Below are 57,671 nucleotides of genomic sequence, written 5' to 3'. Positions count from 1 at the left end.
CAGACGTCACCAATGGCCAACCTGGACGGCGTCTTCCGCCGGGAGTGGGGATCTGCCGTCGCCGCGCTGGCGCGGTGGTCCGGCGACCTCACCATCGCCGAGGACGCCGCCCAGGAAGCCTGTGCCGAGGCGCTGCGCGCCTGGCCCCGGGACGGCCTACCCGACAGTCCCGGCGGCTGGCTGGTCACGGTGGCGCGCAACCGCGCGCGAGACCGGCTCAGACGCGAATCCGCTCGTCCCGCGAAAGAATTGGCCTACGTCGTGAACGACATCGGTGCTATCCGGGCGCGAACCGAACACAGCGACCCACATCCGGTTCGCGACGATGAGCTGCGCATGATGTTCACCTGCGCGCACCCGGCACTGGACCGCCAATCGCAACTGGCACTGACGCTGCGGTTGGTGTCCGGGTTGACCGTCACCGAGATCGCCCGGGCACTATTGCAGACCGATGCGGCCATCGGCCAGCGCATCACCCGCGCCAAGAACAAGATCCGCCATGCCAACATCCCGCTGCGGGTGCCGCCCGCGGAACTGTTGCCCGAACGCACGCCTCACGTACTGGGCTGCATCTACTCGGTGTTCACCGAGGGGTATTGGGCGACGGGAGGCCCGTCGGCGATTCGCGACGAGCTCTGCGATGAGGGGGGCCGGCTGGCGCAAGAGCTGTGCGCGCTGATGCCGCAGGAGCCGGAGACGCATGCCCTGGCGGCGCTGGTGTTGCTGCATGATTCACGACGGGCGAAGCGGGTGGACGAGGCCGGGGCCCTGGTGCCCCTCGACGAGCAAGACCAGTCCCGATGGGATCACGGCCGCATCGCCCGTGGGCTGGACCGGCTGCGGCGGGCCAGCGGATCCAGGGGCCCCTATCCACCGCAAGCGGTGATCGCCGCATTGCATGCGACCGCGCCGTCCTGGGAGCACACCGACTGGACCACCATCTGCGCGGCATATGACCGGCTGTTGCAGCTGACGGACTCGCCGGTGGTGGTAGCCAACCGCGCGCTGGCGGTGGGTTTCCGCGATGGTCCCGACGCCGGCCTGGCCGCACTGGAAGAAGTGGCCCACGACCCGCGGCTGAGCCACTCGAACCTGGTTGCGTCGGCGCGGGCCGACCTGTTGCGACGCGCCGGACGAGGCGCCGACGCGCTCCGGTGGTATCGAGTTGCGCTGGACTCCAACGGCTCCGAACCGAGCCGCGGGTTCCTGCAACGGCGCATCGCCGAATGCCAGGGGTAGACCTACCCGCCGAGCAGACACATAATCGCATCGCCTCGGCGATTTGGGTGCGATTTTGTGTCTGCTCGCGAGGGGGTCGCGAGGGGTTAGGCCTCGGTGAAGTTCCGGGTGACCGACGGGTCGACCGGGATGCCCGGCCCCGTGGTCGTCGACACGGTGATCTTCTTGAGGTAGCGGCCCTTGGACGCCGACGGCTTGAGCCGCAGCACCTCATCGATAGCGGCGCCATAGTTCTCCGCCAGCTTGTTCTCTTCGAAGGACGCCTTGCCGATGACGAAGTGCAGGTTGGCCTGCTTGTCCACCCGGAAGTTGATCTTGCCGCCCTTGATGTCGGCGACGGCCTTGGCGACGTCGGGAGTGACGGTGCCGGTCTTGGGGTTGGGCATCAGACCGCGCGGGCCCAGCACGCGGGCAATGCGCCCAACTTTCGCCATCTGGTCAGGCGTCGCGATCGCGGCGTCGAAGTCCAGGAAGCCGCCCTGGATCTTCTCGATCAGGTCGTCGCTGCCGACGATGTCGGCTCCGGCGGCGACGGCAGCGTCAGCCTTCTCACCCACTGCGAACACCGCGACACGGGCCGTCTTACCGGTGCCGTGCGGCAGGTTGACGGTGCCACGCACCATCTGGTCGGCCTTACGCGGGTCGACACCAAGCCGGATGGCCACCTCGACGGTCGCATCCTGCTTGGTCGATGAGGTCTCCTTGGCCAGCTTGGCGGCCTGCAGGGGGGTGTAGAGGTTGCTGCGGTCCACCTTCTCGGCCGCGGCGCGGTATGCCTTGCTGTTCTTGCTCATGTGTTATCCAATCCGATGTTGGGTCGTGGTTATCAAGCAGGCCGAAGCTGGCCCTCCCACGGGTCTTGATTTGTCGGTGCTGCAAACCTATTCGACGGTGATGCCCATCGACCGGGCGGTGCCGGCGATGATCTTGGCAGCGGCGTCGATGTCGTTGGCGTTGAGGTCCGTCTTCTTGGTCTCGGCGATTTCGCGAACCTGATCCCAGGTGACCTTGGCGACCTTGGTCTTGTGCGGCTCCGCGGAGCCCTTGGCCACGCCCGCGGCCTTGAGCAGCAGCTTGGCGGCCGGCGGCGTCTTCAGCGCGAACGTGAAGCTACGGTCCTCATAGACCGTGATCTCCACCGGAATAACGGTGCCACGCTGGCTTTCCGTCGCGGCGTTGTACGCCTTGCAGAACTCCATGATGTTGACGCCGTGCTGGCCCAACGCGGGGCCGACTGGCGGTGTCGGGTTGGCCTGCCCAGCTACGATCTGCAGCTTGATCAGACCGGCGACTTTCTTCTTCGGGGCCATGACGTCTCGATTGTTCCTTCCCTGATTAAAGACCTGGTTTGCCCAGTTAGATCTTGGAGACCTGGTTAAAGGTCAATTCCACCGGTGTTTCCCGGCCGAAGATGGAGACCAGCACCTTGAGCTTCTGCTGCTCCGCGTTGACCTCGTTGATTGTCGCCGGCAGGGTGGCAAACGGTCCGTCCATGACGGTGACCGATTCGCCGACTTCGTAGTCGACCTCGAGCACCGGGCGTTCCAAGCCGCCCGCTTCGGCGACGGCGGCGGTGCGGGCGGCCTTGGCGGTCTTCTTCGCGGCACCCCGCGGCAAGAGGAACTTCACCACGTCGTCAAGGGTGAGCGCCGACGGACGCGAGGTCGCACCGACGAACCCGGTGACTCCGGGCGTGTTGCGTACCGCGGCCCAGGAATCATCGGTCAGGTCCATCCGCACCAGGATGTAGCCGGGCAGCACCTTGCGGTTGACCTGCTTGCGCTGGCCGTTCTTGATCTCGGTCACCTCTTCGGTGGGCACTTCCACCTGGAAGATGTAGTCGCCGACGTCAAGGTTCTGCACACGGGTTTCGAGGTTGGCTTTGACCTTGTTCTCGTAGCCCGCGTAGGAGTGCACGACGTACCACTCGCCGGGCTTACTGCGCAGCTCCGCTTTGAGCGCAACGGCCGGGTCGACCTCTTCAGCCGGGACCTCTACGTCCGCAGGGATACCGGGCTCTTGCAGGTCGACCGCCTCACCCGCGGACGTGTCACCGTCGAAGGTAGTCACGGTCTTCAGTCCTCTCTATCACTTCGAAGTCTCAGCCGAACACCAACAGCATGAGCTTGCTCAAGCCCAAATCGGCGCTGCCGACCAGCGCCACCATGAAGGCCAGAAACACCAGCACCACTGACGTGTAGGTGAGCATCTGCTTGCGGTTGGGCCAGATCACCTTCCGCATCTCGGCTACAACCTGCTTCAGGTAGTTGTAGACGAATACGAACGGGCTGGCGGCCCGCGCCGCCGGCTTGCTGGCCGTCTTCGGCTTCTTGTCCTTGGCAGCCTTCGACGTTTCCTTTTTGGCGCCTTCCTCGGACGCCTGGGGCTCGGTCGATGACTGCTCGTCGTCGGCGTCTTCGGCTGCCGTCGCGCGCTGCCTGGACCGCTTGCCGGTCGGGCGTTGGGGACGCGCCGCCGATTTGGCTACCAGGGCAGTCCGGCCACCGCTGGCGCGGTCGTCCTCAGTTGCGCCGCCGTCACTCGTGGCGTCGTTGGCAGCGTCGCCCTCGTCGCTCACCGCGTGCTCCTTTGTTCGCTAACTGTCCCGCTGGCCGTCCCGCCGGCACCGGGGGACCCTCCCAGTGTCCAGCATGGCACGTTACCTATGGTCCGTCTCCTCCTCAGGCCATCGGGACCTGCATCGTCGTCGGACGTCTTGCCTTCAGCAGGGGCGACAGGACTTGAACCTGCAACCTGCGGTTTTGGAGACCGCTGCTCTGCCAGTTGAGCTACGCCCCTTCGCGGTTGGCGAGCCAACCAGCTTGTGCTCGGGGCTTACATGACACGCGCGCCCTCCGGTCGGTGATCGCGAACCGACGGACAGCGCGCTGATGTTGGGAAAACCCCGAGGTCCCAGTGTACATCGGCACAGGAGTCAGATACTAATTACGCGGTTCTGATGACCTGCCCGGTCTCTTTGTCCCATTTGAGCTTGGCGGAGCCGTCACCCTGCTGGCCCATCAAGGTGGTGTAGGCCTCCAGCACAACCTCCCCGTCGTCGTTGTGACAGACGTTCTTGGTGACAACGATGTCGGCACCGAAACGCTCATCCACCGAGTGCACTTCCATCCGGGCCCATAGCTTGTCCCCGGCCAACACCGGCTTGTAGAACACGAAGCGCTGGTCGACCTGGACGATCTGCATGGTCTCCATGCCGACGTCAACGTTGCGGAAGAAATCGGACTGAACCAGCTTGGCCAGGATCGACACAAAGGTCATCGGCGCGACGATGCCGCCATAGCCCAGTTTGGCGGCCGCATCCTCCTCGTAGCAGGCGGCATCGTCGCACTGGACCGACCGCGCGAACCCGCGAACCTGCTCGCGACCGACCACAAAGCAGTCTGGATATTTCCAGCTCATCCCGCGGATATCGGTCTTGAGAGCCATAGCTGCCCTCCTAAGCTAACTTGGCCGAAGCGATCGCCCGACCGAAGATTTTCTTGCCACCGGTGGCGGCCGTCAGCGCGATAGTCACCGACTTGCTGTCCGGATCCACCGACTTGACCCGGCCGTTGAAAACGAGTTCAGCGCCCTTGCCGTCGTTAGGCACCGGCACCACCGCCGTGAAACGCACGTTGTATTCGGTCACCGCGCCCGGGTCACCGACCCAGGACGTGACATAACCGCCGCCGATACCCATCGTCAGCATGCCGTGGGCGATCGCGGTGTCCAACCCGACCAACTTGGCGATCTCGTCGTCCCAGTGAATCGGGTTCAGGTCGCCCGAAACACCGGCGTAGTTCACCAGATCCTGGCGGGTCAGCGGGTAGGTCCGTTCGGGGAGCTGGTCTCCGACGTTGACCGAACTGAACTCACGCAGTGCCATCAGAAAATCCTTCTCCCCCGTCCTCGCCTACCCGACCCGCCAGGGTCGTCAAGGTCTCTTGGACGATCTCGCCTGCTTCGTTGGTGACAATGTTCCTGGTCACGATGATCTGCGTGTCGTGCGCCTCACGTACCGAATCCACATGGACATCGCAATGGAGGATGTCGCCCGCGACGATCGGCTTGGAGAATTTCAGGACCTGGTCCACCTGGACGATCTGCTGATCGCTGACCCCGATATTCGCGTGCTTGAAAAAGGCAGACTGGGCCTTGTACCCAAACACGCTGATGAACGTCAACGGAGCCAACAAACCCTTGTGTCCGAGGTCCGCGGCCGCCCCTTCCTCAAAGAACGACGCGTCGTCGTTCAGGACAGCCACGGCATACTCGCGGATTTTTTCCCGCTCCACCACATAATGATCGGGATACCGGAAATGCATCCCGACGATGTCTTCGGTCAAGGCCACGGTTCTAAAACCTACCTAATCACCGCAAACGACTCGTCGAGCACGGTCGGTTAACGCGTTTCGCGGTGAGCCTGGTGCGAACCGCAGTTGCGGCAGAACTTCTTCAGTTCCAGCCGGTCCGGGTCGTTACGACGGTTCTTCTTGGTGATGTAGTTGCGGTGCTTGCACACCTCGCATGCCAAGGTGATCTTCGGCCGGACATCGGTACTTGAAGCCATGGCGCTTTCTCTCTCAAATCTCTGTCAAAAATCTCGTTGTTGTGTTGTAGCGATGGCCGGACTCGAACCGGCGACCTAACGATTATGAGTCGTTCGCTCTAACCGACTGAGCTACATCGCCTCTGACCCAACCCGACTTGGGTCGGGGCCGCCCGCCTGCTCGGCGTCCGCCGAGCCCCCTAACGGAATCGAACCGTTGACCTTTTCCTTACCATGGAAACGCTCTACCGACTGAGCTAAGGGGGCCGTGCACCCGCGGCGACCGGTCGTGCCACGGGCAAAAAAGAGGGTACAACCTGCCCCGTGGCCTAACCAAACCACGAGCAAGATCGCGTGCGTCGCCCACCGATCTTCCCATCACCGCCGGAGGGTCGCGCACCACTGGGATCAGCCGCTACGACCGCCTTTGTGCGGATCCCAGACGCTGAGATCGCTGAACTCGTCGTACTCGTCGTCGCCACCACCGTTCTCGCCGGCCTCGGCGAGAAGGGTTCGTAGTGCGAGGTGGACGACCTCTCGCGGACCCGCCAGACGGTAGCGACGGATCGCTTCTTGGACCAGATCGTCGTCAATCTCGATCTCGACCTTCTTCAGCATGGGCCAACAATACCCACAGGGATGCCATGAGGAGCGACCAGGAGAACCCAGAGATCCCGCAGAAGTCACTGCGTCCGCCCCACCGGAATTGGACCTGTAACCGCGCGGATCTAGGCTGAAGGCGTGTCAGATTCGGATCGGTTGTACTTCCGGCAGCTGCTTTCCGGCCGCGACTTCGCCGTCAACGACATGATCGCCGCGCAAATGCGCAACTTCGCCTACCTGATCGGCGACCGCGAGACCGGGGACTGCGTCGTGGTCGACCCCGCCTACGCCGCCGGAGATCTCGTCAACGCGCTGGAAGCCGATGACATGCATTTATCCGGGGTTTTGGTGACCCACCATCATCCCGACCACGTCGGCGGCTCAATGATGGGTTTCGAGCTCAAGGGACTGGCCGAGCTGCTGGAGCGGGTTAGCGTGCCGGTGCACGTGAACACCCATGAAGCGGTGTGGGTTTCGCGCGTCACCGGCATCCCGATGAGCGACCTGACCACCCACGAGCACCGCGACAAGGTCAGCGTCGGCGATATCAAAATTGAGCTCCTGCACACGCCGGGCCACACCCCGGGCAGTCAGTGTTTCTTGCTCGATGGACGGTTGGTGGCCGGCGACACGCTATTCCTGGAAGGCTGTGGACGGACCGATTTTCCGGGCGGCGACTCCGATGAGATATTCCGCAGCCTGCAACAGCTTGCCGCGCTTCCGGGCGATCCGACGGTGTTCCCCGGGCATTGGTATTCGGCGGAACCGAGCGCGTCGCTGTCGGAGGTCAAGCGTTCCAATTTCGTCTACCGCGCCGCCGATCTGGCCCAGTGGCGCATGCTGATGGGTGGCTGACGGGCCCGCTCGCGTCCGGTTGCCGGGTACCCGCGAGGCGGCCATCGCTCACGTCGCCGCCGATTACACCCACGACAATGCGTGGGACGGCCGTCTACGATCAGGTCAGTTGGAGTTCGCCGCGTAATCGCTGCGGTGGTACAAGCGAAAGGTGCAGTCCATGGGGTGGGGGCAAAGCAATAGCTGGCAAGTGATGGCTGGGAAAGCCGGGACGGCCGGGTTAGGCAACGTCGAGTCCAGCACCTGGTTGGCCATTGCCGCCTGGGCAGCGCTGGCGGTTGTCGCCGTGGCGCTGATCGTGATGTATCGCCAGATCCAGCGCAACCAGCAGCTGACCTCCGAGCAGGCCAGACCCTACGTATCGATGCTGATGGGGCCGCACATCACGGACTGGCATGTGATCGAGCTGGTGGTCAGGAACTTCGGCCGCACCGCCGCCTACAACGTTCAGTTCTCCTTTCCCCGTCCTCCCACAGTGGCCGAATACGAGAATGCGTCCGACGGCTACGCCGATGTCGTGGAACTGCAGTTGCCCCGCGAGTTGCCGACGCTGGCACCCGGTCAGGAATGGCGGATGGTGTGGGACTCCGCGCTGGACCGCGCCGAAATCGGTCAGGGGGTTGAATCCCGCTTCGAGGGGACCGTGACCTACTACGACCGTCCCGACCAGCCGCGCGGGTGGCGATTCTGGCATCGGCCGCGGCGCCAACTGCAAACGCAGGTGGTGCTCGACTGGGAGGCGCTGCCGCCCGTCCAGCGGATCGAGCTGATGACCACCCACGATCTGGCAAAGCGGGAGAAGCAGAAGCTGGAGCTGCTGCGCAGCGTGCTGACCTATTTCCACTACGCCAGCAAGGAGACGCGCCCCGACGTCTTCCGCAGCGAGATCGAGCGGATCAATCGCGCCGTGGCGGAAACCCAGGACCGGTGGCGCACCCGGCAGGTCGACCAGCCCACCGACGTCAGCCTGCGCTGGGGCGATGTCGAAAACGAGCTGGGCAAACACCGCAACCAACAGGTCTGACGGTCCACAACATCCGGTCGCGCGGCACGCCGCCATGGTGATCTGATTCAATCGACGGGCTGCCGTATCGAAGGAGTAACCATGAGCGGGCCGGTCACCTACACCCACGACGACGCCATCGGCGTCATCCGAATGGATGACGGCAAAGTCAACGTGCTGGGCCCGACCATGCAGCAGGCACTCAACGAAGCGATTGACGCCGCCGACCGCGACAACGTCGGTGCGCTGGTGATCGCGGGCAACCATCGAGTGTTCAGCGGCGGCTTCGACCTCAAGGTGCTGACTTCGGGCGAGGCAAAGCCCGCGATCGACATGCTCCGCGGCGGATTCGAGCTGTCCTACCGGCTGTTGTCCTACCCCAAGCCGGTGGCGATCGCCTGCACCGGCCACGCGATCGCGATGGGCGCATTCCTGTTGTGCTCCGGCGACCACCGGGTGGCCGCCCACGCCTACAACATCCAGGCCAACGAGGTCGCGATCGGTATGACGATCCCCTACGCGGCGATGGAAGTGTTGAAGCTGCGGCTGACCCCGTCGGCATACCAGCAAGCCGCCGGACTAGCCAAGACCTTCTTCGGCGAAACCGCGCTGGCGGCCGGATTCATCGATGAGATCTCGCTTCCCGAGGTGGTGCTCAGCCGCGCCGAAGAGGCCGCGCGCGAATTCGCCGGACTCAATCAGCAGGCCCACAACGCCACCAAGTTGCGGGCCCGCGCTGAGGCACTCAAGGCCATCCGCGCCGCCATCGACGGGATCGAAGCAGAGTTCGGACTGTAGAAGTCCCCGTCGCCGGCCACCGCGCCGGCTAGCCGAACCGCCGGAACCGGTGCAGGTAGTCGGCCCAGTCCCAGGTCGACAGAAACGCCTCCGCCGCCGCATAGCCCCGCTGGTATAGCTCTTCCAGGCGGGCTCTGCCGATACCGAAATCGAGCACGCCGACGTCGGTCGATGCCACCGCGATCGTGCGGGCTCTGACCCACGGCTGGCTGAGATGGGCTTGATCGTGACCGACCAGCATGGTGGTGAACAGGCTTTCCAGCAGTGCCGACTGCTGCAGGAAACGCAGCGGCCGCAACGCGGGAAACGCCTGTTCGATGCCCTCCGCCAGTTTGGGTATCACCGTGATCCCGAAGGTGGGCCAGCGCGGCGGCTTGGTGTCGGTGCGGTCCAGTGAGTCGACCGGAAAGTTCGACAGCACACCGCCGTCGACGAGGGTGGAGCGCAGCCCATCGCTGCTGGTCAGCGTGACCGGTGGATAGATGAACGGAATCGCCATCGATGCGCGAACTGCCGATGCCACCGATTGTTCGGCCGGGTCCACCCCGTAGACCCGGCGATAGTCCCACGGCAGCCGCACCAGCTGCGCCCTGGTCACATCCGCGACCGTGATCGCCACCCGGTAGCGCTCTTCGGCCGGCAGCTCGTCGTCATCGAGGGCTAGATCACCAAATGTCGTCACGCCGAGGTTCTCGAGTTCGCTACGGATCCAGTCATATGCGGCGTCGCCGCGGTACATTGCCGAATCTCGCACCAACCCCCACGCGGAACCGAGGATCGGAACCGGTGCCGCGTCACGCCATGTGCTCAGCGGCACCGACAATGCGAGTTCGCGGATCTGGTCGCTGGAGAGCTGGTTACCCTGCGTCCCGGCGGCCGCGATCACCGCCACCACCGATCCGGCCGAAACGCCCGACACCCGATAGGGCTGATAGCCGTCGTCCATGAGCCGGGCGATCGCTCCGACCAAGCCCATGAACTTGACGCCGCCCCCGGACAAGACCAGGTCCACGGGCTTGGAACCGTGCTTCATCGACTGACCGCCCGCAATACCGTTACCCGCGGTTGTCTTCTGCCGAAACCCACTGGTAGGGAAGGAACTTTCCGTCCAGGGTCAGCACCACCCGGTCCCCCGTCGGATGGGATTTCTTGTGCATGTCAACGCTGAAGTTGATCGCGCTCATGATGCCGTCGCCGAACTGCTCGTGGATCAGCTCCTTGATGGCTCCACCGTAGACCTGAAGCGCCTCGTACAAGCGGTAGATGGTGGGGTCGGTCGGAACCGCGTCGGGCAGCCCGCCACGCATCGGCGGCGCCGCGAGCACCGCAACCACGGACTCGTCCAGGGCCAGCATCTCGACCAGAACCTTGCCCAGCTCGACGGGAATGGGGTGCTGGCCGAGCAACGCCGAGGTGGTCCACAGCACCGGCCGGTCGATGGCATCGGCAAGTTGTTGCCACGTCAACCCGCGCACCAACCGGGCGACGACGATCTCTTCGGTGATCTGGTTTCTGTTCATGGCCCCCAGCATGCCGGTCGGCGACGACGCCGCCTGCCTCAGGTGCTACCGGCAGGACCGGCCGCCGCCGGCCCGCCCGGGTGGATCACCAGCGTCCGTAGTGCACGACCTCGGCGAAGGCCCGCCGATTCGGCTTACGGATAGGAACGAGCGGGCGGTCAGCGGGATATCCGACGCCAAGCAGGTAGGCGACCAGGTGGTCGTCGGGGACACCGAGGATCGCGCGCGCCTTGTCCTGGTCGCCCACCGAGGAATGACCGGTGCCGATCCCCAAGTCGGTGGCCGCGATCATCATCGCCATCGTCGCCTGACCGACGTCGTACTGGTCTATCACCTTCCTGCGCTCATCCGGCGGGACCGGAATCACCAGGGCGATCGCGGCCGCGGCCGCGGCAATATGGCCGGCGCCCATCCAGACCGTCGAGAGTTCCTGCAGCGCAGACCGTTCGGTGACGAGGACAAAGTCCCACGGTTGGCGGTTCTTGGCCGATGGGGCCCGCCACCCGGCCTCGGCGATCCGGTTCAGGTCGTCCTCTGACACCGGCCGGCAGGTACTGACGCACATTGCGCCGCGCGCAGATCGCATCCCAAGCTTGCATGCAACCCATGCTGCCATCGCCGTGGTCGGGCCGGTCTATCGTGGCGGCCGATGCCCCTTCACCTCCACCGCGCCGAGCGCACCGATCTACTTGCCGATGGCCTCGGCGCGCTCCTGGCTCAACCGCTGGCGGATCCGTTCGCCGAAGAGTTGGTATTGGTTCCGGCACGCGGCGTGGAACGCTGGCTCAGTCAGCGTCTCTCGCACCTGTTGGGACATGCACCCGGCGGCGGCGACGGGGTGTGTGCGGGTGTGTCCTTCCGTAATCCGCGATCGTTGATCGCCGAGATCACCGGCACCGCCGCCGACGATCCCTGGTCAGCGGAAGCGATGACCTGGCCCCTGCTGGAAGTCATCGACGGTTCACTGGAAGAACCCTGGTGCGCGACGCTGGCAAGACATCTGGGCCACTTCGACGTCGGGCCTGAGGCCGAGTTGCGTCGGGGACGCCGGTATTCGGTGGCGCGCCGCCTGGCCGGACTGTTCGCCTCCTACGCCCGGCAGCGTCCCCGGGTGCTGTCCGATTGGCTCGATGGCGGGCGGGGCGACCTGGATCCCGATCTGAGCTGGCAGCCCGAACTGTGGTGCGCGCTGGTCGCGGTCGTGGGCGCCGATCCCCCACACCTCCGCCACGAAAAGACCCTCACCGCGCTGCGTGCCCGACCGGCCGGCCTGCCGCCGCGGCTGTCGCTATTCGGTCACACCCGGATGGCGGTCACCGACATCGAGCTGCTGGGCGCGCTGGCCACCCATCACGAACTGCACCTGTGGCTGCCCCACCCCAGTGCGGCCTTGTGGCGCTCGCTGGCCGACCTGCACGGTGTGGTGCCGCGGCGCGCCGACGCCAGCCATCGCCGCGTCGTCCATCCGCTGCTGGCGACCCTCGGGCGGGACCTGCGCGAGCTGCAACGCGGCCTCCCCGCCGATCCGGCGACCGACGAGGCACTCGGCGCCACTACCCGACCGGACACCCTGCTCGGCTGGCTGCAGTCCGACTTGGCCGCCAACCAGGTCCGGCCGGAAAACCGAACGTTGGTCGCCGGCGACCGGTCCATCCAGGTGCACAGCTGCCACGGGCCCGCCCGTCAGATCGACGTGCTGCGTGAGGTCCTGCTCGGCCTGCTCGCCGATGACCCGACGCTGGAACCTCGCGACATCCTGGTGATGTGCCCCGACATCGAAACGTATGCGCCGTTGATCGTCGCGGATTTCGGGCTCGGTGACGTGATGCACGGCGTGCACCCCGCGCATCGGCTTCGGGTACGGCTCGCCGACCGCTCACTGCTGCAAACCAATCCGCTGCTCGGCGTGGCGTCGCAGCTGCTGATGCTGGCCGGTAGCAGGGTCACCGCCAGCGAGGTGCTCAACCTCGCCCAGGCCGCCCCGGTGCGGGCCCGGTTCGGCTTCGCCGACGACCACCTCGAGGACATCACCAGATGGGTCCGGCAGTCGAATATCCGGTGGGGTTTCGACCAGGAGCACCGCAAGCCCTACGGGGTCGACTTCGTGCACAACACTTGGCGTTTCGGCATCGACCGGGTGCTGGCCGGCGTCGCCATGTCGGAAGCGTCGCACGCCTGGATCGACGCGACGCTGCCGCTCGACGATGTCGGCAGCAACCGGGTGGAATTGGCCGGTCGATTCGCCGAATACATCGACCGGCTGCGACAGGTGGTCGGTTCGCTCACCGGCACCCGACCGCTGCGGGAGTGGCTGGCCGCGTTGACCGACGGCATCGCCCTGCTGACCCGCGTCGACGAGGGCGAAGCCTGGCAGTCTGATCAGATGCAACGCGAGTTCGCCGAGGTATCGCGCACAGCCGGACGGTGGGTCGAGACGATGTTGCGGGTGCCCGACATCCGCGCGCTGCTGCAACGGCACCTCGCCGGACGGCCCACCCGCGCCAACTTCCGCACCGGTACCTTGACCGTCTGCACCATGGTTCCGATGCGCTCGGTCCCCCACCGGGTGGTCTGCCTGGTCGGCCTCGACGACGGCGTGTTTCCACGCCAAGGTGTCGTCGACGGCGACGACGTGCTGGCCCGCAGCCCGATGACCGGTGAGCGTGACATCCGTTCGGAGGATCGCCAATTGCTGCTCGACGCGATCGGTGCGGCCACCGAGAACCTGGTCATCACCTATACCGGCGCCAATGAGTATTCGGGTCAGCGCAAGCCACCGGCGGTACCGCTGGCCGAGCTACTCGACACCCTGGACATGACCACAACAGAGCAGGTCCGCGGCCGCGTCGTGGTCGAGCACCCGTTGCAGCCGTTCGACGTTCGCAACGTGACGCGCGGGGCGCTGATGCCCGGCGTGCCGTTCAGCTTCGATCCGACCGTGCTGCGGGCGGCGCGGGCGGCCGCCGGCGAACGCGCACAGCAGCCGAGGTTCATCGGCGCACCCTTGGCACCCCCACCCGCCGATGACGTGGCGCTCGCCGACCTGGTCGCCTTCTTCAAGGACCCGGTGAAGGGTTTCTTCCGGGCCCTCGATTACACGCTGCCGTGGGATGTCGACGGTGTCGAAGACGCCATGCCGGTCGACATCAACGCGCTCGAGGAGTGGACGGTCGGCGATCGGATGCTGGCCGACATCCTCAGCGGCATGGCACCGGATGAGGCCCGACAGGCGGAATGGCGGCGCGGCACGTTGCCGCCCGGCCAGCTCGGCTGGCGCAAAGTGACCGAAATCCGTGACCAAGCGGCCTTGCTGGCCGCCGCGGCGCTGCGGCACCGCCGAGACGACGCGGCGGCATATGACGTTGACATCGACCTGGGTTCGCGAAGGTTGACCGGCACGGTGGCGCAAGTGTTCGGCGATCGTCTGGTGTCGGTGACCTATTCCAAGCTCGACGGCAAACATCTACTCGAATCCTGGATACCGTTGTTGGCGTTGTTCGCTCACGCTGGGGCCCACGACTGGTCGGCCGTCTGCATCGGCCGGCAGAAACGGGGTACCGTGCCCCGCCAGGCGGGGCTGGGGCGCCCCCGCGAACAGCCGGTGGAGCTGCTTCGAGATTTGGTGGCGATCTATGACGCTGGACGCCGTGAGCCAATTCCGTTGCCGATCAAGACATCCTATGCCTGGGCGGCCGCCCGGCACTGCGGCGACGATCCGGTGCGGGAGGCGTCATTTCGGTGGAAGTCCAGCGACCGCTACCCGGCTGAGGACCAGGCACCGGCTCACGTTCGGACCTGGGGAAGGAACGCGAGACTGACCGATCTGATGCAACCGGTGCATGCCGAATCCGAGCGTGCGGCCTGCCCCAACGGTGAAGACAACCGGCTGGGGGCCTTCGCCGCGCGGCTCTGGCTGCCGATGCTGCGCGCCGAGCGGGACCCCGGCTGATGCGCCCCTTCGATCTGCTCGGCCCACTGCCCGCCGAGAATTCCACCACGGTGCTCGAAGCCAGCGCCGGAACGGGCAAGACATTCGCGTTGGCCGCGCTGGTGACCCGCTACGTCGCGGAGGGACGGGCCCGGCTCGACGAGATGCTGCTCATCACCTTCGGGCGGGCGGCCAGTCAGGAACTTCGTGAGCGGGTCCGATGCCAAATGGTCAATGCGGTGCGGGTTTTCCACGACTCCCGCAACGGCTCCGATGACGCGGACCCCGCCGGCGACAACCAACTGCTGGCTCACCTGCTCGACGGCACCGCCGCCGAGCGCGACGCGCGTCAGCAGCGCCTGCGCGACGCGCTGGCCGGATTCGATGCGGCGACCATTGCCACCACACACCAGTTCTGCCAGCTGGTGCTCAAGTCTTTGGGCGTCGCGGGTGACACCGACGCGGGTGTGACGCTGGTCGAAGACCTCGACGAGCTGGTCACCGAGATTGTCGACGATCTCTACCTGGTGCACTTCGGCCGTGACCGCGATGACCCCCCGCTGACCTACCGCGACGCACTGCGGATCGCCAGGGCGGTGGTCGCCAACCCGTCCACCCAGCTGCGGCCGCTGGATGCGCCGCCCAGATCCCGGGCCGCGGCCTGTGCCGGTTTCGCCCATCACGTTCTCGAAGAGCTGGAAACCCGCAAGCGGCGTCGGGGCATCCTCGGCTACGACGACCTGCTGCTGCGGCTGGCCGATGCCCTCGCTAGCGAGGACTCTGCGGCCCGGGCGCGAATGCAGCAGCGCTGGCCGGTGGTCATGGTCGATGAGTTCCAGGACACCGACGCGGTGCAGTGGCAGGTGATCGACAGCGCGTTCAGTGGGCGCTGCACACTGATTCTCATCGGCGACCCCAAGCAGGCCATCTACGCATTCCGCGGTGGCGACATCGTCACCTACCTGCACGCGGCGCAAACCGCCGGGGACAAGCGGACACTGGCCACCAACTGGCGCAGCGACAGCGCGCTGGTCGATCGGTTGCAGGTGGTGTTGCGTGGCGCTGAACTCGGCGATCCCGCAATCGTGGTGCGCGATGTCAAGGCCCACCACCAGGGCCACCGGCTCGCGGGCGCGCCGTACAACGACGCCCTGCGGCTGCGGGTGGTGCGCCGGGCCACGTTGGGCCGCAGGGGAATCCAGAACCTGCCCATCGATATTCTGCGCGATCACATCGGCCGTGATCTCGCCTCCGACATCGGTGCGTTGCTGGCCTCCGGGGCAACATTTGCCGGCAGAGCACTGCAGGCCAATGACATCGCCGTGATTGTCGAGAAGCACAAGGACGCGCGGGCCTGCCATCGCGCGCTCACCGACGCCGGGATTCACGCGGTCTACACCGGCGACACCGATGTGTTCAGCTCCGAAGCCGCCGACGACTGGCTAGCGCTGCTGGAGGCGTTCGACCAGCCGCATCGCCCCGGGATCGTGCGCGCCGCCGCCGCGACGATGTTCTTCGGCAAGACCGCCAACGATCTTGCCCGCGGCGGCGATGCGCTCACCGATCGCGTCGCAGAGACCCTGCGGGAGTGGGCGGACTACGCCCGCGAGCGGGGGGTGGCCGCCATCTTCGAGGCCGCGCAGTTGGGCGGTATGAGCGACCGCGTGCTGTCGTGGCAGGAGGGCCAGCGGCACATGACCGACCTGGCCCACGTGACGCAGCTGCTGCAGAAGGTCTCCCACCGGGAGCGCTATACCCTTCCGGCGCTGCGAGACTGGCTGCGCGGCCAGCGCAAGGATCGCGCTGGCGCTACCGAGCGCAACCGCCGGATCGATAGCGACGCCGCGGCCGTCCAGATCATGACGGTGTGGGTGAGCAAGGGTCTGCAGTATCCGGTGGTGTACCTGCCATTCGCCTTCAACCGCAACATTCAGGAACGCGAACTGGTGCTGTTTCACGACCGGGGCACGCGCTGCCTGCATATCGGCGGCAAGGACTCCCCTGATTTCGGCACGGTCGAGAGGCTGGGCGCCAAAGAGGCTGCCAACGACGACAGCCGATTGACCTACGTTGCGATGACGCGGGCGCAGTCGCAAGTGGTGGCCTGGTGGTCACCGGCCTATGACGAACCCAACGGCGGGCTGTCACGGCTGCTGCGGGGCCGGCGTCCCGGCGACTCGGTGGTACCTGACCGCGCCACCCCTGCCAAGATCACCGACGAGGATGCCTGGGACCGGTTTCAGCAATGGCAGGCCGCCGGAGGGCCGACGGTGGAAGAGTCCGTCATCGCCGCGGCACCGGCGATTGCCGGCCAGCCGGCGCCGTCCGAGCTGGCCACCCGCCGGTTTGACCGCGGCATCGACATCAGGTGGCGGCGCACGTCGTATTCGGGATTGATCAGGATGGCCGAGGCGACCGGCGTCAGCAGTGAGCCGGAGGTGACCGAACGCGATGATGAAGTCGCCGAGGTTCCGTTGACCGAGGTGGTGATGTCCGGGCCCGAGCAGCCTTCTCCCATGGCGGATCTCCCATCCGGCGCGAAGTTCGGCTCGCTGGTGCACGCCGTGCTGGAGACCAGCGATCCCTTCGCCATCGATCTCGCCGCCGAGCTGGAATCCCAGATCCGGGTGCAATCCGCGTGGTGGCCGGTGCAGGTGCCCGCGGCCCAGCTTGCCGCGGCGTTGGTCCCGATGCACGACACCCCGCTGGGCCCGCTGGCCGGCGGATTGACGCTGCGCCAAATCGGGCTACCGGACCGATTGCGGGAGATGGACTTCGAGTTTCCGTTGGCCGGAGGCGATGAGGCTGATGCCGGGGGCCACGCACCCGATCTCCGGCTGGCCGACGTCGGGGCGCTGTTGCGGGCGCACCTGGACGCATCCGACCCGCTGGCGCCATATGCCGATCGGTTGAGCGGGGACGCGCTTGGTGGTCAGACGCTGCGCGGATATCTCAGCGGTTCGGTCGACGTGGTGTTACGGATTCCCGACGGGCCGGGCCAGCGGTATCTGGTCGTCGACTACAAGACCAACTGGCTGGGTGACCCCGACCGCCCGTTGACCGCCGCCGACTACCACCGTCCCCGGCTGATCGAGGCGATGCTGCACTCCGACTATCCGTTGCAGGCGTTGCTGTACACCGTTGTGCTGCACCGTTTTCTGCGCTGGCGCCAGCCAGGATACGATCCGGCCCGACACCTGGGCGGCGTGCTGTACCTGTTCGTCCGCGGGATGTGCGGTCCCGACACTCCCATGCTCGACAGTCACCCCGCCGGGGTGTTCAGCTGGTCGCCTCCGGCCGCACTGGTGACGGCGTTGTCCGATCTGCTTGATGCGGGCAGGGCGGTCGCATGACCATCGAGGTTGTCGACCCGGCGGACTGGCGGCAGGCGGCGAGCGCGTCCGGACCGCTGCGGACGTTCAACGAAGCCGGTGTCATCGATGCGGCCGATGTCCATGTCGCGCAACGCCTTGCGGCCATGTCTGGCGAGTCCGACCCGGTGGTGTTGCTGGCCATCGCGTTCGTGGTGCGCGCGCTGCGGGGCGGTTCTGTGTGTGTCGACCTGTCCACCATCGAGGCACAAGTCGGGATCGCCGACCTCCCCTGGCCGGCGGCCGGCGAATGGCTGGCCGCGGTTCGGGCCAGCCCACTGGTCGGGTCACCGGCGGTGCTGCGCCTGTACGAGGACAATCTGGTCTATCTGGACCGGTACTGGCGCGAAGAACAGCAGGTCGCCGACGACATCCTGGCCCTGCTGGCCGCCCGGGCCAGCGCATCGGGCCCGGCTATCGAGGTCAACCGGCTGTTTCCACCCGGCTACGAAGAGCAGCGCGCGGCCGCCAAGATTGCGCTGGCGCAGGGCTTGACGGTGCTGACCGGTGGACCGGGGACCGGCAAAACCACCACGGTGGCGCGGCTGTTGGCCCTATTCGCCGAGCAGGCACAGCTCGCCGGCAAGGCGCGACTGCGCATTGCACTGGCCGCACCGACCGGCAAGGCCGCGGCCAGACTGCACGAGGCGGTGCAGTCGCAGATCGACAAACTCGATGCCATCGATCAGCAAAGGGTTCGTGGGCTACAGGCGACCACATTGCACCGGCTGCTGGGCAGCCGGCCCGACACCTCATCACGGTTTCGCCATCATCGCGGCAACCGGCTGCCGCATGACGTGATCGTCATCGATGAGACGTCGATGGTGTCGCTGACCATGATGGCTCGCCTGCTCGAAGCGGTGCGTCCGCAGACGCGGCTGCTTCTTGTCGGCGATCCCGACCAACTGGCGTCGGTGGAGGCGGGCGCGGTGTTGGCCGACCTGGTGGACGGGCTGGGCGCGCGCCACGACACCCACGTCGCGGCACTGCGCAGACTGCATCGGTTCGGCGAGTCGATCGGCCAGTTGGCGGCGGCCATCCGCGGCGGCGACGCCGACCGGGTTGTCGAGATCTTGCGGGCGGGCGACGACCACATCGAGTGGATCAACGCCGCCGACCCGACCCCGCAGCTGCGCAATGTGCTGCTTCCACACGCCCTTGAGCTTCGACGCGCCGGCGCGCTCGGTGATACCGCGGCCGCGTTGGCAACACTCGACGAGCAACGGCTGCTGTGCGCACACCGGCGTGGACCGTATGGAATCGCGCACTGGAACCACCAAGTGCAGAGATGGCTCACCGAAGCAACGGGCGAGCCGATCTGGTCGAACTGGTATGCCGGACGGCCGGTGTTGGTGACCGCCAACGACTATGGGCTCGGCGTGTACAACGGCGACACCGGGGTGGCCGTCCTGGATGGCACGAACCGCGCCGCGGCTCCGGGCGCGCTGCGGGTCGTCATCGCCGGCGCGCAGGAGCCGCTGAAGTTCGCGACCAGCCGACTATCTGATGTGGAAACCATGCATGCCATGACGATCCACAAGAGCCAGGGCAGTCAAGCCGACGACGTGACCGTGCTGCTGCCGCCGGCGGATTCCCGGTTGCTGACCCGGGAACTGTTCTACACGGCGGTCACCCGGGCCGCCCGCAAGGTGCGCATCGTCGGGCCGGAGTGCGACGTACGGGCCGCGATCGCGCGCCGGGCGATCCGGGCGACCGGGTTGCGTTCCCGATTGCAGCCGTGACGGCGCCCGCCTAGTCGCGACTAGTTGCGCTGCGCGGCCACAAACAGATTCGTGGGCACCCGGTCCTCGACCTGAGCTGCGGCCGCGCGGCCGTAGCCGGCCATCAGCTCGCCCGACGGCGTCACCGTAACGTCCCAGTCGTGACGCCGGAACCAGTCGCCGACGTCTTCGCGTTCCTCGAAGTACCACAGTTCGTCGGTGCGGGGGATCTCCCGCTGCGGCTCCACGTGCGCCATCACCGCCCGGATCCGCGCCATCCGGGCACTTCGGTTGGCCCGAACCTGCGGGTCGAGGAACTTCGGCCCCAGCGCCTCGACGACGATGCGGCTTGCGCGCACGGTCAGTCCCTGAACCCGCTCGAACAGCAGGTCCTGGGCCACCGCGGGCAAGTACGGCATCAGCCCTTCGGCGGACCAGACGCTGGGCACCGAAGGGTCAAAACCGGCCTGGCGCAGCGCGGTCGGCCAGTCCTGACGAAGGTCCACCGCGACCGCGACCCGGCCGCAGGCGGGTTCGGCCCCGTGCTCGGCCAACGTCGCAGCCTTGAACTCCAGCACCCTGGGCTGGTCGAGTTCGAACACCGTCGTGCCGGCTGGCCAGGGCAGCCGCCAGGCGCGCGAGTCCAGTCCGGCCGCCAGGATCACCGCCTGACCGATCCCCGCGCGCGTCGCGTCCAGGAAGAACTCGTCGAAAAACGCCGTCCGCGAGGCCATGTAGCTGACCATCGCCTCCATCTGCAGCGGCAGATCCGGTTCGATTTCGAGCAGTTCGGCCGGCAGTTGCGGCGCCGAGTGCCAGTTCCACACGCCGTCGCCGACCGCGTCGAGGAATACCTGTGCGAATGGATCGCTGATCAACGGATGCTGGCTTCGAGTCTCGGCCGCCCGCGCCGAAGCCACACCCAGCGCCGTCGCCCCGACGCTCTCGGTGATTTCCCAGCTGTCGTCCTCGGTCCGCGCCATGCCCGGCTCCTCCCGTCGATCAACGCCTCCCTGGCGAACATACGTCAGCAGCACGCGCACCGACGTGAGCCGCCGGCGGTTCAGGCGCGGGGATACACGTAACCTACAAGCACACTCGACGAGGAGCCCGGATGGAACCAAACGAGCTGCATATCTCAAACGTCAAGGTCTTCGACAGCGTCGACGGCCGGATCACCGGGCCGGTCGACGTGACCGTCCGCGGCCCCGTGATCGCCAGCATCGCACCGGCGGGCGCCGCGGCATTGTCCGGCCCAGCCATCGACGGCACCGGCAAGACACTGTTACCCGGGCTGATCGATGCGCACTGGCATGCGATGTTCACCACCATCCCGGCAGCGCTGGCCCAGGTCAGCGAGTTCGGCTACGTGGTCGCCAGGGCCGTGGTCAGTGCCCGCGAGACACTGTTGCGCGGCTTCACCACCGTCCGCGACCTCGGTGGTCCGGTGTTCGGCGTCAAGCAGGCGATCGACGAGGGCTCGATTCCGGGCCCGCGGATCTACCCGGCGGGCGGCTTCATTTCCCAGTCGGGCGGGCACGGGGATTTCCGGCTGCCCAACGAGGTGCCGCGTGGGGTGTGCGGCCACCTGAGCTACACCGAGATCATCGGCGCGGCCGTGATCGCCGACGGCGAGGCCGAGGTATTGCGCGGGGCGCGGGAGACGCTGCGCCGCGGCGCGTCACAACTGAAGCTGATGGCCGGCGGTGGCGTCACCTCCGCATACGACCCGCTCGATGTTGCCCAGTTCACCGAGACCGAAATGCGCGCGGCGGTGGAGGCCGCCGAAAACTGGGGCACCTACGTCACCGTGCACGCCTACACCCCTCGCGCCATCCGGGCCGCGATCGCCGCCGGTGTCCGCTGCGTCGAACACGGTCAACTGATCGATGAACCGACCGCCGCGCTGCTCGCCGAAAAGGACATCTGGTGGTGCCTGCAACCGTTCCTGGATGACGAGGACGCGGTGGCGGTGCCTCCCCCGAGCGTGCCCAAGTTCAAGCAGATGGTCGCGGGCGCCGACACCGCGTATCAGCTGGCGATCAAGCACGGCGTCAAGATCGTGTTCGGTACCGACACGTTGTTCGACGCCAAGCTCGCCACCCGCCAGGGTGCTCAGCTAGCAAAGCTCACGCGCTGGTTCACGCCCGCCGAGGTGTTGCAGCAGGCGACGATCCGCAACGCCGAGTTGCTGGCGATGTCGGGGCCGCGCAACCCGTACCCGGGGCGGCTGGGCGTGGTTGCCGAAGGCGCGCTGGCCGACCTGATCCTGGTCGACGGGGATCCGATTGCCGACATCTCGCTGATCGCCCGACCCGACGAGACGTTCACCACCATCATCAAGAACGGCCGGGTGGTCAAGGGTGCGGCGAGTTAGTCCAGCAACGGCACCGGAAAACGGTGTCCGTTAGGTCATTTCCCAAGCATCAGGTGCCCAGTCACGCGGGTCTTCACCGCCAGACGTTGACCCGGCCCGTATCACACCCGCCACATTGCCTCGCGCTGGCATCGAATTGTGCTGCACGCCAAGCACCGTGGCTACTCGTTCGCCGGCTGGACCTGCCGGTCGCCTCACCGAAGTGCATCAGGTGAGCGACTGGGCCGAGTGTGGGCGAACCGAAAGCTCAACAACCCCACCACCGAATGGATTCCTGCGGCGCACCTCGACGCGGTTGTGGGTAACCGGGCCCGCACCAACGCCTTTTTCATCCGCAGCGGTTCTGACGCAGCGACAAGGAAGGTCCATGAACATCGCGGGCGCCGATTCGCGTGCGGCGGTTTGGATTGCCTAGGCCCACCTGTAATCCTGTTCCCACAGGTAAGTTGTCAGCGAGCCATGGAGAGGGGAATCGGTCCACCGGACCGTTGGGCATATGCGAGTTGACGGACGCGAGATCACCGTTTCCGGTAGCTTGCTGCCTCCGATAACCAGACGCACCAACGACATCATCTGGCTGGTCGTAGCGGTGGTCTTCCTCGTGGTCGTGGTGACGAGTTCGGTGATCACCCGCCCGCGGTGGGTGGCATTGGAGAAATCGATCTCCGAAATTGTCGGCGTTCTTACCCCCACCCAATCCGATCTGGTTTACCTGGCTTACGGTGCGGCGATTCTGGCGTTGCCATTCGTGATTCTGATCGGGCTGATCGTGAGCCGACAATGGAAACTGCTCGGCGCCTACGCGGTCGCGGCAATCATGGCCGCTCTGCCGTTGTCGATCAGCAGCAACCGAATTTCGGCCCCCCGGTGGCATTTCAACCTGTCCGAGAAGCTCACCACCCTGCCGGCCCAGTTTCTGGATGACCCGCGGTGGATAGCGATGGTCGCGGCGGTACTCACCGTGTCAGGCCCCTGGCTGCCCGCCCGCTGGCGACATTGGTGGTGGGGCTTGTTGTTGGCCTTCGTGCCGATCCACCTGGTCATCAGCGCCATCGTGCCGGCCCGTTCGTTGCTGGGACTGGCCGTGGGGTGGTTAGTCGGCGCGCTGGTGGTCCTAGTCGTTGGCACGCCCGCTCTCGAGGTGCCCTTGGAAGGTGCGGTCCGCGCCATGGCCAAGCGTGGATTCGCGGTATCGATGCTCACGGTGGTGCGGCCGGGCGGCGCCGGTCCACTAGTGCTGGCGGCCACCTCCCCCGACCCCGAATGCCGGGCGGCTATCGAGTTGTACGGCCCGCATCAGCACAGCGGCGGCGCGCTGCGGCAACTCTGGTGGAAGCTGCGACTGCGCGGCTCCGAAACCGCGCCGCTGCAGGCCTCCATGCGCCGCGCGGTCGAGCACCGCGCCCTGATGGCCATCGCGATCGGGGAAGCGGGTGTCGCCAATACCTCGACCATCGCGCTGGCCGCGCTCGACCGCGAATGGACGCTGTACGCGCACAACCCGGTACGCGGGACACCGCTGGATGAATGCACCGCCCAGACACCGGTTGGCCGGGTGTGGGAATCGTTGCGAACGCTCAACGACTACCAGATCTCGCACGGGGACTTGCGCTGCCACGAGATCACAGTCGATGAGGACAAGGTCCTGTTCGGGGGGTTCGGCAACGCCGAATATGGGGCCACCGACGCCCAACTCCAGTCGGATATCGCCCAACTCCTGGTGACCACCTCGGCACTGTACGGCGCGCAGCCCGCGGTGAGCGCCGCGATCGAAGCATTCGGCAAAGACACCATCCTGATGGCCTCGCGCCGGCTCACCAAATCCGCCGTGCCCAAGCGCATCCGCGAATCTGTGGCCAACGCCAAGACCGTCATCGCCGGCGCCCGCACCGAGGTCAAGCGCCAGACCGGTGCCGATCAGATCGAGAGCCAGACGATCACCCGGTTCAGTCGCAGCCAGTTCATCCAACTGGTGCTGATCGGCGCGCTGGTGTACGTCGCGTATCCGTTCATCAGCACCGTGCCGACCTTCTTCTCCCAGCTCAGAACCGCCAACTGGACGTGGGCACTGCTCGGGTTGGCGGTGTCGGCACTGACCTATGTCGGTGCTGCGGCGGCATTGTGGACCTGCGCCGACGGGCAGGTCAGCTTCTGGAAGCTCTCGATCGTGCAGGTGGCCAATACCTTTGCGGCAACAACCACCCCGGCCGGCGTCGGTGGCCTCGCGCTGAGCACCCGTTTCCTGCAGAAGAGCGGTCTGAGCGCGTTACGGGCCACCGCAGCCGTAGCGCTGCAGCAGTCGGTCCAGGTGATTGTTCACCTGGCGTTGCTGATCCTGTTCAGCACCGTCGCGGGAACCTCAACCGATCTATCGCATTTCGTGCCCACCGGCACCGTGGTGTACCTGATCGCGGGTGTGGCGCTGGGCATCATCGGAACGTTCTTGTTCGTGCCTAACTTGCGGCGCTGGCTGTCGACGGAGGTGCGGCCCAAGCTCAAAGAGGTCACCAGCGACCTGATTGTGCTGGGCCGGGAGCCCAAGCGATTCGCCATCATCCTGCTGGGTTGTGCGGGAACCACTCTCGGTGCCGCGCTGGCGCTGTGGGCCAGCATCGAAGCCTTCGGCGGCGGAACCACATTTGTCACCGTCACGGTGGTGACGATGGTCGGCGGGACGCTGGCCTCGGCCGCGCCGACACCCGGCGGTGTCGGCGCCGTCGAGGCGGCACTGATCGGTGGGCTGGCCGCGTTCGGGGTGCCCGAGGCGATCGGCGTTCCCTCGGTACTGCTGTACCGCGTGCTCACCTGCTGGTTACCGGTGTTTCTGGGCTGGCCGATAATGCGGTGGCTGACCAAGAGCGAAATGATCTAGCGCTGGCCGCGGCGCGCGCGGGTCACTCGTCATAGCCGAGGACCACAACCAGCACGGTCGATGTCCGGCTGGTTGCACCGGCGGTGGTGGTCAGATACGTCAGGTAGTACTCGTTGTCGACCGACTTGTCCACCGTGATTCCGACCCGGGTCGTGGCCGATCCATTCTCGGCGAATCGTCCCGAGGTGGGTACCACCGTGATCCCGCCGGTCGAGGACTCTCCGGTGATGGTGAACTCGTCTATGCCGGTGATCATCCGTTGTAGGTCGACCCTGACGGTTCGTGTCGTTCCGGGCGCAATCCTGATGATGGGTTGCGGGACATTGACCGTCACCGCCGAGCCGCCCGCGCCGAACGACGGTGGCGCCGATGACGGTCCGCTACCCCACTGCTTGTTGGGAACGGCGGCAAGCTCGAAGGCGACGTCGCCGCCTGTCGTGATGATCGACTCCGGAAGATAGGTCTGGTCAGTGGCCGCACCGTTGATGCGCAGCCCACTGATGTACCTCATGTGGCTGGGCGCGGACGCGCCGGGCGCGGAAAGCCGGATGAATTTGTCTGCGGGGAGGCTGATTACGGCCCGGTCAAACAATGGGGTATTCACCGTCAGGATCGGAGTCCCCGCCGTGATCGGATACAGACCGAGGGCCGCCCAGACATACCAGCTGGACAGCGCGCCCAGATCGTCGTTGCCGGGCGCGCCGTCGGGCGTGGCCGCGAACAGGCCGCGCACTCGGTTGACCGTCCGCTGCGTCTTCCACGGCGCTCCCAGGTAGTTGTAGATCCACGGCACCCCGAAACCCGGCTCATTGCCGGCCCACAGGTAGGGCTGGTTTGGGCCCACGTTGAGCTTCTTGGTGAAGCGATCCAGCCGGTTTTCCGCCGCCGCACGGCCGTCCAGCGCTGTCACCAGGCCGGCGATGTTTTGCGGCACCATCCACAGATATTGCTCGGCGTTGCCCTCGTCGAATCCGTCCTGACCAAACCCCTCCGGGATCTCGGTGAATCCCGGGCCGTCGGGGAAGAATCCCATCCGATCCCGTGGCGAGATGAAACCGGTGCTGGGGTTGAACAGGTTCTGCCAGTACTGCGACCGGTGCTGGAATTCGGCGGCGGTCTTGTCGTCGCCCAACGCCTGCGCGAATCGGGAGATGGTGAAGTCGTCGATGGCCCATTCCAGGGTGATCGATGCGCCCGCGATGCGCCCGCCGGTAGCGAATTCGCTCACCTGCGGCCCGAAACCCAACTCTTGGTAGGTGGTGATTCCCGGCCGCTCGACATAACCGATGAGGCCGACGCCGCCCCGCGTCGCCGCGTTCACCATGTAACGCAGCGCGGTGTGAACGTCGAAGTCCTTGGCGCCGAAGGTATAGAGATTTACGATCAGCGGCAGCGCATTGTCCCCGGTCATCATGCCCGTCGACGAATTCGCAAGGGGCCAGCGCGGAAACGCACCGCTCTGCTCTGCGTCGTTGACCAGTGACTGGGCCATGTCGCTGGCCTGGCTGGGGAAGAGCAGCCCTTGCAGAGCGGCCAGGCTGCGATAGGTGTCCCAGTCGGAGAAATTGGCATATTGGGTATGGCCCTGGGGCACCGTGTGAATGGCACCGTCAAACCCGAGGTATCGACCGTCGGCATCGTTGAAGGTGTTGGGGTGCAACAGTGAACGGTAGAGGCAGCTGTAGAAGGTCACCAGTTCGTCGGGGTCACGGCCGGCCACCGCGATGCGCAGCAGCGCCGCGTTCCACTCCCTCGCGGCGGCGGTGCGAACATCGTCGAAACTCGCCGCCCCCTCGGCCGCGAGGTTCGCTCGTGCGCCGTCGATGCCCACGTAGGAGATCGCGGTTTGCACCTCGAGTGCGGCGCCGGACGGAAACTCCACATAAGCCCCGCTGCGCCGGGAATGCGCGCCGCGGACCCCGGCGTAGACGGCGTAGCCGTCCCACGCGCCGTAGGAGATGAACGGCTGGTTGAACTTCATCGCGAAGTACACGGTGTAGGTGTTGTTCTTGCCGCAGAATCCGCCGCTGGTCGCCCAACCGGTGATCGTGGTGTTGTCCGCCCCGAGCTGGATTGTCGAGCGCGAGTTGCCCGCCAGCGACGCCCCGGACTGCACCCGCAGCAAGGCCGGCCGGCCATCGCGCGGGTAGCTGAACCGGCCGAAGCCGGTGCGGGTGGTGGCAGTGAGCTCCGCGGTCACCCCGGTGGCCGGAAAGTGCACCGAGTAATAGCCGGGGACCCCCACTTCGCTGTCATCGTGGGCAATCCGCTCGGCCCCGCGCCAAGGTTGCACACTGATCGCGGTGGTGGTGGGCAACACCGAAATGTCGCCGAAGGCAGCGCAGCCCACCGAGGCGTGCGTCATGCTGAACCCGGTGGAACGGGGATTCTGGTAGTCGTAGCCGGCATAGTTGTCGGTGGTGTCCGGCGAGTACTGCACCATGCCGAACGGCACCGCTGCGCCGGGGAAATTGTTGATCTCCCCGACGATCTCGCCCCCGGTCCCGGTGCCGACCAGCGTGTCGACGTAGTCGACGGGGTTAGCCACCAACGACGGTTCCCCGTCGTAGGCACGCGGCGGCGCGGCCGCAATCAACGGCAGCAACAGGCCCAGCATCGCGAGGAGCGCAGCAAGGCCCCGCAGCAACCTCGGTGACCGCATACGTGTCTCATTACTGCACGCCGAGCCTTCCCGTGGGGATTTCGGCATTAATCCAGGCCGATGACAGGACAATGCGCGCCATCACATTTTCGGCGATCGGTTCCAGGGCAACCGCCGGCATCCGCCGGCTCGACACCGTTAGCACCGGTAGTTGGGGCATTGCCGCAACGCTGCGCACCGGTTGGGCTAATGTCGGTCCGGATGTCGCCGGAGCAGATACCGGGGCCCCAAAATTCAGGAGATGCAAGACATGAAGGACCTCACCGCGGTGCTGGCAACTGCGGCGCTAAGCCTGACGCTGGTTGCCTGCGGGTCTGGCACGACGAGTGACAACAAGACCTCCACATCGACGTCCACGTCCACGTCCACGTCGACGTCCACCACGACGTCGGCGACCAGCCCAACACCGGGCGCCCAAGCCAACTACACGATCGCTGACTACATCCGGGACAACGACATCCAGGAAACCCCCGTGCACCACGGCGACCCCGGATCCCCGAACATCGATCTGCCGGTACCCGACGGCTGGCAACTGCTACCCGAAGGCTCGGGCGCACCCTACGGTGGCATCGCCTACACCCAACCCGCTGATCCCAGCGACCCGCCCACCATCGTGGCGATCTTGTCCAAACTCACCGGCAACGTCGAGGCCGCCAAGATTCTCGAATTCGCCCCGGGCGAGCTGAAAAACCTGCCCGGGTACGAGGGCAGCAACAACGGCAGTGCCTCCACACTCAGCGGCTTCCAGGCATGGCAGCTCGGCGGTTCCTACACCAAGAACGGCAAGCAGCGGGCGGTCGCGCAGAAGACGGTGGTGATCCCCAGCCAGGACGGCCTGTTCGTGCTTCAGCTCGACGCCGATGCCCTCGACAGCGAGCAAGACGTGTTGATGGATGCCACCAGCGTGATCGACGACCAGACCAAGATCACCCCCTAGCCGGGCGCGCCAACCAAAACGCACCGCGGAGCTGCACGCACTCCGCGGTGCGTTTTTCCTATCCCGTCCGCCAGGCCGGCGTGGCGCCGTCGCCTTGCGGGGCAGGCCGACCCGCAATCAGTCACAATCGTCAGGTCGGACAAGCGACTCAGCTTCCGATCAAGCCGCTGGCCGGTGTTCGTTGACATGACGAAGGGCGCCCATTGATACCACCGGCCCGACTCATCGTTGCGCTGTTGGCAGTGGCGACTCTGCTTGGCGGCGTCAGCGGTTGCTCGACCGATCGACCCACCAGCCCAGCATCCGGCGATCACGGGTCCGGCTGTCGTGAACTCGACGCGTCCCTTGAATGGCATGACGGCGTACGCGAGTTTCTGCAATCCGCCATCAATGCCAACAGCAAGTGCACCGGCACCGCCGACGGCGCTGCACACAAGGTCGCGATCTTCGACTGGGACAACACCGTCGTCAAGAACGACATCGGTTATGCGACCAATTACTACATGCTGACGCACGATTTGGTGCTGCAGCCCGCCAACCAGGATTGGCACAACACGGGGCGCTACCTGACCGATGCGGCCGCCGACGCGCTGAGTGCGGCTTGCGGCAAGGATGCGCCCGCCGGCGAGCCGCTTCCGACCAGCAGCAATGCGTTGTGCGCGGACGAGATCCTGTCGCTTCTTGGGGGCCAAACGACGACGGGACGGCCCGCTTTTGCCGGCAGTGACGCGCGTCGCCTGGAGGGTTCCTACGCCTGGGGCAACGCGCTGTCGGCCGGCTACAGCGCCGAGGAACTCGCCCAATTCGCCGCCGCGGCAAAGCAACAGAACCTCGCCGCCGATGTCGGCGCCACCCAGAAGGTGGGCACTGAGGATGTCGACGGCTACATTCGCGTCTATCCGCAGATCAAAGACCTCATCGCGACTCTGCAGGCCCATGGCATCGACGCCTGGGTGGTGTCGGCATCTCCCGAACCGGTCATCAAGGTGTGGGCGGGCGAAGTGGGCATCGATGACCAGCACGTCGTGGGTGTCCGCAGCGTTGCCGACCGATCCGGGAAACTGACCGCTCATCTCCTCGGCTGCGGCGGGGTTCGCGACGGCGAGGATTCGGTGATGCCGTTTGCCGACGGCAAGCGTTGTTGGGCCAATCAAGTCATCTTCGGCGTTGACGGCCCGCAAGCCTTCGACCAACTCCCGCAGGACCGTCGCCAGGTGCTTGCTGCGGGTGACTCGAACAGCGACGCCACCTTCGTGGGCGACGCGACCGCGGTGTCACTGGCCATCAACCGCAACAAAGCCGAGCTCATGTGCCGGGCCTACGACGGCCTGTACGCCAAAGGCGGCAAGTGGGCCGTCAACCCGATGTTCATGGACCCGCTCCCCCAGCACCCGCCGTATCCGTGTGGGCAGGCGTTCGTCAACTCCGACGGGTCGAAAGGACCGGTCCGCGACGCCGCCGGCAACCCCATCGCGGACCAGGTCGACTCGATCTTCTGATCGGTGGGTGCCTGCCACTGCGACGCTGCTGGGCGGGGCCGGCGTGATCGCCGAACAGAGCTGCACTCGCGGCGGCACTACCGCGCACCATCGTGTTGTCCTACGGTGTTTGCATGACAGAGCAGTCGTATCCGGTGGAGGTGGAGCATCCACCGTCAGCACTACTTCGTGCCATCAACCCGGTGCTCGGTTTTCTCTTGCGCACACCGCTCGCCGGCTCACTGGGCAACCAGCTGATGGTGCTCGACTTCACCGGCCGCAAGTCGGGACGGCACTTCTCACTTCCGTTGAGCGCCCATGTCATCGACAACGTGCTGTACGCCCTGACCGGCGCCGCATGGAAGTACAACTTCAGCGGTGGCGCCACCGCCCAGGTAGTGCACAACGGGAAGACGACCGCCATGCGCGGCGACCTCATCCGGGACCCGGACGTGGTCGCCGACCTGTGTCTGCGATGTGCCCGGTCTTACGGCCTGCGCCGCGCGCAGCGGATGATGGGTTTGAAGTTTCGCGACCGGCGGATCCCCACGCTCGAGGAGTTCACCGAGGCCGTCGACCGGCTGCAGTTTGCCGCGATCAAGTTGACTCCGGCCGGGTGACACTTCAGAAACCGTGCGAAATACATTGCGAAATAACGCTTCCCATGTTCTACGCGGGACCATGGCCTGGCTGTTGTGTGTGGTGATAGCGGTGAGCCTGGTCGCGTGTGGCGGTGGGCGCCAAAAGACTCACTACGACGCGGCGCCATGTCCGGAGCCGAATTTTCCCGGCGTGCCCCAGGCGGAGCTGGGAGCCAACTACAGCTGCGGTTATCTCACCGTCCCGGAAAATCGCCTCGATCCGCAGAGTCGCACCATCCGACTCCTGGTGGCACGGGTAAAAGCGGTCAGCGACAAGCCCAAGGCCGACCCCATCGTCTACCTCGCGGGTGGACCCGGGGGCGCCGCAACACTGAGCGCACCCCGGGTTGTCGCCGGCGGTTTGAACGCCGACCGCGACGTCATCTTCGTCAACCAGCGCGGCACCCTACACAGCGATCCACACCTGAGCTGTCCGGAAATGGATGACTTCGCGGTGCGGGCCCTCGATTTGGACTTCGAGGCCCCGGCTACCGCGGATCTGGACGCGGCGGCCGTCACCGCATGCCGAAACAGGCTGGTGGCTGAGGGCTTTCATCTGGCGTCCTACAGCTCACGGGAGAACGCGGCGGACATCGCTGCGCTACGCAAGCAACTGGGCATCGAGAAGTGGAACATCTACGGGGTCTCATACGGCAGCGACCTGGCGCAGCAGCTGCTGCGTACCCACCGCGAAGGCATCCGGTCTATGGTGTTGGACTCGGTGGTCCCGACGTCGTTCAACCTGATCGACCGCTGGTGGCAAGCCCCCGCAAGCGGCCTGGCCGCGATCATTGGAGCGTGCAATGACCAACCCGGGTGCGCGCAAGCCTATCCGGATCTGGCAACGGTGTTCGTCAACGTGGTCAGCACGCTGAGCCGGAAACCCTTGAAGGTCAGCACCTCTGATGCCAACGGCGACCCGGTGCAGGTCACTATCGATGGGTTCAAGGTGGTGCCCCTGGCGCTCAGCTGGAGCGCCGGCCCAGCCAAGGTGACCGACATTCCGCGGATGATATTCGCGCTGGCCAGGGGTGAGGGCAGGCTGGCCGCCGCCGGGATTGCCGAGACTGTCCCGCCACCCGAGCAACGCGGCCTGCTGGGCGCCGGTCTGGCGCTGGGCACCTACTGCCAGGAGATGGCCAACTGGACCACGCCGGAGCAGGCGCTGTCGCGGGCACGAACAGCGATCCCCGGCCTGCCCGATTCGGTGCTGCGCATCACCCCGACCGGCAGTTGGATCTTCCGCGAGTGCGCCGCCTGGGGGTTGGGTAGATCCGACACTGCCGATCGTCTGTCGGTGTCCAGCGGGGTGCCCACCCTCATCCTGTCGGGCACGTTCGACTCCAGCACCGCGCCACAGTGGGCCGAGGAGATCACCCCCGGGCTGGGCAACTCGCAGCTGGTGCGGTTTCCCGGGGTGGGCCATGGTGTCCTGCCGAATTCGGCGTGCGCCCAGTCGATCGTGACGGCATTCGTCGACGATCCGAGCCGCGACATCGACAAATCCTGTGTCTGGAAAATGACGATGCCCACCTTCAGTCTGCCCGAGCCGGCCCGCTAGCCAGCTGGCCGAGGATTGCCTGCACCAGCCCGGCCAGCCGGGCATGATGGGAGCCGGCCCAGTAGATCCGTCCGCAGTCCGAGCAACGGCTGAAATCGTCGTAGTGCTGGCGAGTCAGCGGCTCCAGGCGATCGATGACCTCTTCCTTGGCAACCGGGACCAAGCGGCCGTTGCACCGCACGCAGCGCGACAGGGGCGCCAACCGCTGCCGCAGGTCCAATCGCCGTATCACTTCGAGCAGCTGTTCCTGGGGTTGCTGGGAGTGCACGAACAGGCCATGGGTGACCGCACGACGCTTCAGCAGCCCGCTGTCGCGGGTGAGCAGGATCCGCTGCTCGGCCAGGCTGATGTCGACCAGCGCCGGGTCGTCGGCCACGCTGGACCACCAAACATCGAGTCCGAGTAGTCGCATCAGCCGGGCGAGCCGACCGAGATTGACGTCGACCACAAACCGTGGATGACGCAGCGGCACCGGCCGCAGCCTGCTGGTCAGCCCGATGTCGAGCGCCTCGAACATCGGGTACACGGCGATCCGGTCGCCGGCCGCCGGCCGGTGGCCGGTGGCCGGTGGCCGAACTCTGCGGGTTCTCCGTTCACCAGGATGAGATCGATCTCGGTGTGCGGGATGCCCATCGCCTCCAGCACATCCTTGACCGTCTGATGGCTGCGGAACGGCCGGCGCACGGTCGCGCCGCGTGCCTGGGGCTCCAGGAAGTCGCCGAGTTCGGCGTAGGCCCGGACGTCCAGATAGCCGTCCATCATTCATATGTACCGCGCGGGACGCCCGGCGAGCCCATCCACCCGATCCGCGGCATGCTTTCCGTAACGTCGTGAGCAGCGACTAGACCACAAGAAGGATGGTTCGGGGTGTCCCGTCGAGATGACGTGCAGGGCCGGCCGGCCGTTGACACCCGGATACCGGAGTCGATGGCGGCACGTTTGCAGCGGGCACAGAGCTGGGCAATTGGCTCCGACCCCGGACTGCTGCGGCTACGGATGGCCACTCGGACCACCGCGGCGCTGGGCTGTTCGCTGCTGGTGTTGTACCTGCTGACGATGGCGACCGGGCAGCCGTTGACCGTCGCTCTGATCGGTGTCGTCATCACCATGATCGCGGCCCGTTCCGTCGATGATCCCGACTCCCGACAACAGCAGATCACCATGGCGCTGCTGCCGGTACCCGCGGCGCTGTCGATCAGCGTGGCCGCGCTGCTCGCGCCGCACCTGATCGCCGCCGAGGTGGCGTTCGTGGTGATCGTGTTCGCCGCGGTCTATGTCCGCCGCTTCGGGCCGCGTGGACGGGCGCTGGGCATGGTCGCATTCATGGCCTACTTCTTCAGCCTGTATCTGCGGGCCGGGGTGGCCCAGTTGCCCTGGATGATCGGCGCCGTGCTGGTGGGCACCCTGTGCACGTTTGTGATGAGCACCCATGTGCTGCCCGACCGCCCAGAAAGTGTGCTGCGCGCCACGATTCGCTCGCTGCGAGCGCGGATGGCGATCGTGGTGGACACCGCCGCCGACACCGTGCGAGCGGGTCGGCTCGATGAGCGGCGGCGCCGCCGCATGCGGGCCCGGATTGCCCGGCTCAACGAGACCGCTTTGCTGGTGCAGAGCCAGATCGAGGACAAGACCCATCCCGCCACGCTGTGGCCGGGGATCAGCGCAGAGCAACTCGCACCGTGGCTGTTCGACGCCGAACTCTCGGTCGAATGGGTCGCCATCGCGGGCCACCGTGCCATGGCCATCGCCGAGGAGATACCGGCCGCCACCCGTATCGAGCTGGCTGACACGCTTACCCAACTCGCGTGGGCCATCCGGGGGCCGCGAACCGAGGGCCTGCACCAGGCCGCCAGCCGGGCTCAGCGGCTCCTGGACGGTCAGCCCGCCCCGGCCCCGACCGACGACCCGAGCCAGGGCGCCGTGCGCCCCGCCCGATCCGGACAACAACGACGTGGTGCAGCCGGTACCCGAGGACACTGCGGCAGATGGTGGGCCCGGCGAAGCCGGGCTGGCGCCCACCACACGACAAGCCATCCAGGTCAGCATCGCGGCGTCACTGGCCATCGTCACCGGCGAGTTGGTTTCGCCGCTGCACTGGTATTGGGCGGTGATTGCGGCATTCGTGGTCTTTGCCGGCACCAATTCGTGGGGCGAAACCCTCACCAAGGGTTGGCAGCGGTTACTGGGCACCGTGCTCGGCGTGCCCTGCGGCGTGCTGGTCGCCACGGTGGTCGCCGGCGACAAGGTCTTCTCGGTCGTCATGATCTTCGCGTGCCTGTTCTTCGCCGTCTATTTCATGCAGGTCACCTACAGCCTGATGACGTTCTGGATCACCACGATGCTGGCGCTGCTCTACGGGCTGCTCGGCAAGTTCACCTTCGGTGTGCTGATGCTGCGGATCGAGGAGACCGCGATCGGCGCCGTCATTGGCGTTGCCGTCGCAATCCTGGTGCTGCCGACCACCATTGGCACGGTGGTACGCCGCGATACCCGGGCCTTCTTGACGACGCTGTCCGAATTGATCGAGATCTCCATCGCGACCATGTTCGACGACGACGTGACCGACAGCCCCACCGAGCGGGCGCGTGAACTCGACCGAGACCTGCAGCAGTTCCGGGTCACGGCCAAACCGATGCTCGCTGGTGTCGCCGGATTCGCCGGCCGAAGAAGCATCCAGCACTCGGTGCGGTTGCTCACCATCTGTGACCGCTACGCACGGATTCTGGCCCGCCGAAGCGAGCAATACCTGGATCCGGGATGTCCCCACGGACTTTCCGATGCCATCACGACCGCGGCGGCCCAGATCCGGCGCAACATCGACGCGCTGGTCACTGCCCTCGACGGGACCCAGGACGTGGCCATCACGCCCGCCGCCGACTCCCTCGATGCGGCCGAGGCGGTGGTCAGGCAGCACGCCGATGGCCTCGATCGGGCCGACCCCGGGTCCAATCCGCGTCACCTGCTGGCCGCGGTGAACTCGCTGCGCCGGATCGAAGGTGCTGTCGTCAACGCGGCCGTCCATTTCGGCGCCGACGCAGACCTGATGGCGCACGATCAGCCAGGGTGAATCGCGCCGGCGCGGCTGCCGAGCCGGTCCGCAATTCCGCGGCTAACCGGCCGGCGTAATCAACCCGTAGTGCCCGTCATAGCGGCGGTATAGCACCCCGGCGCGGCCCTGGGCGGCATCGATGAAGAACAAAAACGGTAGACCAAGGACGCCAAGTCGCTCGGCCGCCTCCGCCTCGGTCAGAATGGGCGCCGGATGCGGGCTGATGGACAGCGGCAGCTCGAACGGGCTGAGCTGATCGGCGGTAGCGGGTGCAACCAGCGCCAACCGATAGCCGGTCGGACCGCCGCGGTAGAGGACGCCGGCCATGCCCGTGCCCTGCTCGGTGAAAAGGTGGAAATCGTAGTCGAGCAAACCCATTTCGGTGGCGGCGTCATCGACCGTGCAGGGCGCCATGGTGAACGACTTGCGGCGGATGACCTCGCGTTCCTCGGGCGGACGCGGAAAGTAGGTGTCGCGTTGCCGGGGCTCGGATTCGTGCCGCCATTCGGCGCGACCGGCGTCGGGCTGCTGACCGCGTCGAGCCTCCCAGTGCTCGGCCACCCGCTCCAGCCGGCGCCGCAGTCGCGCATCGAGCCGATCGATCGCCTCCTGCGCGGTAACGCCATGAACCTGGGCGCGGACCAACCGCCCGTCGACGTTGAAATTGGCCTGCGCGACCACCGGTCGCGACACCGCCGGATCGGGATGCTGGGAGATTCGAACGCGGGCAGAAAGCACCGGCCGGTGCGCCAAGCGGCCGAGTTGGCCGATCTTGGTGCGCGCGTATTCGGCCGCACCGGGCAAGTCGCCGCGGGCGCTCACCTCGACATCGATAACGGGTGGCAAATCTGCTTTGTGCCGCATGACTCATTCCTACGCGGCGAATCTGGATGCGGGGCAGGGCCAAAGGTCCTCGCGCCAGGGACGGAAAGTCACCCCCGGCAAGTCCGGGCCTTGACGATCGGCCCATCCACCGCACGTCCGAGCACTGTGCAATTTGCCCTTTCGCCGCCTACCTGTGAGTGGGACTCTTCGAGCAGAAACATCGCGACCGGGATGCATTCGGCTGCAGCGTCGCATCTGACTGCAATACGCCTTGCTGGCATTGAACCTAAGCCGATAAGCGGGTTACCAGGATCTCTCGGAGGGGCACATGTCGTTCACGGTCGTGGAGCCGCAGATGTTGACGGCGGCCGCCGCGGATCTAGCGAAGATTGGTGCGGCGATCGATACGGTGAGCACCGCGGCAGCCGCCTCGACCACCAACTTGCTGCCCGCGGCCGCTGATGAGGTGTCGGCGGCCATCGCCTCACTGTTCGGCACCCATGCCCTGGCGTATCAAGCCATTGGCGCGCAGGCTGCGACGTTTCATGACGGGTTTGTGCAAGCGCTGTCGCGGGCGGCGAGTCGGTATGCGGCCAGCGAAGTGGCCAGCGTCGAGCAGAACCTGCTGGGGCTGATCAACGCGCCGACGCAGGCGCTGTTCGGTCGCCCACTGATCGGCAACGGCGCCGATGGCGCACCCGGTGCCGATGGCGCACCCGGTACCGGACAGACCGGACAGGCGGGCGGGCTCTTGTGGGGCAATGGCGGCGCCGGCGGATCTGGAGCGCCCGGCCAGTCCGGCGGCAACGGCGGGGCCGCCGGATTCATTGGCTCCGGCGGCAGCGGTGGAACCGGCGGGGCAGGCGGTTGGGCCGCCGCGGGAGCAACCGGTGGCATCGGCGGGCAGGGCGGCGCCGGCGGATGGCTTTACGGAAACGGTGGAATCGGTGGGCAGGGTGGAGCCGGTGCGCTGGGCGGGGCGGGCGGTAGCGGCGGGGCCGCCCGGCTCTTCGGCATCGGCGGGGCCGGCGGCGCCGGCGGCCACGGAGTGGCCGGCACCGCGGGAACCACGGCCAGCAGCGCGGGTGTTTCCGGCACCGATGGCGGGGCCGGCGGCATCGGCGGTGATGGCGGAGCCGGCGGCGCCGGCGGGCTGTTGATCGGTAATGGCGGGGCCGGCGGCCTCGGCGGATTGGGTGGGGTCGGCGGGGATGGCGGCAACGGTGGGGCCGGCGGGGCCGGCGGGGATGGTGGCGGCGGGGGCAAGAGCGGCTGGCTCGGCCTCGCGGGTGCGCACGGCGGCGGTGGGACGGGCGGATCCGGCGGCGCGGGTGGGGCTGCCGGTGACGGCGGCGACGGCGCTACCGGCGTCAGCGGGGGGGACGGGAGTTCCGGCGGCAACGGGGGCAATCCGGGCGTCGGCGGGGCCGGCGGAGCCGGCGGCACCGGTGCCGGCGGAGCGCGCGCCGCAGACGGCGCCACCGGCAACAGTCCCACCAGCGGCGGCAACGGCGGCAACGGCGGGGCCGGCGCGGACGCCATCGGATCGGGCCAGTCCGGTGGCGCGGGCGGCGCCGGCGGCAACGGGGGCCGAGTCGGCAACGGCGGCAACGGTGGGGCCGGCGGTAATGGCTTCCTGGGGGCACCCGCATTTTCCAGCAATCCCGGCGGCAACGGCGGCAACGGTGGGGCCGGCGGAGCCGGCGGAAACGGTGGCATCCAGGCCGGTAACGGCGGTGATGGTGGCGCGGGCGGACACGGTGGTGCCGGGGCGACCGGCGGCAGCGGCACCAACGGTTTTGACGAGGCTTTCTCAGGCGCCGACGGCTCGCCCGGCGGTAACGGGGGCAAGGGCGGCACGGGTGGAGCCGGCGGCAACGGCGGGACCGCCGGTCTGGCGCTGGCGGCCACGGGTCACGACGGCGGCCACGGTACGGGTGGGGCCGGGGGCAACGGCGGGGCGGGCGGCTCCGCGGGTAACGGGGGCAACGGCGCCAAGGGAGTCAGCGGCGTCAACAACGGCACCGGCGGCAATGGCGGCGACGGCGGTACCCCTGGCATCGGCGGGACCGGTGGGGCCGGCGGCGACAGCGGCGGCGGCAGCCACGGGGCCACCGGCTCCGACGGCGCCACCCCCACAGCGGCGGCAACGGCGGAAAGGGTGGCGACGGCGCTGATGCCACCGGCTTTGGCCAAACCGGCGGTAATGGCGGTCGTGGTGGCAATGGTGGCCTGGTCGGCAACGGCGGCGACGGCGGGACGGGCGGGGCCGGCGGGACCGGCCTGGGGGGCCTGACCAACAGCTTCCCCGGCTCGTCGGGCACCGGCGGCGATCCCGGTGGCACCGGCGGCAACGGTGGCGCTGGCGGCTCCGGCGGCTTTTTTGCCGGTGACGGCGGCAACGGCGGCGCCGGTGGGGTCGGGGGCACCGGCGGTGACGGCGGCAACGGCGCTACCGGCGGCACCGGCGCCACCGCGGGTGCCAACGGTCAAGACGGCGGCAACGGCGGGACCGGAGGAACCGGTGGGCAGGGCGGGGCGGGCGGGGCCGGCGGGGCCACCTTCACCGGCAAGGCGGGGACCCAAGGCGCGGGTGGGGCCGGCGGAGACGGCGGGGCCGGCGGCAACGCGGGCAACGGCGGCAGCGGCGCTACCGGTGCCGACGGCGCCACCGTCGGCAACGGCGGTGCAGGCGGGACTGGCGGGCAGGGCGGCGCTGGCGGCGACGGCGGCGCGGGCGGTAACGGCGGAGGCGGCGGTGCGGGCGGTAACGGCGGCAGTGGCGCCAACGGCGCGGACGGCAGCATTTCGGGCCTCGGCGGCCAGGCCGGCGGCAACGGCGGCGCGGGCGGCTCCAGCCCGCAGGGCAGCGGCGGAGGCGGCGGCAACGGCGGCGCCGGCGGTAGGGGGCGACGCCGGGCTGCAGGAGGGTGGGGGCGGAACCGGCGGTGACGGCGGCAACGGCGGCAACGGCGGCAACGGCAATGCGGGCGGCGGGCCCGGGATCGGCGGCAACGGCGCCGAGGGCGGCGCCGGCGGCAGCGGGGGCAGTAGCTCGGGCAACGGCGGCGCCGGCGGCAAGGGTGGGTCCGGTGGCACTGGAGGTGCGGGGCAGTTCGGCAACACCGGCGGCACCGGCGCCAACGGCACTTTCGACAATGGCGGGGATGGTCGCGGCGGCGCTGGCGGCACCGGCGGTACCGGCGGCACCGGCGGCACCGGCGGCAACGGGGGCGTAGGCGGAAATGGCGGGGCGGGCGGCAAGGCGATCTCGCCAACGGGCCAGGATGGCGCCCAGGGCGCCGGCGGAAATGGCGGAGCCGGGGGCACCGGTGGAAACGGCGGCTTCGGCGGTAGCGGAGGCAGCGGCGCGGACGGCACGCTGTTCAGCAGCCTGGCCGGGACGGGCGGCACCGGCGGTAACGGCGGCACCGGCGGCGACGGTGGAGCCGGTGGTGCGGGCGGCGCTCCCGGCACCGGTTTGATCCCGGGTAGCACTGGCGCGGCGGGTGCAACCGGCCGCGCCGGAACGGGCGGATTCGGCGGGAACGGGGGTTTGGGCTCGGCCTTCGGTCCCGGCGGCACCGGCGGCGACGGCGGCAGCGGCGGCTCCAGCAGCACCAGCGCCGGCGGTGGCGGCGGGACCGGCGGCGCCGGCGGGACCGGGTTCGACGGCAGTGCTGGTGGGGCCGGCGGGAACGGGGGCCAGGGTGGCGACGGCCTCGGGACGGCCGGAGACGGCGGCAACGGCGGCACGGGCGGCAAGGGCTCCAACGCCCCCATCGGCTTCTCGTTCGACGGCGCGGGCGGCAAGGGCGGAACCGGTGGCACCGGCGGAACCGCGCACCTGGGCCCGTTGGCCATCCACGGCCAATCCGGCGATCCCGGTCAGTCGGGGCCCCCCGTGGTTGACGGCAACGGCGGAGCCGGCGGCCAAGGTGGGCCTGGCGGCGCTGGCGGCAGCTTCTAGCTCCCCGGGTCTGCCCGTATCGGGCTGGTCAAGCCCGTTGGGTGCACCGGCCGGCGGCCGGTGAAGGCGATCAGCCGATCAAGCACCGGGGCAAAGGCGCCGACCGCCACCGGCGCGGCGAAGCCCGCGGAATTGCGTGCTGCCGGGGTGATCACCTTGCCGGCGACCGTGAGCACATACTCGGTCACCGTGTCGGACACCACCACCCGCCGATCGGTTGCGAACGCGAAATCCCAAGCATGAACCAGCAATTCCAGACAGAGAATGCCCACCGGCACCGCGGCAGGAACTTGGTTAGCGTTCAGTTCGACGGTGCCGTCCACGCCCCGTCGCCGCCACGCTTCCAGCACGGCCTGGCCCGCATCCGCCACTTGGGTTTCCAGGGGCGCATCCAGATCGCGCGGTGCCAGCTGTGCACCGGCAGCGCTGCCGATGATCGTCAGAGAACGCATCAGGTGGTCGGCAAGCTGCACGACATCGTATTGGCTGCACGGCGTTTGGCGCGCCAGGTCGGCAGGCTCGAGCGCACGCAGCACGTGCTGAACCACTGCCAATGTCGCTTCCGCACAGGATAATTCGTCAAGCGGATCGGGAACCGCCGCCCATTCATCGGGGCCGGCGTCCCCCTGCAGGGCGGCGGCGACCAGCCGATCCAGATAGTGGCTCCAGCCCTCGGCGTGACGAGCGGCCTGTTGCTCGGTCAGCCCCTCGTGGACCAACCGGATCTCGGTGCCGTCGGGGGCCGGCGCCAGCGTGACGGTCACCGTCGACTCCCCCGGCGCTGGATCGCCGTAGCCTTCCCAGCCCCAGGACAAGACCAGCCGCTGACCCGGGTCCGCTTCGACAACGGCTCCCACCGCGGTGTGTCCCGGAGTCACCGTCCAGCGGTACACACCCGCGTCGTAAGGCTCGATGCGAGCCGTGATGGCCATCCAGCGCCGCAGGCCTTCGGGTCGGGTGAACAGCGCGAAGCTCTGGGCTGGATCCACCGGCAGAACGACTGCATTTTCCAACGGCATGGCGCGCTCTCCTGAGACGGTTTCCGCCGGTCGACCAGGCGAGGCTGGCTCATAGCCCGAGTCTAGGCTCTCTGGCGAGTTCAACTTCGCGCGTTGCCGCGCAGCGGGCCGGCTCCCGCCGCGGCATGGGCTCGGGAGATCGCCGGCGGTGGGTAACCGGCGCCACGCACCTCGCGGTGCACCGCTGCGATCACGGCTTCCACTCCGGCTTCGACCACCAAGGCGATCACGCAGCCGCCGAACCCCCCGCCGGTCATTCGGGCGCCCAGGGCACCCGCGCGGACCGCGGCATCGGCGATCAGGTCGATGTGTTCGGTGGTGATTTCGAAGTCGTCGCGCATCGACGCGTGCGAGGCGGTGAAGATGCGCCCGGCGGCGGTGAAGTCGCAATCACGCAGCGCGGCAACGAATTCATGCACGCGCCGGTTTTCGGTCAGCACGTGGCGGGCGCGACGAGCATCGATGGGGTCGCCGATCGCGGTCAGCGACGAGAGCTCCGCGACGTCGCGCAAGGACGGCGCGTGCAGCGCCTTGGCCGCCCGCTCACACGAGGCGCGCCGTGCCGCGTATTCGCCGCCGGCGTGCCGATGCCGGGCCCGGGAATCGATGAGCAGTAGGGCAACCCCGTGGGCATCCGGATCAAACTGGACCGCCTGCACGCTCAGGTCCCGGAAGTCGATCAGCAGCGCGGTCGCCGGCGCCCCGAAAAGCGCGGCCAGTTGGTCGAGTAAACCCGTTGGGGCCCCGACGTATTCGTTTTCGGCCCGCTGCGCGAGCCGGGCCTGCTCGATCCGGTCGATCTCGACACCGGCCGCCGACGTGATCGCCCCCAGCACCGCACACTCGAGCGCGGCCGAGGATGAGAGCCCCGAGCCGATCTCGACGTCGCTGCTGATCGATATCGCGCCGCCGGACACCGGATGACCCGCGCAGCGTAGCGCCCAGATCACCCCGGCCACGTATCCGGCCCAGCCGCTCACCCCACCGGGCACGGTGTCCAGCGGAATCCGCACCGCGCCGTCCATCAGGTCGCTGCTGGCGGTGAGCGCATCGCCGTGGTCGGGCACAAGCGTCGCCACCGCGCGCTGCGGCAGCGCGATCGGCAGCGCCCAGCCCAGGTTGTAGTCGGTGTGCTCCCCGATCAGATTGATCCGCCCCGGTGCGGCGTAGCGGATGGTCACCCGAGTTCCCGCAGCCGCTCGGCCACCGTTTCCGGTGTCACGTCACTGATGAACGCGCCCATCGCCGACTCGGAGGCGGCGAGGTATTTCAGCGCCGTCGCGCTGCGACGGATAGACATCAGCTCCACATGAAAATAGCCCTCGCGCTGGGCTTCGGTGTCGCGGTATTGATGCAGCGCGGAAATGTAGGGCAGCGGGCCCGAATACATCCGGTCGAACCGGCGCAACACGTCGAGATAGATCTCGGTGAACTCGTTGCACTCAGCGGCATCGAGATCAACAAGGTTGCGCACGAACCTATTCGGGTAGATGTGCACCTCGACCGGCCAGCGCGCGGCGAACGGCACGAACGCGGTGAACCGGTCACCGCGGGCGACGATGCGGCTACCGTCGGCAACCTCGCGTGCCAGCAGATCTTCGAACAGATTGCAGCCGTGCCGCATTCGATGCCGGCCGGCTTGCTCGAGCATGACCGAGGTGCGGGGGGTGAGGAACGGGTAGCCGTAGATCTGACCGTGCGGATGGGTGAGGGTCACGCCGATTTCCTCACCACGGTTCTCGAAGCAGAACACCTGCTCGATACCCGGCTGACCGATCAGGTCGCCGGTGCGATGCCGCCACGCCTCGATGACCAGGCGGGCATGCGGAGCCGGCAGATCGGCGAACGAGCCGCCGTGGTCGCTGGAGAAGCAGATCACCTCGCAGCGGCCATCGCCCGGCGCCGACACAAAGCCGTCGCCACCCGGTGGCGGCCCACCACTGCCCGACAGGCTCGGAAATCGGTTCTCGAAGACCACGACGTCATAGTCGCGCGCCGGCACCTCGCTGGTCAGCCCGGTCGGGCTCGGACACAGCGGACACTGATCCGGCGGCGGTTTGTAGGTGCGGTCCTGACGCAGGGCCGCGACGATCACCCACTGCCCCGTTGATCGGTCGAACCGCAGCTCCGATTGATGCGGATGCCGTGGCGGCAGCGGGCGGCGGTCGGCCACCGGCGCCGGAACGTTCCCGGGCAACGCGAAAAAGAGCACCTCACGGCCATCGGCCAGCTTCGCCCGGGTCGGCGCCGTCACGATATCGAACACTAACCGAACCGAGGCGAGGGCAGCGGCCATCCCCGCCGTTGCTGGCGTGCGGTGTGATCCCCGCCGCACACAGAATCATGCCGCGGGGCACAATTGCAGTGTGAAAGTAGCGATCAGCGGCGCCGGCGTAGCGGGAGCGGCACTTGCCCACTGGCTGCATCGAACCGGCCACACCCCGACATTGATCGAGCGGGCACCGAAATTCCGTACCGGCGGCTACATGATCGACTTTTGGGGCGTTGGCTATCAGGCGGCCAAACGAATGGGCATCGAGGACCCGGTCCGCGCCGCGGGATACCAGATTGAGCGATTGCGTTCGGTCGGCTCCCGCGGCGAAGTCAAGGCCGACCTGAACGTGGACGTCTTTCGCCGGATGATCGGCGAGGATTTCACCAGCCTGCCCCGCGGTGACCTGGCCGCCGCGATCTATGCCACGGTCGAGGACAAGGTCGAAACGATTTTCGGCGACTCCATCACCGCCATCGACCAGCACAGCGACGGCGTCCATCTCACCTTCGAGAAAAATGCGCCGCGCGATTTCGATCTACTCATCGGCGCCGACGGATTGCACTCCAACGTGCGCCGTCTGGTTTTCGGACCGGAGCACGACTATGAGCACTACCTTGGCTGCAAGGTCGCGGCCTGCGTGGTTAACGATTACTGGCCGCGCGACGAGCTGACGTACGTCCTCTACAACATTCCCGGAAAGCAAGTGGGGCGCGTTGCGCTGCGCGGCGCGCGCACCATGTTTCTGTTCATCTTTCGCGATGAGCACGACGGCGCCGACCTCACACCAAAAGAGCAGTCGCGCAACCAATTCGGTGATGCCGGCTGGGAGTGTAATGAAATCTTGGCCGCACTGGACAACGTTGATGACCTCTACTTCGATGTGGTGAGCCAGATCAAGATGGACCGCTGGTCACGCGATCGGGTGCTGCTGATCGGAGACGCGGCCGGGTGCATCTCACTGCTCGGCGGCGAGGGCACCGGTCTAGCCATGACCGAGGCGTATGTGCTGGCCGGGGAACTGGAGCGCGCCGGCGGCGACCACCGCCGCGCTTTCGATGCCTACGAGGCGCAGTTGCGCCCCTTCATCGCGGACAAGCAGGCCGGGGCGGCCAGGTTCATCGGGTTTTTCGCCACGCGCACCCGATTTGGTTTGTGGTTCCGCAACATTGCGATGCGCACGATGAACATCGGCCCGTTGGCAACGCTTTTCGCCGGTAGCGTGCGCGACGACTTCGAACTGCCCGACTACGACTTGGCGTGAGCGACCGGGCAGCCCGGCGCCTCCGGCACCGCCGGTGACACCGCGGTGATCGCGCGGACACGGATGCGCGCGTCCCGGTGCGGCACCAAGATGACGTGTTTGAGCTTGTAGCGCTCGTCGGGTGCTGTGGTGGTGGCCAAGTCAACCCGGCGCAGAATCTCGCGCAGCACGACCCGCATCTCGACCATGGCGAAGGTCGCCCCGAGGCAGCGTCGATTTCCGCCGCCGAACGGCAGCCACGTGGTCGGGGTCAGGGTCGCGTCGATCATCCGATCGGGGTCGAACCGGTCCGGGTCCGGATACACCTCGGCATTGGCGTGCACCAGACCGATACCGGCCACCACCATGGTTCCGGCCGGCAGTTGATAGCCGGCCAACTCGGTGGGTTCGGTCAGGATGCGGCCCACGTCGAACACCACCGGGCGGATGCGCAGCGTCTCTTTTGCCAGGGCGTCGAGATACTCGTCGCCGGATGGATCACCCGCCGCGCTGGCCTCGGCCGCCCGCACCGCCTTGGCCAGTATCGCCGGGTGGCGGGTCAGCCGCTCCAGCGCCCAGGCCAAGCCGGTGGCCGTGGTGTCGTGCCCGGCTACCAGCAGAGTCATCAGTTGGTCGCGTAGTTCCTCGTCGGTCATCCGGCCCGACGGTTTGGCGGTGTCCCCGTCGACCGCCCGGACCAGCGTGGCCAGCACGTCGGTGCGTTCGGCGAGATTCGGGTCGGCGCGCCGCTCGGCAATCTCGGCGTAAAGCAGCTCGTTGGCCTCGTCGATAGCGCGGCGCAACCGGCGCCAGGCACGGCGACTCAGCAGGTCCGGCTTGGCAAGCGCCAGCGTCTCCCACGGCCCCACGTTGAGTAGCCGCGGCATGACCTTGCGCAGGGCGGCCAGCCGGTCCGGGTCGGTGGCACCGATCACGGTGCGCAGGATCACCTCGAGGGTGCTCTCAGCCATCTTGGGAGCGACCGCAAAAGGTCCGGCCCACCGGCCACCCGGCGATGTTCTCCGCTGCGATCTCGGACATCAGCTGAGCCTGGTGCGCAACGGCTTCACGTTGGAAGGGCGGCAGCATCATGCGACGCCGGTCGCGGTGCACATCGTCGTCGACCACCAGCAACGAGCTCTCTCCGAGCAGTCCGGCCAGCATCGTGTTGGCTTCGCCGGCATGAAAGACGCGCGGATCTCCGGCGAACACCTTCTTGATCACCACCGGATCGGTCACATTGACCATGGTGCCCAGCCCCGCCACGCGCAGCGTGAAAACGCTGCCGTAGCGGCGTTTGCAGGCGGTGAGGAATCTCGGGGCGTGCCGCAACATGAGCGCAGCCTGCACCGCGCGGGGAAGACAAGGTCCGGGTGGCAGCGTGGCGGTTTTCGTCATGACGGTGATTTTACGGGCGTTGTCGAGAACAAAGATCGGGTTTCACAGAGAGCAAAATTGTTGCGCTAGCGGCAACTACTTGCTACCCGGTCCAAATATAAATTACACCAACATATTTCACGCTGTTCAATTTCCGGATTCGGTGAATGATCTTGAAAGACAGTCGCTACCGCTTAGCTCTTTGCCATTTAGGTTGACTTAGGTTGACAGCGTTGGCACAAACCGAGGCGGCCGCCGAACCCCGGTGGCCTGTTCGAAGGCGTAGGCATACCCGATGAGTTTGGGTTCCTGGAATGCGCCGGCGAACAACGACAGGCCGACCGGCAGACCACAGAAATAACCGGCGGGAACGCAGATGTGGGGGTAGCCGGCGACCGCCGGTGGCGTCGAGCAACCGCCGGGCAGGATGTTGTCACCGACGACCGGGTCGATGGCAAACGCCGGTGAACCCTCGGTGGGCGCGACGATCGCATCCAGCCGGTGCTCGCGCAGCGCCTTGTCGATGCCGTCGGCACCTGCGCGGCGGCGCAGTTCGGCCCGCACCCGCAGGTACTGCGAGTCGGTGAGGTCGCCCTTGGCTTGCGACTGCTCGAGAAACTCCTGCCCGAAGTACGGCATCACCTGGCCGGCGTGGGCTCTGTTGAACGCGATGAGTTCGTCGAGGCTGCCGACCGCGGCGCGCGGATGGGCGCCGAGATAGCCATTCAAACTCGCCTTGAGCCCATAGCGGAACAGTTCGAGTTCGAGATCGCCGAAGAAGGGCAGCGAACTGGCCTGGATCGGATCGACGATCTCGGCGCCCAGCGCCGCCAGCTGACCGAGCGCACCCTCGATCAGTGCATCCGTCGCCTCGTGCGCACCGAAGCGCTCCCGGGCCACACCGAGTCGGGCCCCCTGCAGGGCTGCCGGGTCAAGAAATCGGCGATAGTCGGTTGCCGTGTGCGCGCCGCCCGCTCGCGTTGTCGGGTCACTGTCATCGACACCCGTCATCACCGTCAACAGCGTCGCAACGTCGGTGACGGTGCGCGCCATCGGGCCCACCATGTCCTGTGGCGATGCCACACCGATGACTCCGGAACGGCTTAGCAGGCCCACCGTTGGCTTCAGACCGACGATCGAGTTGCTCGATGCCGGCCGCACGATGGAACCGTCGACCTCTGCGCCGAGGGCGGCCACACACAGGTTGGCCGCCACCGCGACCGCCGAACCCGAGCTGGAGCCCAGCGGACTTCGGTCCAGCACGTAGGGGTTTCGCACCTGTCCGCCGCGACTGCTCCAGCCACTGCACGGCCGCGTGGAGCGCATATATCCCCACTCGCTCATGTTCGCTTTTCCGAGGATCGCTGCGCCAGCATCGCGTAATTGCTTGACCACAAATGCATCTCGAGTAGCGATGTTGCCCTCTAGGGCCAGCGAACCGGCCGTTGTGGCCATCTTGTCACCGGTTGTCGATGCTGTCTTTGATGACGACGGGGACACCGTGCAACGCCCCACGAATCCGTCCCCCGCTTCGCTCGGCATCGAGCGCCTCGGCGATCGCGAGGGCGTCGGGGTTAACCTCGATGATCGACCGCAGCATCGGACCGGATTGGTCGATCTCGCGGATCCGTCTCAAGTAGCAGTCAGTCAGGCCGGCGGCGGTCCACTCCCCCCGCTCGAAGGCCGTCTGGGTTTCGGCGATGGTGAACTCGGGCAACTCCATGAGATCCCTCCGGAAGCGGTGCCACGCCGGCGGCGGGTCCAGTTCGGTTCAGATCGGCCCGCTGCCGCCTCAGTCGCGGGCGATATAGGCGAGGACTTGCTTCTCGTGGTCGACGTAGTGATCACCGCTGACATCGACAATGACCCGATCAATGGTGCCGCCGACGAACGGGAATGGTGCCGGGTAGTCAGCGACCGCCGAGCCGCTGTCGCGCCCGACGCACAGTCCATCTCCGGTCAGCGAAAACGTGCCCGGCTGGGTGGCGATTTGGGCATCGCCCACGGCTTCAGTGTCGATGTAGAGCGTCAGTGTGCCGAGGGCGCTGAATGTGTCCGGGTCATCGGCGGTCTTGCGGAACTCGGCGGTGAGCACATGCGTCCCGGTGGCAACGGGCTCGGGTGCGCTGATGGTCTGGATTCGCTCGCCGAGCCAGTTGTAGACGTAGTGCAGCCGACCGTCCTTGAGGAACAGGCTGTGCCCGCCGGCCACCCCGCCCTGGGCAAACAGCACGCCCTCGGCCTCCGGGGTGTCGATGGTGACGGCGGCGGCGATGGTGAAGGAGCGGCGCCGGACATTCACCGCGACCGCCTCGGGAACATCGGCGGAGTCCGGGTAGTAGACGTAGTGGGACCGCGGCTCGCCGGGCTCCGGCCGCGGTGAGGCCATGATCTCGAGCGCCGTGCGGTCATCGAGCGGCAGACCCTTGTACACACCCGCGTAGTAGAACCACAGCCCCTTGAGTTCTTCGAGCAGCTCAGGCTTTTCGTCGGCCAGGTCGTGCAATTGGGTGCGGTCGGTACGCAGGTCGTAGAGCTCCCAGCGGTCCTTGTCGAAATTGCTCCAGCCCGACAGCGGCGGGTGCAGGGTGGTGGCCAGCCAGCCCTGGTGATATAGCGCCCGCATGCCCAGCATGGAGTAGAACTGGGTGGCCCGGCCGGGCAGCTGCGGATCGCTGATCGAAGCGGCGAAGCTGTGGCCCTCGATCTGACTTTGGGTCCAGCCGTTGAGAACCGCGGGCGGGTCGACGTCAAGCAGTTCATAAAGCGTCGGCACGATGTCGACGGCGTGCACGTATTGGTCGCGAACCTCGCCGCGCGCGGCGATGCCGGCCGGCCACGAGACAATGAGCGGATCGGCCACCCCGCCCTCGTAGCCGGCGAACCGCTTCCAGTACGGAAACGGTGTGTCGAACGCCCACGCCCACCCGGTGTTGTAGTGGTTATAGGCGGACGGGCCACCCAGGTCGTCGATCCGGGGCAGATTCGCCTCGATGGTGTCGGGGACGTTGTTGAAGAACTTGTTCTCGTTGAACGAACCGTTGGGCCCGCCCTCACCGCTGGCGCCGTTGTCGGAGACGACCACGATGATGGTGTTGTCCAACTGCCCGGATTCGGCCAGGTAGTCCAGGAGCCTGCCGATCTGCTCGTCGGTGTAGGACACGAAGCCCGCGTACACTTCGGCCATTCGCACGAACAGCCGTCGTTCGTCGTCGGTCAATGAGTCCCACGGCCGCACGAAATCGAGTGCGGGCCAGGCCCGGCCGTCTGGACCGGTGATATCGGGTTCACCGTGTGGGTTGATCGGCGACAGTTCGAGGTCCTGGGGTAGCAATCCCATTCGCTTCTGGTTGGCCAGGATCCCCACCCGAATCGCCTGGTAGCCTTCGTCGAACCGGCCGCGGTAGCGATCTGCCCAGTCCTTGAACACGTGGTGGGGCGCGTGGCCGCAGCCCGGACAGAAGTACATGAACCACGGCTTCTGGGGGGCAACGGCCTTGGCGTCGCGGACGAACCGGATCGCCTTGTCCGCCAGATCGGCCGACAGGTGATACCCCTGCTCCGGCGTCGCCGGGGGTTCGACGGTGTGGTTGTCATAGACCAGGTCCGGATACCACTGGTTGGTCTCACCACCCAGGAATCCGTAGAAGCGCTCGAATCCGCGTCCCAGCGGCCACCGGCCCTTCCATGACGACGCATCGCTCTCGTCGCTGGGCGTCAGATGCCACTTGCCCACCGCGTAGGTATTCCAGCCGCGCGCGTTGAGCACCTCCGAGATCATCCCGTTCTCGAACGGAACCCGACCCGAGAATCCTGGGAACCCCGCCGAGGCCTCAGTGATGCAGGCCATGTTGTTCGATGTCGCATTGCGCCCGTTGAGCAGGCTCGAGCGCGTCGGCGAGCACAACGCGGTGGTGTGGAAGTTGGAGTAGCGCACGCCGCTGTCGGCGATTCGGCGCATCGCCGGGGTTTCGATCGGCCCGCCGAACGGTTCCAGCGCGCCGTAGCCGACGTCATCCCAGACGATCATCAGCACGTTGGGAGCGCCGGCGGGTGCGGCCGGCGCCAAGAACGGCCCCCAGTCCGGCTCGGAATCGCGGATATCGGTCGCCACTCGCCCAGACCACTGCGCCACTTCGCGTCACCACCCGTCCAGAAATCGCGTCAACAGCAGCTTAGGTCGGTTGGGACTCTCGGAGGCCAAGTTGACGACAGTGGCTTCGGGCGGCCACGCCGCACGACAACGCCCGATGGCTGTATCACGGCGTCGGCGGGGCCGCGCCGTCGACCGTAATCCGGCGCGCTACAACGGGTTCTGCCTTGCCCTTGAGGGTCAGCGTGACGACCTCGCCGTCCTGCACGCCCGCAAGACCAGCCACCCGCTCAGACATCACGATCTCCCCGCCCGCGGCCACGGCCTGTAGTCGCGCCGCCGTATTGACGACATCCCCGATCGCGGTGAAGTCGCGGATCTCGCCCTCACCCACGATGCCGACGTATGCCGGGCCGACGTCCAGACCGATGCCGACCTTCAACTGCGGCCCCTCGGCAGTGCCGTAGCCCTGCGCCCGCAGGATGGCGCGGGCGTCACTCACCATGGAATTGACGTAGCGGCCGTCCCGGGTGAGCGGTGCAAAGTAAAGACCCATGACTTCGTCACCGATGAGCTTGTCGACAATCCCGTGCCGAACAATCACCTGCGTCAGTTTCGAGTAGAAGCGATTGAGGGCGGCGACCATTTCATCCGGCGGCACAGTCTCCGCCAGCGCGGTGGAGCCGCGGACGTCGGCGAATAGAACCCCGATCGGCAGCGTGACCCCACCGCCGGGCGCCTTCTCAAAACAGAGTTGGCACCAGCGCGGGTTTTTTCGCGATGGGCTCTTGCCCACGCGACGCATCAGCCAGCCGCCGAATCCCGCGAACGGATTGCCGCAGGCTTCGCACCGCGGGGCCGCGGGAAGGCTGGAGATGAGTCGAATTCCCCGACGCACCGAGGCGTGGCCAAAGTACTCGAAGAAACGCTCCCATTCCTCCGCGTTGGCCTGCGCCCCGTCCGGGCGCGGTGGGGTGCGTCCGCGCGCCATCAGTCGATTCTTACACCACTGGCCCTGTCGACGCAGCCATCGGACATCTACTTGTAGGCAACGGCGGCGCTCGAGCCGGCGGCCAGTGCGATCACCTCGAAGGAACGGAATCCGGCTGCACCGCACCATTTTCGGAAGTCGGCGCCCGTGTAGTCGAATGCGTCACCGAACTCGATCAGCATATTCAGCGACATCATCAGTCCTGCGGTGTTTTTCCGGCGGGCGTCGTCGATCAGCGTCTCGATCGCGATGAACGCCCCGCCCTCGGGCAGGGCCTCGTAGGCTTTCGCGATCAACCGTTGCTTGCCGTCGAGGTTCCAGTCATGCAGGATCTGGCCCATCGTGATGACATCGGCGCTCGGCAGCGGATCGGCAAAGAAGTCGCCGGACACCGCACGCACCCGGTCACCGAGTCCCTGCTCACTGAGCTTGCGCCGCGTGATGTCGGTTACCGCGGGCAGATCAAAGCTGATGCATTGCAGGTGGGGATGGGCGGCGGCGGCCGTCCGTGACAGCAGCCCGTTGGCGCCGCCGACATCGCAGAGGCTGCCGTAGCGCTGGAACGGAAAGCGTTTCACCAGCAGCTCGCAGTTGCGCCGCGATGCGGAATCCATGGCACCCAGGAAGACCTCGAGACGTCGCGGATCGGCATAGACCGTCTCGAAGAACGGCCGGCCCGTCTGCTTGATCTCGTTCTGCGGCTTGCCCGTCTGCAGCGCGTCGGTGAGGTCCGCCCAGAACCGATAGTTGCGTTGGTCCCAAATCTTGAGCAGACCGCCCTGGTACTCGGGGCTGGCTTCATCCAGGTATCGCGCGGTCTCCGCTGTGTTGCGGTAGCGAGCGTCTGGTCCGTCGCCGTCGCGCGCCAGCAGGTCCAGCGATACCAAGGCATCGAGGAAGTCCGTCGCCGGCCGCGGCACCAGCCCGAGAAGTTCGGCAAGGGCCTGCGCCGTCATCGCCCGGTCGCCCAGTTCGGTGAACAACCCAAGTCCGACCGCGGTGAGCAGCACTTTCGACGGGCCGTATCCGGCGCCGATTGCCATGATCCGATCGGGGCTCGACTGATCCATTACGCGCCCCGCCGAGCCCAGTCCATCAACCTCATCAAGCAAGCAGTCTATGGCCGTCACCGAGCTGTGCCGGGCCGGTCCGCGTCACAACGGTCGGGAACGGACTATCCAGCGCCGGAGTCGACGGCGGCCGCCGGCGCTTGCGGAGCCACACCGTGAGCTGGCGCCGCGTTGTCTTGCCAGGTGTCAACCGTGCAGCCGGCGAGCCCGAATGCCCCGAACACGGCGGCCAGCACCACCAACCCGCGCGCCACCGGCCGACGATTCTTGCTGATACCAATCATCGTTGTTTTCTCCCTGATCGTTGGAACCGAACTGAACGGCCTTGATACCCAAGGCTTGATGCCGCTAACGCTGTTCGCCATGTCTTTTTCGCGAAGGACTCTGGCGCACCACACGCTCAAGTACGCAACGCGGGCCCGAGTCGCCGCCACCCTGAGCACATCCGGTTGGGTGCAATCCCACGTCACTGACCTGAGTGCCGATGCGACCAGCCATTACCAGATGCCTCGGAAGAAGCCCGAGAGATTGTTGCCGATGTTGGAAACGCCCGACACGAGGCTGGTGACGGAGAAGGGCAGGACGCCTGTGTTGGCGATCCCCGACACGCCGCTGCCCAGGTTGTAGAAGCCCGAGGACAGGCCACCGTAGTTCTGGTAGCCCGAGCCGCCCAGCAGCCCCGCCGGGTTGGTGTTGAACCAACCCGACAAACTCGAGCCGTTGTTGGCGTAACCCGAGTTCCCGCCGGCGCCGGTGTTGAAGAAGCCCGACGAAGGTGTGGCGCTTGTGTTGAGGTAGCCCGGTCCACCCGGGATGGCGGATTCGGCAAGAGTGGTGCTGGGCAGGTGGATGCTGGGGATGGTGATCGGGGGCGTCGTGAACCCACCGATTCCGATTGGCGCAATGGTGAACTCGTTCGTGGTGAATGCCGGGATGTTGATTTGCGGCAGGGTGAACCCGGCAACCGCGATTGGATCAATCGTGAACGGATCCGTACTGATCGGCGGAGTCGAAATCTGCGGCAACGTGAACTCCGGCACCGGCAACTCCGGATTCTTCAATTCCAGCGATGACAATTCGGGCTTCGGCAACTCGTCAAGCGGCGGCCACAACTCCGGCGCCGCCAATTCCGGTAGTGGCGGATACAACGCGGGCTTCGGCAACTCCAACACCGGCGGCGGAAGCACCGGCTATTTCAACTACGGCGACGGCTCCTTGAGCGCGGGCATCTTCAACACCGGCACCCACAACGCCGGCTTGTTGAATTCCGGCCTGGAAAACATCGGATTCTTCAACTCGGGTGCCTACGACAGCGGCTGGGACAACTCGGGCAACTCGGGCCAGGTGAAAGGCTTGGGCAACTCGGGCTTCGGAAACTCCGGCACCTCGAGTTCGGGTGGATTCAACGCTGGCAGCGGGCAATCGGGGTTCTTCAACCCGGCGTGAACGGCGGCGCCACTCACAAACTCACCCTGGGTCGCCTTGCCCGCGCTCACGCCCGCTGACCGGAGTGGCTGACACTCGGGTGATCGAGGAAGCTGTTAGCGGCTGCGTTTTCGCGCAGCAGCCACAGCCGGCTACCGACGACCGAAGCGGAGTAACTGTGAGCCTTGTCCTGGCGTTCGGCGTGGTACTGCTCATCAGCGTGTCCCTGTCCGGGGTCGCCGCCCGGACGGTGCTGTCCAGCGCGCTGTTGTTCCTGGTCGCCGGCGCCCTGCTGGGACCCGGGATTCTCGGGTTGGACAACATCGGCCCAAACGACCCGATCGTCGTCGCGCTCGCAGACGTGGCGCTGTTTACCGTGCTGTTCACCGACGGCCAGCGGGCCAATGTCCGCGAATTGCGTGAGACCTGGACGCTGTCCGGGCGCGCCCTGGGCGTCGGGATGCCGTTGACCATGATCGGGATCGCGGTGCCGGCCCACTTCCTCACCGGCCTGAATTGGCCGACCGCATTCCTGGTGGGCGCCATCCTGTCCCCCACCGATCCGGTCTTTGCGGCAGCCATCGTCGGGCGCTCGGACATCCCGGAACGGTTGCGCCGACTGCTAAATGTCGAGTCCGGCCTCAATGACGGATTGACGCTGCCGTTCGTGATGATCTTCCTGGCCACCGCCCAGGGCGCCGGCTCCGACGTGCTGTGGGTCGGGGTGGAGCTCGTTCTCGGGCTGGCGCTCGGGGTCGGGGTGGCCGCGGCCGTGGCGTTCGCGTGGCGGGCAAAGATCCTGACGGCCGAAACGCACCTGCAGCCGTTGGGCCCACTGGCGATCGCGGTGGTGGTGTACTCGGCCTGTCACCTCACCCACGCCAACCCATACCTGGCCGCCTTTGCCGCCGGCTCCACGCTGGCCACCTTGGACCATGTCGCCGCCGAGCAGTTTCAACCGTTCGGTGATCTTCTCTCCGAAGTCACCAAGTTCGCCGCGCTGATCGTGTTCGGCGCGTTGATCACCCCCGATCGGTTGTCCGGGCTCAGTTGGCGCGATTGGCTGTTGGCCGTGGTCGTGATCGCGGTGATCCGGCCGGCCGCGATGTTGCTGTCGCTGGTGCGGACCCAGCTCAGCCGACAGGAGCGGTTGACTGCCGCATGGTTCGGGCCAAAGGGTTTTGCCTCGGTGGTCTACGGCCTGCTGGCATTGCAGTCGGGATTGGCCAGCAAGGAGCTGGTGTTCGATATCGTCGCCGTCACCATTGCGCTCTCGATCGTGCTGCATTCGTCAACCGACGTAGCGATAGCCACGGTGCTGCAGGTCGAACCCCCCGACGACCTGCCGGGCTGCCGCGAGCCCGCCGATGCCGACGAAGAGGCGACCGCAGAAGTCTGATCCCGCCGGCAATGTTGGCCGCAGCGACACTAAATCGACTCCCCCACAGCATATTTCGCAGCCACAATTGGTCGGCGTGGGCCGCCGTCGCCGGCCCGCCAGGCTGCTAACCTAACCCGCTATGGGTGCCTTGGACGGACGTGTCGCCTTGATCACCGGCGGAGCCCGCGGGCAGGGCCGCGCGCACGCGCTGGCCCTGGCGGGCCAGGGGGCCGATATCTCCCTCGCCGACGCGCCGGGCCCGATGGCGGAGCTGACCTACCCGCTGGGCAGCGAGGAAGACCTGCTCGCCACCGCCGAACTCGTCGGCCAGCTGGGCCGGCGTTGCCTGCCGATGGTGGTCGACGTGCGCGACCCGGCCCAGGTGAACACCGCGGTTGAGCGGACGGTGCGCGAATTGGGCAGCCTCGATATCGTGCTGGCCAATGCCGGCATCGTCAGCACCGGGCGCCTCGAAGAGGTAAGTGACCAGGTTTGGCAGCAGCTGATGGACACCAACCTGACCGGCGTGTTCCACACCCTGCGCGCGGCCATTCCGGTGACGCGCCAACAACGCTTCGGCAGGATCGTGGCGACATCGTCGATGGGCGGCCGAATGGGCATCCCGGAATTGGCGGCCTACAACGCCACCAAGTGGGGGATCATCGGCCTGATCAAGTCCGTCGCCCTCGAGGTCGCCAAGGAAGGCATCACGGCCAACGTCATCTGTCCGACCACGACGCAGACACCGATGGTGCAGCCCGCCGGGATCGGAGATGATCAGGAAGTTCCCGACGATCTGGTGCGGCGCATGATGAAGGCCAACCCCATCCCTCAACCGTGGCTGCAACCGGAGGACGTCAGCCGCGGGGTGGTCTATCTGGTCACCGACCCGGGTGTCATCACCGGCAGCGTGCTGGAAGTCGGGCTCGGCGGCAGCGCTCGCATGCACTGACTCGGCGGCGCCCGAAGCGGCGCCGAACGACGTTCAAGCCACTTTGACCCTCGCGACCCGCTTCCACGCGGCGTACAATTTGGTCAAACGCCCAATGTGATCGTCCAAATTGAGGTAGTCGCATGCCAACAGCTGCCGAGCGAGGCGCACAAACCCGGGCCGCGCTGATGGCCGCCGCGGTAGCGGTGATCGCCGAACGAGGCTGGGGGGCGGCCACCACCCGGATGGTGGCCGAACGGGCCGGACTTCCGCCGGGGTTGGTGCACTATCACTTCGCATCGTTGAACGACCTGCTGATCGATGCGGCCCTGCAGGCAGCGCGCGAGGAAGCCGCTCAGGTGCTGGACGGACTGGCCGGCGATTCACCGTCGCAGGGAATAGACCGATTGATCGACGCGGTCTCGTCCTACGACGTCGATGATCGAAACCAAAACCCGGCGATCCTGGTGTTTGGCGAAATGCTCTTGGCAGCAACACGATACGAGCGGCTGCGAATGGGCTTGGCGGAAATCCTCGGCGACTACCGATCCACACTGCGTCAGTGGCTCGCAGATCAGGGCGGCGCCATCGATCCCGAGGCGACCGCGGCATTGATGTTCGCGGCCATCGACGGATTGGCGCTGCATCGGGTGATCGACCCGCGATTGCGCACCCTGGCCATCCGGCCGGCGTTGCGCCGGCTGGCGGGACTGCCGACGGCCCAGACCGACGAGAGGACGCCACCATGACACGAGCGCAAGCGCCTACCTCACCGCGCGGTGGGGTTTCTCTGCACGGTGTCGACAAGACCTTCGGAACCGCAGCAGCGTCGGTACATGCGCTGCGCGGCATCGACCTGGACATCGAACCCGGTGAACTGGTGGCGATCGTCGGGGAAAGCGGGTCGGGCAAAACCACCCTGCTCAACGTCATCGGCGGCATCGAGGAGGCCAACAGCGGTTCTATTAACGTTGCCGGACAAGATATTTCGGGGTGCCGGCCGCGCGCACTGAGCAAGTTCCGCCGCGACCACGTGGGGTTCATCTTCCAGTTCTTCAATCTGATCCCGACGCTGACCGCCAAGGAAAACGTCGAAGTGATCGTCGAGCTGACCGGCCGAGGTGATCGGCGCCGCGCGACCGAATTGCTGGATGCGGTCGGGCTGGCCGATCGGGCCGGCAGTTTCCCCGGCCAGCTCTCCGGCGGCCAGCAACAGCGGGTGCCCATCGCGCGTGCGCTGATCACCGACCCGGACCTGCTGCTGGCCGACGAGCCGATGGGGGCGCTCGACGTGGCCACCGGCCGACGCGTGCTCGAACTGCTGCAGCAGACCAACCGGTCGGGTCTGGGCGTCATCATGGTGACCCACAACCGGGCGGCCGCCGATGTCGCCGACCGCATCATTCAGATGCGCGACGGAGCGATCGTCGAGCAGCGTCGCAACTCAGCCCCGGCCGAGGCAAGCAGCGTGCGGTGGTGACTGAGGTGCCAACCGAACCGCCCCGCGCCCGGCCGAACTGGACCGTGCTCCGCAAGACCGTCCGTGATCTGCGGCGACGCCCCGCTCAATCGGTGGCCATCGCGGTCATCGTGATGCTCGGGGTGCTGCTCTTCATCGCCAGTTATGACTCGTTCCGCAACCTCACGGCGTCCTACAACCGCACCTATGACCGGCTGCATTTCGCCGACCTCACCGCCTCCGGAGGCGACCCCACCCAGCTGGCCTCCGCCGCGCGGGAGCTCGCCGGCGTCGAGAACGTCGCGACCCGCGTGGTGCGGGACCGACCGGTGAACATCGACGGCACCCAACTGATCGGTCGGGTGGTCGGGTTGACCGGCGGCGGCCACGGGGTCGACGACGTGGAGATCGTCGACGGACGCGCACCCGATCCCGATGCCCCCGCACAGGT

The 57,671-nt window shown here is 66.9% G+C and carries 45 protein-coding genes, 3 tRNA genes and 5 pseudogenes (1 of these 53 only partly in view); 23 read left to right on the top strand and 30 right to left on the bottom strand.

What is annotated here, in order from left to right; genetic code table 11:
• The first annotated feature begins 12 nt into the window (after nucleotides 1–12).
• The gene (locus MPSD_RS05490) at nucleotides 13–1,239 is read left to right on the top strand and encodes an RNA polymerase sigma factor (protein WP_086085059.1); all 1,227 of its coding nucleotides are present in this window, start codon (nucleotides 13–15) and stop codon (nucleotides 1,237–1,239) included.
• Nucleotides 1,240–1,325: 86 nt separating this feature from the next.
• Here MPSD_RS05490 and rplA read toward each other — a convergent pair whose 3' ends face one another.
• The 12 genes from rplA to MPSD_RS05430 all read right to left on the bottom strand — a co-directional run bounded on the left by rplA (nucleotide 1,326) and on the right by MPSD_RS05430 (nucleotide 6,406).
• On the bottom strand, nucleotides 1,326–2,033 hold the full coding sequence (gene rplA, locus MPSD_RS05485) for a 50S ribosomal protein L1 (RefSeq protein ID WP_012392888.1): 708 nt from the start codon (nucleotides 2,031–2,033) through the stop codon (nucleotides 1,326–1,328).
• 87 nt (nucleotides 2,034–2,120) lie between these two features.
• On the bottom strand, nucleotides 2,121–2,549 hold the full coding sequence (gene rplK / locus MPSD_RS05480) for a 50S ribosomal protein L11 (RefSeq protein ID WP_020788607.1): 429 nt from the start codon (nucleotides 2,547–2,549) through the stop codon (nucleotides 2,121–2,123).
• Nucleotides 2,550–2,595: 46 nt separating this feature from the next.
• Entirely contained in the window at nucleotides 2,596–3,309 is a 714-nt protein-coding gene (gene nusG, locus MPSD_RS05475; protein WP_020788608.1) for a transcription termination/antitermination protein NusG, read from the bottom strand.
• Between the two features lie 31 nt (nucleotides 3,310–3,340).
• Nucleotides 3,341–3,817, bottom strand: coding sequence for a preprotein translocase subunit SecE (gene secE / locus MPSD_RS05470; protein ID WP_086085058.1), 477 nt, complete (start codon nucleotides 3,815–3,817; stop codon nucleotides 3,341–3,343).
• A gap of 148 nt (nucleotides 3,818–3,965) precedes the next feature.
• Nucleotides 3,966–4,038 (bottom strand) — tRNA-Trp (locus MPSD_RS05465).
• A 147-nt stretch (nucleotides 4,039–4,185) separates the two neighbouring features.
• Nucleotides 4,186–4,686 (bottom strand): (3R)-hydroxyacyl-ACP dehydratase subunit HadC, encoded by a 501-nt coding sequence (gene hadC, locus MPSD_RS05460; RefSeq protein WP_011738998.1) that lies wholly within the window; start codon nucleotides 4,684–4,686, stop codon nucleotides 4,186–4,188.
• Between the two features lie 10 nt (nucleotides 4,687–4,696).
• Nucleotides 4,697–5,125, bottom strand: a complete 429-nt coding sequence (gene hadB, locus MPSD_RS05455) for a (3R)-hydroxyacyl-ACP dehydratase subunit HadB (protein WP_020788610.1) — start codon at nucleotides 5,123–5,125, stop codon at nucleotides 4,697–4,699.
• Nucleotides 5,112–5,591, bottom strand: a complete 480-nt coding sequence (gene hadA, locus MPSD_RS05450; protein WP_015354643.1) for a (3R)-hydroxyacyl-ACP dehydratase subunit HadA — start codon at nucleotides 5,589–5,591, stop codon at nucleotides 5,112–5,114. Before hadA ends, hadB begins: the two co-directional genes overlap by 14 nt.
• A 50-nt stretch (nucleotides 5,592–5,641) precedes the next feature.
• Nucleotides 5,642–5,809, bottom strand: coding sequence for a 50S ribosomal protein L33 (gene rpmG / locus MPSD_RS05445; RefSeq protein WP_011738995.1), 168 nt, complete (start codon nucleotides 5,807–5,809; stop codon nucleotides 5,642–5,644).
• Nucleotides 5,810–5,856: 47 nt separating this feature from the next.
• A tRNA-Met gene (locus MPSD_RS05440) sits at nucleotides 5,857–5,930 on the bottom strand.
• Between the two features lie 52 nt (nucleotides 5,931–5,982).
• Nucleotides 5,983–6,055, bottom strand: a tRNA-Thr gene (locus tag MPSD_RS05435).
• Nucleotides 6,056–6,196: 141 nt separating this feature from the next.
• Complete coding sequence (locus tag MPSD_RS05430) at nucleotides 6,197–6,406, bottom strand: type II toxin-antitoxin system VapB family antitoxin (RefSeq protein ID WP_012392884.1); 210 nt, start codon at nucleotides 6,404–6,406, stop codon at nucleotides 6,197–6,199.
• Between the two features lie 123 nt (nucleotides 6,407–6,529).
• On the opposite strand from MPSD_RS05430, the gene MPSD_RS05425 reads away from it, so the two are divergent.
• The 3 genes from MPSD_RS05425 to MPSD_RS05415 all read left to right on the top strand — a co-directional run bounded on the left by MPSD_RS05425 (nucleotide 6,530) and on the right by MPSD_RS05415 (nucleotide 9,047).
• Complete coding sequence (locus tag MPSD_RS05425; RefSeq protein ID WP_015354642.1) at nucleotides 6,530–7,246, top strand: MBL fold metallo-hydrolase; 717 nt, start codon at nucleotides 6,530–6,532, stop codon at nucleotides 7,244–7,246.
• A gap of 160 nt (nucleotides 7,247–7,406) precedes the next feature.
• Nucleotides 7,407–8,270 carry a hypothetical protein gene (locus tag MPSD_RS05420; protein WP_036426906.1) on the top strand — a complete coding sequence of 288 codons (864 nt, stop codon included), beginning with the start codon at nucleotides 7,407–7,409 and terminating at the stop codon, nucleotides 8,268–8,270.
• 81 nt (nucleotides 8,271–8,351) lie between these two features.
• Nucleotides 8,352–9,047 carry a crotonase/enoyl-CoA hydratase family protein gene (locus tag MPSD_RS05415; protein WP_020788612.1) on the top strand — a complete coding sequence of 232 codons (696 nt, stop codon included), beginning with the start codon at nucleotides 8,352–8,354 and terminating at the stop codon, nucleotides 9,045–9,047.
• Nucleotides 9,048–9,075: 28 nt separating this feature from the next.
• Here the strand turns inward: MPSD_RS05415 and MPSD_RS05410 are convergent, their stop codons facing one another.
• The 3 genes and pseudogenes from MPSD_RS05410 to MPSD_RS05400 all read right to left on the bottom strand — a co-directional run bounded on the left by MPSD_RS05410 (nucleotide 9,076) and on the right by MPSD_RS05400 (nucleotide 11,166).
• Nucleotides 9,076–10,080: a patatin-like phospholipase family protein gene (locus MPSD_RS05410; protein ID WP_015354639.1), complete on the bottom strand. Its 1,005-nt coding sequence runs from the start codon at nucleotides 10,078–10,080 to the stop codon at nucleotides 9,076–9,078.
• 22 nt (nucleotides 10,081–10,102) lie between these two features.
• Entirely contained in the window at nucleotides 10,103–10,567 is a 465-nt protein-coding gene (gene cynS, locus MPSD_RS05405) for a cyanase (protein WP_443677301.1), read from the bottom strand.
• Nucleotides 10,568–10,652: 85 nt separating this feature from the next.
• Nucleotides 10,653–11,166: pseudogene (locus MPSD_RS05400) on the bottom strand (nitroreductase family protein).
• Between the two features lie 50 nt (nucleotides 11,167–11,216).
• Here MPSD_RS05400 and recC point away from each other — a divergent pair.
• The 3 genes from recC to recD are packed head-to-tail and all read left to right on the top strand — an operon-like array spanning nucleotide 11,217 to nucleotide 19,608.
• On the top strand, nucleotides 11,217–14,516 hold the full coding sequence (gene recC, locus MPSD_RS05395) for an exodeoxyribonuclease V subunit gamma (RefSeq protein WP_020788614.1): 3,300 nt from the start codon (nucleotides 11,217–11,219) through the stop codon (nucleotides 14,514–14,516).
• Complete coding sequence (gene recB, locus MPSD_RS05390) at nucleotides 14,516–17,848, top strand: exodeoxyribonuclease V subunit beta (RefSeq protein WP_086085057.1); 3,333 nt, start codon at nucleotides 14,516–14,518, stop codon at nucleotides 17,846–17,848. The genes recC and recB overlap by 1 nt, the downstream gene beginning before the upstream one ends.
• Nucleotides 17,845–19,608, top strand: coding sequence for an exodeoxyribonuclease V subunit alpha (gene recD, locus MPSD_RS05385; protein ID WP_020788616.1), 1,764 nt, complete (start codon nucleotides 17,845–17,847; stop codon nucleotides 19,606–19,608). The genes recB and recD overlap by 4 nt, the downstream gene beginning before the upstream one ends.
• Before the next feature lie 20 nt (nucleotides 19,609–19,628).
• Here recD and MPSD_RS05380 read toward each other — a convergent pair whose 3' ends face one another.
• Nucleotides 19,629–20,570 (bottom strand): class I SAM-dependent methyltransferase, encoded by a 942-nt coding sequence (locus tag MPSD_RS05380; protein ID WP_020788617.1) that lies wholly within the window; start codon nucleotides 20,568–20,570, stop codon nucleotides 19,629–19,631.
• Between the two features lie 131 nt (nucleotides 20,571–20,701).
• Here MPSD_RS05380 and MPSD_RS05375 point away from each other — a divergent pair, with 131 nt between their 5' ends.
• A complete protein-coding gene (locus MPSD_RS05375; RefSeq protein ID WP_086085056.1) occupies nucleotides 20,702–21,964 on the top strand; it encodes a metal-dependent hydrolase family protein in 1,263 nt (420 codons plus the stop codon).
• 496 nt (nucleotides 21,965–22,460) lie between these two features.
• Nucleotides 22,461–24,836, top strand: coding sequence for a lysylphosphatidylglycerol synthase transmembrane domain-containing protein (locus tag MPSD_RS05370; RefSeq protein ID WP_086085055.1), 2,376 nt, complete (start codon nucleotides 22,461–22,463; stop codon nucleotides 24,834–24,836).
• A 22-nt stretch (nucleotides 24,837–24,858) separates the two neighbouring features.
• Here the strand turns inward: MPSD_RS05370 and MPSD_RS05365 are convergent, their stop codons facing one another.
• The gene (locus MPSD_RS05365; RefSeq protein ID WP_086085054.1) at nucleotides 24,859–27,498 is read right to left on the bottom strand and encodes a GH92 family glycosyl hydrolase; all 2,640 of its coding nucleotides are present in this window, start codon (nucleotides 27,496–27,498) and stop codon (nucleotides 24,859–24,861) included.
• Nucleotides 27,499–27,748: 250 nt separating this feature from the next.
• Between MPSD_RS05365 and lpqN the strand changes: the two genes are divergently transcribed.
• The 4 genes from lpqN (at nucleotide 27,749) to MPSD_RS05345 (ending at nucleotide 32,115) form a co-directional block, all read left to right on the top strand.
• Nucleotides 27,749–28,435, top strand: coding sequence for an envelope biogenesis lipoprotein LpqN (gene lpqN, locus MPSD_RS05360; protein ID WP_020788621.1), 687 nt, complete (start codon nucleotides 27,749–27,751; stop codon nucleotides 28,433–28,435).
• A 203-nt stretch (nucleotides 28,436–28,638) separates the two neighbouring features.
• Entirely contained in the window at nucleotides 28,639–29,934 is a 1,296-nt protein-coding gene (locus MPSD_RS05355) for a haloacid dehalogenase-like hydrolase (protein WP_020788622.1), read from the top strand.
• A 113-nt stretch (nucleotides 29,935–30,047) separates the two neighbouring features.
• Complete coding sequence (locus tag MPSD_RS05350) at nucleotides 30,048–30,533, top strand: hypothetical protein (protein WP_036426909.1); 486 nt, start codon at nucleotides 30,048–30,050, stop codon at nucleotides 30,531–30,533.
• A gap of 61 nt (nucleotides 30,534–30,594) precedes the next feature.
• On the top strand, nucleotides 30,595–32,115 hold the full coding sequence (locus MPSD_RS05345) for an alpha/beta fold hydrolase (protein ID WP_086085053.1): 1,521 nt from the start codon (nucleotides 30,595–30,597) through the stop codon (nucleotides 32,113–32,115).
• On the opposite strand, the pseudogene MPSD_RS05340 reads toward MPSD_RS05345, so the two are convergent.
• Nucleotides 32,090–32,874, bottom strand: a pseudogene (locus MPSD_RS05340) (Mut7-C RNAse domain-containing protein). The gene MPSD_RS05345 and the pseudogene MPSD_RS05340 sit on opposite strands and share 26 nt — an antisense overlap.
• A 168-nt stretch (nucleotides 32,875–33,042) precedes the next feature.
• Between MPSD_RS05340 and MPSD_RS31025 the strand changes: the two are divergent.
• Nucleotides 33,043–35,182, top strand: a pseudogene (locus tag MPSD_RS31025) (FUSC family protein).
• Between the two features lie 42 nt (nucleotides 35,183–35,224).
• Here the strand turns inward: MPSD_RS31025 and MPSD_RS05330 are convergent.
• Nucleotides 35,225–36,028, bottom strand: coding sequence for a sigma 54 modulation/S30EA ribosomal C-terminal domain-containing protein (locus MPSD_RS05330; RefSeq protein ID WP_086085052.1), 804 nt, complete (start codon nucleotides 36,026–36,028; stop codon nucleotides 35,225–35,227).
• A gap of 289 nt (nucleotides 36,029–36,317) precedes the next feature.
• Between MPSD_RS05330 and MPSD_RS30680 the strand changes: the two genes are divergently transcribed.
• Nucleotides 36,318–38,285: a PE family protein gene (locus MPSD_RS30680; protein ID WP_232022759.1), complete on the top strand. Its 1,968-nt coding sequence runs from the start codon at nucleotides 36,318–36,320 to the stop codon at nucleotides 38,283–38,285.
• A 93-nt stretch (nucleotides 38,286–38,378) separates the two neighbouring features.
• Nucleotides 38,379–39,959 (top strand): PE-PGRS family protein, encoded by a 1,581-nt coding sequence (locus MPSD_RS30675; RefSeq protein ID WP_265339067.1) that lies wholly within the window; start codon nucleotides 38,379–38,381, stop codon nucleotides 39,957–39,959.
• On the opposite strand, the gene MPSD_RS05320 is transcribed toward MPSD_RS30675, so the two are convergent.
• Genes MPSD_RS05320 through galT form a run of 3 tightly spaced genes read right to left on the bottom strand, consistent with a single transcriptional unit; the run spans nucleotide 39,956 to nucleotide 43,244 of the window.
• Nucleotides 39,956–41,062, bottom strand: a complete 1,107-nt coding sequence (locus tag MPSD_RS05320; protein ID WP_232022758.1) for a TIGR03086 family metal-binding protein — start codon at nucleotides 41,060–41,062, stop codon at nucleotides 39,956–39,958. The genes MPSD_RS30675 and MPSD_RS05320 overlap by 4 nt on opposite strands.
• Nucleotides 41,059–42,159 carry a galactokinase gene (locus MPSD_RS05315; protein ID WP_020788630.1) on the bottom strand — a complete coding sequence of 367 codons (1,101 nt, stop codon included), beginning with the start codon at nucleotides 42,157–42,159 and terminating at the stop codon, nucleotides 41,059–41,061. The genes MPSD_RS05320 and MPSD_RS05315 overlap by 4 nt, the downstream gene beginning before the upstream one ends.
• Nucleotides 42,156–43,244, bottom strand: coding sequence for a galactose-1-phosphate uridylyltransferase (galT, locus tag MPSD_RS05310; protein WP_174524060.1), 1,089 nt, complete (start codon nucleotides 43,242–43,244; stop codon nucleotides 42,156–42,158). The genes MPSD_RS05315 and galT overlap by 4 nt, the downstream gene beginning before the upstream one ends.
• A gap of 100 nt (nucleotides 43,245–43,344) precedes the next feature.
• Between galT and MPSD_RS05305 the strand changes: the two genes are divergently transcribed.
• Complete coding sequence (locus tag MPSD_RS05305; RefSeq protein ID WP_020788632.1) at nucleotides 43,345–44,514, top strand: FAD-binding domain; 1,170 nt, start codon at nucleotides 43,345–43,347, stop codon at nucleotides 44,512–44,514.
• Here MPSD_RS05305 and MPSD_RS05300 read toward each other — a convergent pair.
• From MPSD_RS05300 to MPSD_RS28920, 8 genes and pseudogenes are all read right to left on the bottom strand, one after another.
• Nucleotides 44,499–45,891 (bottom strand): annotated as a pseudogene (locus MPSD_RS05300) (cytochrome P450). The gene MPSD_RS05305 and the pseudogene MPSD_RS05300 sit on opposite strands and share 16 nt — an antisense overlap.
• A gap of 198 nt (nucleotides 45,892–46,089) precedes the next feature.
• Entirely contained in the window at nucleotides 46,090–47,325 is a 1,236-nt protein-coding gene (locus MPSD_RS05295) for an amidase family protein (RefSeq protein WP_262491644.1), read from the bottom strand.
• 4 nt (nucleotides 47,326–47,329) lie between these two features.
• Nucleotides 47,330–47,593 carry an amidase family protein gene (locus MPSD_RS30155; RefSeq protein ID WP_252872055.1) on the bottom strand — a complete coding sequence of 88 codons (264 nt, stop codon included), beginning with the start codon at nucleotides 47,591–47,593 and terminating at the stop codon, nucleotides 47,330–47,332.
• 69 nt (nucleotides 47,594–47,662) lie between these two features.
• A complete protein-coding gene (locus MPSD_RS05290) occupies nucleotides 47,663–50,005 on the bottom strand; it encodes an arylsulfatase (RefSeq protein ID WP_086084906.1) in 2,343 nt (780 codons plus the stop codon).
• Between the two features lie 124 nt (nucleotides 50,006–50,129).
• Complete coding sequence (locus tag MPSD_RS05285; protein ID WP_015354617.1) at nucleotides 50,130–50,954, bottom strand: adenylate/guanylate cyclase domain-containing protein; 825 nt, start codon at nucleotides 50,952–50,954, stop codon at nucleotides 50,130–50,132.
• A 47-nt stretch (nucleotides 50,955–51,001) separates the two neighbouring features.
• On the bottom strand, nucleotides 51,002–52,024 hold the full coding sequence (locus MPSD_RS05280; RefSeq protein WP_020727471.1) for a methyltransferase: 1,023 nt from the start codon (nucleotides 52,022–52,024) through the stop codon (nucleotides 51,002–51,004).
• A gap of 104 nt (nucleotides 52,025–52,128) precedes the next feature.
• Entirely contained in the window at nucleotides 52,129–52,308 is a 180-nt protein-coding gene (locus tag MPSD_RS05275) for a hypothetical protein (protein ID WP_020727472.1), read from the bottom strand.
• Between the two features lie 213 nt (nucleotides 52,309–52,521).
• Nucleotides 52,522–53,058, bottom strand: a pseudogene (locus MPSD_RS28920) (PPE family protein); the annotation flags it as partial.
• On the opposite strand from MPSD_RS28920, the gene MPSD_RS30500 reads away from it, so the two are divergent.
• From MPSD_RS30500 to MPSD_RS05240, 6 genes are all read left to right on the top strand, one after another.
• Nucleotides 52,958–53,470 carry a hypothetical protein gene (locus MPSD_RS30500; RefSeq protein WP_369797337.1) on the top strand — a complete coding sequence of 171 codons (513 nt, stop codon included), beginning with the start codon at nucleotides 52,958–52,960 and terminating at the stop codon, nucleotides 53,468–53,470. The pseudogene MPSD_RS28920 and the gene MPSD_RS30500 sit on opposite strands and share 101 nt — an antisense overlap.
• Nucleotides 53,471–53,627: 157 nt before the next feature.
• Nucleotides 53,628–54,848 (top strand): cation:proton antiporter, encoded by a 1,221-nt coding sequence (locus MPSD_RS05260; RefSeq protein ID WP_086084904.1) that lies wholly within the window; start codon nucleotides 53,628–53,630, stop codon nucleotides 54,846–54,848.
• A gap of 121 nt (nucleotides 54,849–54,969) precedes the next feature.
• Entirely contained in the window at nucleotides 54,970–55,782 is an 813-nt protein-coding gene (locus tag MPSD_RS05255) for a mycofactocin-coupled SDR family oxidoreductase (RefSeq protein ID WP_020788642.1), read from the top strand.
• Nucleotides 55,783–55,904: 122 nt separating this feature from the next.
• Nucleotides 55,905–56,510, top strand: a complete 606-nt coding sequence (locus MPSD_RS05250; protein WP_020788644.1) for a TetR/AcrR family transcriptional regulator — start codon at nucleotides 55,905–55,907, stop codon at nucleotides 56,508–56,510.
• Nucleotides 56,507–57,241 carry an ABC transporter ATP-binding protein gene (locus MPSD_RS05245; protein WP_020788645.1) on the top strand — a complete coding sequence of 245 codons (735 nt, stop codon included), beginning with the start codon at nucleotides 56,507–56,509 and terminating at the stop codon, nucleotides 57,239–57,241. The genes MPSD_RS05250 and MPSD_RS05245 overlap by 4 nt, the downstream gene beginning before the upstream one ends.
• A protein-coding gene (locus MPSD_RS05240) for an ABC transporter permease (RefSeq protein ID WP_086084903.1) crosses the window boundary here: on the top strand, nucleotides 57,235–57,671 show its start. 1,951 nt of this gene lie beyond the right edge of the window; 437 of the gene's 2,388 nt are visible here — the first part of the coding sequence; it begins with the start codon at nucleotides 57,235–57,237; the stop codon falls past the right edge of the window. The genes MPSD_RS05245 and MPSD_RS05240 overlap by 7 nt, the downstream gene beginning before the upstream one ends.

It is taken from the genome of Mycobacterium pseudoshottsii JCM 15466, from assembly GCF_003584745.1.
GTDB classification, from domain to species: Bacteria; Actinomycetota; Actinomycetes; order Mycobacteriales; family Mycobacteriaceae; genus Mycobacterium; species Mycobacterium marinum.
This window is presented reverse-complemented; position numbering and strand designations above follow the sequence as displayed.

What these genes read in the sequence shown, in the direction of transcription:
- MPSD_RS05490 (WP_086085059.1), top strand. Translation starts at nt 13, where the DNA reads ATGGCCAACCTGGACGGCGTCTTCCGCCGGGAGTGGGGATCTGCCGTC.
- rplA (WP_012392888.1), bottom strand. Translation starts at nt 2,033, where the DNA reads ATGAGCAAGAACAGCAAGGCATACCGCGCCGCGGCCGAGAAGGTGGAC.
- rplK (WP_020788607.1), bottom strand. Translation starts at nt 2,549, where the DNA reads ATGGCCCCGAAGAAGAAAGTCGCCGGTCTGATCAAGCTGCAGATCGTA.
- hadC (WP_011738998.1), bottom strand. Translation starts at nt 4,686, where the DNA reads ATGGCTCTCAAGACCGATATCCGCGGGATGAGCTGGAAATATCCAGAC.
- hadB (WP_020788610.1), bottom strand. Translation starts at nt 5,125, where the DNA reads ATGGCACTGCGTGAGTTCAGTTCGGTCAACGTCGGAGACCAGCTCCCC.
- rpmG (WP_011738995.1), bottom strand. Translation starts at nt 5,809, where the DNA reads ATGGCTTCAAGTACCGATGTCCGGCCGAAGATCACCTTGGCATGCGAG.
- MPSD_RS05430 (WP_012392884.1), bottom strand. Translation starts at nt 6,406, where the DNA reads ATGCTGAAGAAGGTCGAGATCGAGATTGACGACGATCTGGTCCAAGAA.
- MPSD_RS05420 (WP_036426906.1), top strand. Translation starts at nt 7,407, where the DNA reads ATGGGGTGGGGGCAAAGCAATAGCTGGCAAGTGATGGCTGGGAAAGCC.
- MPSD_RS05415 (WP_020788612.1), top strand. Translation starts at nt 8,352, where the DNA reads ATGAGCGGGCCGGTCACCTACACCCACGACGACGCCATCGGCGTCATC.
- MPSD_RS05410 (WP_015354639.1), bottom strand. Translation starts at nt 10,080, where the DNA reads ATGAAGCACGGTTCCAAGCCCGTGGACCTGGTCTTGTCCGGGGGCGGC.
- cynS (WP_443677301.1), bottom strand. Translation starts at nt 10,567, where the DNA reads ATGAACAGAAACCAGATCACCGAAGAGATCGTCGTCGCCCGGTTGGTG.
- recC (WP_020788614.1), top strand. Translation starts at nt 11,217, where the DNA reads ATGCCCCTTCACCTCCACCGCGCCGAGCGCACCGATCTACTTGCCGAT.
- recB (WP_086085057.1), top strand. Translation starts at nt 14,516, where the DNA reads ATGCGCCCCTTCGATCTGCTCGGCCCACTGCCCGCCGAGAATTCCACC.
- recD (WP_020788616.1), top strand. Translation starts at nt 17,845, where the DNA reads ATGACCATCGAGGTTGTCGACCCGGCGGACTGGCGGCAGGCGGCGAGC.
- MPSD_RS05380 (WP_020788617.1), bottom strand. Translation starts at nt 20,570, where the DNA reads ATGGCGCGGACCGAGGACGACAGCTGGGAAATCACCGAGAGCGTCGGG.
- MPSD_RS05375 (WP_086085056.1), top strand. Translation starts at nt 20,702, where the DNA reads ATGGAACCAAACGAGCTGCATATCTCAAACGTCAAGGTCTTCGACAGC.
- MPSD_RS05370 (WP_086085055.1), top strand. Translation starts at nt 22,461, where the DNA reads ATGCGAGTTGACGGACGCGAGATCACCGTTTCCGGTAGCTTGCTGCCT.
- MPSD_RS05365 (WP_086085054.1), bottom strand. Translation starts at nt 27,498, where the DNA reads ATGCGGTCACCGAGGTTGCTGCGGGGCCTTGCTGCGCTCCTCGCGATG.
- lpqN (WP_020788621.1), top strand. Translation starts at nt 27,749, where the DNA reads ATGAAGGACCTCACCGCGGTGCTGGCAACTGCGGCGCTAAGCCTGACG.
- MPSD_RS05350 (WP_036426909.1), top strand. Translation starts at nt 30,048, where the DNA reads ATGACAGAGCAGTCGTATCCGGTGGAGGTGGAGCATCCACCGTCAGCA.
- MPSD_RS05345 (WP_086085053.1), top strand. Translation starts at nt 30,595, where the DNA reads ATGGCCTGGCTGTTGTGTGTGGTGATAGCGGTGAGCCTGGTCGCGTGT.
- MPSD_RS05330 (WP_086085052.1), bottom strand. Translation starts at nt 36,028, where the DNA reads ATGCGGCACAAAGCAGATTTGCCACCCGTTATCGATGTCGAGGTGAGC.
- MPSD_RS30680 (WP_232022759.1), top strand. Translation starts at nt 36,318, where the DNA reads ATGTCGTTCACGGTCGTGGAGCCGCAGATGTTGACGGCGGCCGCCGCG.
- MPSD_RS05295 (WP_262491644.1), bottom strand. Translation starts at nt 47,325, where the DNA reads ATGGCCACAACGGCCGGTTCGCTGGCCCTAGAGGGCAACATCGCTACT.
- MPSD_RS30155 (WP_252872055.1), bottom strand. Translation starts at nt 47,593, where the DNA reads ATGGAGTTGCCCGAGTTCACCATCGCCGAAACCCAGACGGCCTTCGAG.
- MPSD_RS05285 (WP_015354617.1), bottom strand. Translation starts at nt 50,954, where the DNA reads ATGGCGCGCGGACGCACCCCACCGCGCCCGGACGGGGCGCAGGCCAAC.
- MPSD_RS05280 (WP_020727471.1), bottom strand. Translation starts at nt 52,024, where the DNA reads ATGGATCAGTCGAGCCCCGATCGGATCATGGCAATCGGCGCCGGATAC.
- MPSD_RS05275 (WP_020727472.1), bottom strand. Translation starts at nt 52,308, where the DNA reads ATGATTGGTATCAGCAAGAATCGTCGGCCGGTGGCGCGCGGGTTGGTG.
- MPSD_RS30500 (WP_369797337.1), top strand. Translation starts at nt 52,958, where the DNA reads ATGTTGATTTGCGGCAGGGTGAACCCGGCAACCGCGATTGGATCAATC.
- MPSD_RS05255 (WP_020788642.1), top strand. Translation starts at nt 54,970, where the DNA reads ATGGGTGCCTTGGACGGACGTGTCGCCTTGATCACCGGCGGAGCCCGC.
- MPSD_RS05250 (WP_020788644.1), top strand. Translation starts at nt 55,905, where the DNA reads ATGCCAACAGCTGCCGAGCGAGGCGCACAAACCCGGGCCGCGCTGATG.
- MPSD_RS05245 (WP_020788645.1), top strand. Translation starts at nt 56,507, where the DNA reads ATGACACGAGCGCAAGCGCCTACCTCACCGCGCGGTGGGGTTTCTCTG.